Genomic DNA, 57,258 nt, shown 5'->3' with positions numbered 1-57,258 from the left:
GAGCGTCGCTGCTGGCGAGCTCCGCCAGACGAGGGAACACGGCTGTGGCGACGGGTACCGCGAGCACCGCGTACGGAAGCAGGTACACCGCTTGCGCCCACTGGAACACCACGATGGTGCCTGCGCTACCGCCAGCACGAGAGGCCCACAGCACCGCCACCACGGACGCCTGCTGGGCCAGCAACGACCCCAGGCCCGCCAGGGCCAGGGAGCGCGCTCGAGAGGCGACACCGGGAGGAAATCGCAGCATCGGGCGCAGCCGCACCCCGCACCGCCGCACGGGCACCAGCAGCGGCAACGAGAGCGCGGCCACTCCCGCGGTCGTTCCCCATGCCAGCCACGCGAACGCAGCGTCGGAGAGTTCACCGGGCTGGCTCGTGAGACCGTCCGCGAGCGCGCCGAACACCAGATAGCTCACGATCACCACGGCGGTAGAGGCGATCGGAGCGAGCACCGGTGCCAGGAATCTGCGATGCGCCTGTAGCACCCCGGTGAGCACCACACCAATGCCGTAGAGCACCACCTGGGGAGCGAAGATCTGCAGGAATCGGGTCGTCGCCTCCAGTTGCGCCCCGGGATCGGCCCCCGCCGCCTCCGGCAGCATGGCGGCGAGCGGTCGAGCGAGGACGCTCAACGCCACAGCCACGGGAAGCAACCCGATGATCGCCCAGGTGAGCAGTGCCGAGGAGATCCGGTCCACGTCGGCTGCCGCCGCACGGGCGATCGGTCCCGCGAGCAGGGGGATGACAGCACCGGCCAGGGCGCCGCCGGCGACCACCTCGTAGAGCACGTTGGGCACCAGGTTCGCCGAGGCGTAGGCATCGCCGACCGCACCGGAGCCGACGGTCTCGGCCTGCACCAGCCAGCGCCCGAACCCGAGCACCCGGGAAACGATGGTCAGGGCAGCGATCATGGTCGCCGCCCCGGCCACCGGACCGAGCAGGCGGCGCAGCCTCACGGCAGACGACCCCAGGCATCGATCTCCCGCAGCACGGGAGTGTCGGCGATGACGGCGGAGAAACTCACCTTCTCGCTCGCGGCCACGAGCGTCACCACGACGCCCAACGCACCGGCCCGCACGGCGGCGCGGGGATGAGCAGCGAGTGCGCATCCGACGAGAGCGCCCAGGGCGTTCGCACCGGTGTCGCCCAGCATGGTCTCCTCGGCCAGATCGGTGCGCCAGGCGCCTGCCACGACGCCGGTGGCGGCAGCAGCGAGAGTGCCCGTCCGGCCCCCGACTGCGGTCAGCGGCGCCGCGATCAGGACGGTCGCCTTGAGCCCGCGGCCGGGGCGCAGGTCGAAAAGGTTCACCAGGTTGGCGGTACCGGCGATCAGGGCACCGCTGGTGAGCACGTCGAGCACCCGCCAGGGCAGCGGCGGGCCGGTGGCGTCACGTCGCCCCGCGCCCAAGAGGAGGGCTGCCACGACGGCGGAGCCCGAGATCCCGAGCAGCTTCAGTCCGCCTGTGGTCAGTTGTCCCTGCGCGAGCGCCCGGAGGTGGCCACGGAACCCGCGCGCCGCCGCCGGATCGGGGTCCAGATCATCGACGGCGCCGAGACCGCCCGCGGTTGCGGTCACCACAGCAGTGCCGACCGCGGCCGATCCGGGAGCGGAACCGCTGAGCGCGGCGCCGACGGCTCCGGTGACCACGGTGGACCCGGCGGTGGCAAGGCCACCGAGGAGGCTGACAGTGCGACGCCGATAGTTCGTGCGCTCCCACCGTTCAGCACGACCGGGAGGGAGCCGGCGGAGCACCAGCAGCGCCACGGTTGCTGCTGCAGCGCCCGCAGCGATGACCGCTGGGCGCCTCATCGGAGGCTGCTCATCCGTCGGTCTCCACTGGTCCGGGAGCGAACTCGGCCGGGGCGGGTGCGGGGAGCTCGTGACGGTCCGGGACCACGGCGTTGGCAGATTCGGACAGACCGAAGTGGCCTCCGTCGTCGGCGATCTCGGCCGCGAGTGCGAGCGGCACGGTGACCTGGCCGGTGATGGTGCCTACGGCGTCGACGGAGGTGACCCGGTCAGCCGCCTCGCTGTTGGCCCGCAAGGCCGTGAGGAGAGTGCCCGCGCCGCCGTCGGTTCCGGCGATGAGCGAGCCCTCACCGGTCTCGGCGAGCCCTTCGGCCAGCGTGATGCTGGCATCGTTGACGGCGGTGAGTTCCTCCACCTGCGCGTCGGTGAGCGGATCGGTCGGGGCTTGCGGGGCAATCACGACGGTGGCATAGGCGGGGCCGTCCACGGCTGCTCCCTCGCCGATCAGCTCACTGGACCTGAGCAGCTCGAGAATCTGCTCTGCCTCGTTCGACTGCTGTTGCGGGTTCTCCGGGTCGCGGAGCGTGAGGGCCTGGCCGAGCGCCTGCGCCAGGACCAGGTCACCACTGGCTGCGTCGCCCGGGGCCGGGTTCATCGAGGAGACCACGTTCTCCGCGATCCCGGACCTGAAGGCCACCTCGGCCGGGTCCAGCCACGCCTCGGTGACGGCGATCGTGCCGGTGACGGTCGCCCCGGCCTGGTCCAGGCGCGCCTGCACCGCACCGGAGACGTCCGGGTCGGAGCCGGGAAGCTCCACGATGGCCACGGTGCGACCGTCCAGGGCGCCATTGAACAGTTGCGGGGCCGCCTCGGTGAGGAAGGTGCTGCGGTCCTGCAGCGCCGCCTGGGCGCTGTCGAGCTCAGTACGCAGCACGTCCTTCTCCTCACGGAGCTGGTCGACCTGGCCGGAGAGCTCGTCGGCGATGTAGTCGCGCAGCGGTCCGGCGCCCAGCACGATGCCCACGGCGAGCGCGAGGAACACCGAGATCAGGGAGACGATGTGGTAGCGAAAGTCGATCACGTAGGGCGTCTTTCTCGTCGCGGGCGCTAGAAGAGCCCGGTGAGGAGGTCCCGGAGCCAGGACCAGAGATCGTCGAACCGGGCGAGCAGCAGGCCGAAGAACGCCTGCCCGGCGGGGGTGGCAGCCGCGGCGGCCCCGAGGGCGGCGAGGCCGGCCAGGATCAGGGCGGTCACCTGCCAGTTGGAGATCCGGTGCCGGTACAACCGGGAGACCCCCTTGGCGTCGATGAGCTTGCCCCCGACGCGCAGCCGCGTCAGGAAAGTGCTCGCCATTCCGGCGCGGCCCTTGTCGAGGAACTCCACGAGCGTCTCGTGCGTGCCGACGGCGACGATCAGGGAGGCTCCCTTCTCGTCGGCGAGCAGCATGGCGACGTCCTCGCTGGTGCCGGTGGCGGGGAAATCGACGTGCTCCACGCCGAGTCGCTCCACGCGTTCCAGGCCCGGTGCGCGGCCATCCCGGTAGGCGTGCACCACGATCTCGGCGCCACTGCGCAGCGCCTTGTCGGAGACGGAGTCCATGTCCCCGACGATCATGTCGGGGCGCAACCCTTCCTCCAGGATCGCGTCCGCTCCCCCGTCGACGCCGACCAGCAGCGGACGGTACTCGCGTACGTAGGAGCGAAGCATCGCCAGGTCTTCCTTGTAGGAGTACCCGCGCACCACGATCAGCACGTGCCGGCCCTCGAACTCGGTCCGAACCCGCGGAACACCGACGCCGTCCAGGAGTAGCTCCCGCTCGCGTTTCATGTAGTCCATCGTGTTCGCAGCGAACGCCTCGAGCTGGACCGAGAGCCCTGCCTTGGCCTCTTCCATGGCCTCGGCCACGGAGTCCTCGCTCTGCACGGTGCCTTCGGCGACCACCGCACCGTCTTCGCCGTAGACGATGCCGTCCTCGATGCGTACCCGTGCGCCTTCACGCAGCTGCATCAGATCGGGGCCGAGATCATCGACCAGCGGGACACCTGCCTCGACGAGGATCTGCGGGCCGAGGTTCGGGTACCGACCGGAGGTCGACGGGGCGGCGTTGAGCACGGCAGCCGGTCGGCACTCGACGAGCGCCTCGGCGGAGACGCGGTCCAGGTCCACGTGGTCGATCACGGCGATCTCGTCCGGACGCAGTCGCTTCGTGAGCGACTTGGTGCGCGGGTCGACACGGACCGGCACGAGCGCGTCGTCGGACGCGCCGGAGTCCCGTGGTTGTCGCCGCAAGAGAGAGACCATCGCGCTCATCGTCCCACGACTGGCCGTTCGAGAAGCTCGGCGGCATGCCGCAAAGCAGTGTGCGAGGTGGGATCGCCTGAGAGCATCCGGGCCAGTTCCGACTCCCGGTCCGGGCCCTCCACCTTCCGGATGTCGCTGTTGGTGACCCCGCCCTGATGCGCTGCTGACGTCTTCATGACCACGAGATGACGATCGGCAAAGGCGGCAACCTGGGCGAGGTGTGTGACCACAATCACCTGGGTGTGTCGGGCGAGCTCGGCGAGTCGCCGTCCCACCTCGACGGCGGCCTGCCCGCCCACCCCGGCGTCCACCTCGTCGAAGACGAAGGTCGGGAGCCGACCGTCGGTGGTGCTCGCCAACTGCCGGGCCATGGCGACCTCGAGGGCGAGCATCACCCGGGAGAGCTCACCGCCGGAGGCGCCCTTGGCCAGGGGCCGCGGTGGTGCGCCCGGGTGCGGGGCCAGCAGCAGCTCGACGTCCTCCGCACCCCACGGACCGAGCTCGGTACGCTCGTGCAGGCCGACGCTCAGATGCGCTCCGGGCATGGCCAGCCCGGCGAGCTCGACGTCGACCGCCTCGGCCATCTCGCGGGCAGCCCGTCGGCGGCCGTCGGTGACGGCAGCGGCAGCCTCGCCCTCCTCAGCGGCCACCTCGTCCAGCTCAGCGACGAGGGCGTCTCGGCCAGCACCCGGTGCGGTGAGCGCGGTGACTCGTTCCCGGGCGTGTTCGGCGAACTCCAGCAAAGCCGGCAGGTCGCCGGCGTCGGTGTAGGTGCGGGCGAGCTCGGTGAGCGCCGCTCGACGAGTATGCACCTGGTCGAGTCGCTCAGGATCGGCTTCCAGTCCGGTGGTGTAGCTGCTGATCTCGGTCAACAAGTCGGACAGCTGATAGGAGACGGTGTCCAGCCGTCCGTTCCATTCGGCCAGCGTCTCGTCATGGTCGGCCGCGCCGGCGAGCTCCCGGCGAGCCTGGTCGACCAGGGCCAGCGCGGCGTCGGGGGCGTCCGGGTCCTCCCCACCACCGAGTGCGAGATGCGCGCGCTCAGCCGCGGTACGCAGGTCTTCGACGTTCCCGAGCCGTTCCGCCTCGGCACGCAGTTCGGCGTCCTCTCCGGCTCGGGGCTCGAGGGCGTCGAACCGTTCGAGGGCTGTCTCGAGCCGTTCCAGCTCCGCTTCCCTGGCCTGGGTATCGCTGTCCCAGCGATCCAACGATCGTTGAGCGTCCTGACGGCGTTCATGGGCCTGGGTATAGCGCGCCAGCTGGTGACCGTGCTCCGGTCCGGCGAAGGCATCGAGCGCCTGGCGCTGGTGAGCGGGTGAGCGGAGCCGGATCTGCTCGCTCTGCCCGTGTACGGTCACCAGTTCCGCGCCGATCTCGCCGAGTAGGCCCTGGGGGACTGAACGCCCACCCAGGTGGGCGCGCGATCGACCCGAAGCCAACGTACGCACCACGAGCAGGGCATCGTCGTCCAGCATGGCGCCCGCGTCTGCGGCGAGGCCGAGCGCAGGGTGGTGAGCGGGCGGCGCAAACCGTCCTTCGACGGAGGCCGTCTCGGCCCCGGGGCGGATCGCGCCGGCATCTGCCTTCCCACCGAGCAGCAGACCGAGCCCGGTGAGCACCATGGTCTTACCCGCACCGGTCTCGCCGGTGATCACGGTGAGACCGGGGTGCAGCTCGATCCTGGCCGACTCGATCACGCCGAGGTCGCGGATCTGGATCTCCTCGATCACGGTGTCTTGTCCTCCCCCCGCCAGCCTGCGACCGGCAGGTTGAACTTGCCCACGAGCCGGTCGGTGAACGGAGCCAGGTTGAAGCGGGCCAGCCGCACCCGCTCGGAACCTCGGACCACGTCGATCCGCGACCCGGGTGGTGCATCGATCCGACGGCGACCGTCGCACCAGATCACTGCCGAGGTGTAGCTGCGGCTGAGCACCTCCACCGTCATCCGTGACTCAGGACCGACCACGAGCGGACGGGCGAAGAGGCTGTGGGCACTGATGGGGACCAGCAGCATCGCCTCCACGTCTGGCCACACCACCGGACCGCCAGCGGAGAAGGCGTACGCGGTGGAGCCGGTGGGGGTGGCCATCACGACACCGTCGCAGCCGAAGGTCGACAGGCCACGATCATCGATCCCGATCGCTACCTCGACCATCCGCTCACGTTCGGCCTTCTCCACGCTCACGTCGTTGATGGCCCAGCTGTGCTCGGGCTCGCTCCGGCCGGGCCGGGTGACACTGACGTCCAGGGTGATCCGTTCTTCGACCACGTAGTCGCGCGCAGCAGCGCGGGAGACCACGTGGGAGACGCGGTCCACCTCCGACTCGGCCAGGAAGCCCACGTGCCCGAGATTGATACCGATGAGTGGGATGTCCCGCCCGCGGACGAGCTCGGCAGCGCGCAGGATCGTCCCGTCACCACCGAGCACGATCACCAGCTCGATGTCGTCGGTCGCGGTGACGTCCTCCTCGGTGACCGGTGTCATGCCGTGTGCGCGCAGTTCGGCGGCCACCTGATCGGCGGTTCGCTGTGCCGCCGACCGTGTCGGGTGGGTGAGTACGAGGACGTTGCGGGTCATCGGGGGTCTCCTGCGGGGCCTGCGGCGATCGCGTTCGCCACCATCGTCCGGATCGTCTCCTCCTCGGCCGGCCGGTCTGCGGCGAGGTGCACGAAGTACTCCACGTTCCCGCTCGGACCGGGCAGTGGGCTGGCGACCACGGCCTGCAATGCCAGCCCCAGGTCGGCTGCAGCGTCGACCACGGTAAGCACAGCGTCGGCGTGCAGGACAGTATCCCGCACGACGCCGCCGGCCCCGAGCCGGTCCTTGCCCACCTCGAACTGCGGCTTGACCATGAGCAGCAGATCGGCCTGCGGGGTGGTCACAGATACCAGGGCCGGGAGCACGAGGGTCAAGGAGATGAAGGAGAGGTCGCCGACGACGAGGTCGACGGGGGATCAACCTGGGCGGGCTCGAGCGCGCGCACGTTCGTGCGGTCCATCACCGTCACCCGCTCGTCGGTGCGCAGGGCCCAGGCGAGCTGGCCGTAGCCGACGTCCACAGCGATGACGTGGGCGGCGCCGCGCCGGAGCAACACATCGGTGAAACCGCCGGTCGAGGCGCCGGCATCGAGGGCACGCCGTCCGGACACCGTCGGTGCGGCGACACCGAGGGCATCGAGCGCACCGGCCAGCTTGTGGCCCCCGCGGGAGGCATACTCCGGCCTACCGTCGGACGCCTCCAGCACGCGTACGGGCCGCGCGGGGTCGAGCTGGGTGGCGGGCTTGCTGGCCGGGCTGCCGTCAAGAAGCACCCGGCCGGCGTCGATCAGTTCAGCGGCGTGCTGACGTGACCGGGCCAGGCCGCGCCGTACGAGTTCGGCATCGAGCCGGGAGCGTCGAGCCATCAGCGCTCGGCCTGGGCGAGCCGGTTCTGGAGCAGGTGGTGGACGCGCTCGAACGCCTCGACGTGTTCGGGGAGGGATTCGTCGCCGAGGCGCTCCAGATCGCTCAGGGCCGTCGCCAGTTCGTCGTTGCCCTCAGTGGTCTCGTCAGTGGTCGACACGCGTCCTCCTTCCCTGGACCCCACGCTACCTGGCTGGGAGTCCGCTCAGTCGGAAGCGAGTTGCGCGGGCTGGTCGGGGGTGCTCAGCACGGTATCCACTCCGGCCGTGTCGCTGGCATCCCACGCGGCTGCGGCGGCCGCCCGAAACTCGTCCATGCGTACCGAGGTCTCACCCAGCAGCAACTCGGCGCCATCCCGGTGCAGCACCACCTGACCCTCGCGGATGCTGACGCTGGCGTCGCGGCAGCGCCACAGCTCGCCATCGCGGAACGGCTGCGGGTGGCTTTCGGCGAGGCCACGCAGGTCCCTGGCGAGGAACTCGGGACGTTCGCCGGGTCGGGCGCGGAGCACCTCATCGATGCCGTCGACACCAGTGAGGACGTGCAGTCCAGGATATCCCGCTGCTCGCGCTCCGGCGAGGTCGGTGTTCAACCGGTCACCCACGACCAGCGGCTGCCGGGCTCCGGAGCGTTCAGCAGCCTGGTGAAAGATTTCGGGCTGGGGTTTGCCGGTCGAGCGCGGCTGAACGCCCGTTGCGTGCACCACTGCAGCGACGAGCGAGCCGTTTCCCGGCGCCATACCACGTTCGGTGGGGAGGGTGGCGTCGATGTTCGAGGCGACGAAGTCGGCACCCGCACTGATCGCATACACCGCCTCGGCAAGATCCGGCCACCCGAGCGTCGGCGCAAATCCTTGAACCACGATCGTGGGGGCGTCCGCAGCGGTCTCGACGACATCCAGTCCCTCAGCGAGGACCGCTTCGCGGAGCCCATCGCCGCCGATCACCAGCACCCGGGTGTCGGCGTCGGCCTCGGAGGCCACCAGTGCCGCCGCTGCCTGCGCGGCCGTCGTGACTTCTTCCGGGCCGGTCGGGATGGCGAGGTCGGTGAGATGCCGAGCCACTGTCTGTGGCGAGCGCGCGGCGTTATTCGTGACGAACATCGTCCGCATCCCACCCTCACGCGCGGAGTCAACCGCTTGGGCGGCATGGGGCACACCGTGTGCGCCGCGATAGACCACACCGTCGAGGTCGAGCAGCGCCACGTCGAACGCTTCCTGCAACGACCGATCGGACCCACTCAGCGTGGCTTCTGTCATGGGGCACCTTCTTCCCGTTCGGGATCGTCGATCTCACCGAAGATCACATCGTCGGCGAACTCGTCCGGCTGAGGCAGGGTCGCGGCGAGTGCATCTGCCTCGCCAATACGGCCGAGAGCCCGGAGAACCTCGACCTTGGCCTCGGCCACCCGCTCTCCGATCTCACCCCCGGCGTCAGCGACGAAGGGCTGTTCCAACAGCAGCAATGCAGCGTCCGGCTGGGACAGGTCAAGGCGCGCGCCGCTGGCAACGATCGCAAGTTCGATCCGGTCCTCTCGCGTCATCGCAGGACTCGCCGGTGCAGCTGCTAGCGCAAGGGCACGTTCCGGCCGGCCCAAGCCACGCTCACAGTCGGCCTCGATGGGACGCATCCCATCGACACCACTGAGCCGACGGACGGTGCGTACCTCGCGAAGGGCCTCCGCGTACCGTCCGGTCGCATAGGCGGTCAGGGCGACGGCTTCCCGCACGACATCCACCCGTCCCGCTCGTCGTGACGCAGCCAGGGCGTGCAGATACGCCGTCTCAGGATCAGTGTCCAGCAGTGCACCGGCCATCACCAGGTGTCGACCCACTCGCTCCGCGTTGTCCTTGGACAAGGTACGGAGGCGGCCGCGGGCGTCACGATCGAGCTGATCCCATGTCACTGAGTCGTCCAGAGGCGGATCCTGTGGTCGATCATCCTGCGGCGGCCGCGACTCACCGCGCGGGAGGGGACGACGCTGGTCGCTCCCGGGACTCTGGGCGGGCCGCCTGGTCCGATCGGCACCCTCGCGGCGCGCACGCTCATGGCCACCCCCGGACGATCCGTCGCGCCGAGGGCCGCCCCCACGCCCGCTTTCACGCGACGCACCGCCCCCGCGTCGGGGCCCGCCACGCGCTCCCTCACCCCGCGGTGCACCAGAACTCCCACGGCCGTACGAGCCGCGACGCTCGCTGCCACTGCCGTCCCGGTCGGGCCGTCGACGACGTTCCTCGTCCTTGGGCTCCTCGGCCATGGGTGCTCCTCACTGTTCACGATACCGCCGGGAATACTACCCGGTGGTGGAATGCAACAAGGGCCACCTGGCGTCGCCCCTGGTGTGAGGGGCGGCCTGGTGGCCCTTGTTGGAATGGGTGTCCGGCGGTGTCCTACTCTCCCACACCCTCGCGGGTGCAGTACCATCGGCGCTGAGGGGCTTAGCTTCCGGGTTCGGAATGGGACCGGGCGTTTCCCGCCTCGCTATGGCCGCCGTAACTCTATGGAGATATTCACACACACGGTGGGTGTGTGTTGCGGGTGTTTTCCCCGGTATCTCGGGAACCGCACAGTGGACGCGCACAATAATTCTTTGACTTGTGTTGTGGTAAGTCATCGGCATATTAGTACCGGTCAGCTTCACACCTTTCAGTGCTTCCACGTCCGGCCTATCAACCCAGTGGTCTAGCTGGGAGCCTCTCACACCTCGAGGGTGTATGGAAATCTCATCTTGAAGCAGGCTTCCCACTTAGATGCTTTCAGCGGTTATCCCTTCCCAACGTAGCTAACCAGCCGTGCTCCTGGCGGAACAACTGGCACACCAGAGGTTAGTCCGTCCCGGTCCTCTCGTACTAGGGACAGCCCTTCTCAAATTTCCAACGCGCGCAGCGGATAGGGACCGAACTGTCTCACGACGTTCTGAACCCAGCTCGCGTACCGCTTTAATGGGCGAACAGCCCAACCCTTGGGACCAACTCCAGCCCCAGGATGCGACGAGCCGACATCGAGGTGCCAAACCATGCCGTCGATATGGACTCTTGGGCAGGATCAGCCTGTTATCCCCGGGGTACCTTTTATCCGTTGAGCGACGGCGCTTCCACGAGCCACCGTCGGGTCACTAGTTCCGACTTTCGTCCCTGCTCGACATGTACGTCTCACAGTCAAGCTCCCTTGTGTACTTACACTCGCCACCTGATTGCCAACCAGGCTGAGGGAACCTTTGAGCGCCTCCGTTACTTTTTAGGAGGCAACCGCCCCAGTTAAACTACCCACCAGGCACTGTCCCTGATCCGGATCACGGACCGAGGTTAGGAATCCAGAACGACCAGAGTGGTATTTCAACGTTGACTCCACACACGCTGGCGCGTGCGCTTCATAGTCTCCCACCTATCCTACACAAGCCGTACCGAACACCAATACCAAGCTATAGTAAAGGTCCCGGGGTCTTTCCGTCCTGCTGCGCGTAACGAGCATCTTTACTCGTAGTGCAATTTCGCCGAGTTCGCGGTTGAGACAGCAGAGAAGTCGTTACGCCATTCGTGCAGGTCGGAACTTACCCGACAAGGAATTTCGCTACCTTAGGATGGTTATAGTTACCACCGCCGTTTACTGGGGCTTAAATTCTGAGCTTCGCTCCCGAAGGAACTAACCCGTCCTCTTAACCTTCCAGCACTGGGCAGGCGTCAGTCCGTATACATCGTCTTGCGACTTCGCACGGACCTGTGTTTTTGATAAACAGTCGCTTCTCTCTGGTCTCTGCGGCCATCAACGCATCCCCACCGCAAAGGGTGGATCACGCATCAGGCCCCCCTTCTCCCGAAGTTACGGGGGCATTTTGCCGAGTTCCTTAACCACGATTCACTCGATCGCCTTAGTATTCTCTACCTGACCACCTGAGTCGGTTTAGGGTACGGGCGGCTAGAACCTCGCGCCGAGGTTTTTCTAGGCAGCATAGGATCACCCAATCATCCAGCATTCGCTGTCACCATCAGTTCTCAGGCTATATGAGGTACGGATTTGCCTATACCTCGCCCTACAACCTTGGACGTGCCAAGCCATAAGACACGCTGGGCTACCTTCCTGCGTCACCCCTGTTAATACGCTTACCTACTACCGGTTCGGGTCACGCGCTACGCTCCCACGTTCCCCGAAGGGACTCTAGGAAGTTTCGGGCGTTTAGCATCACCGGGCTCGGTATGGGCGGTTCTTCGCCGGTAGCAGAATATCAACTGCTTGTCCATCGACTACGCCTGTCGGCCTCGCCTTAGGTCCCGACTTACCCAGGGCGGATTAACCTGGCCCTGGAACCCTTGGTCATTCGGCGGACGGGTTTCTCACCCGTCTTTCGCTACTCATGCCTGCATTCTCACTCGTGTGGCGTCCACGGCTGGATCACTCCGCCGCTTCACTCCCCACACGACGCTCCCCTACCCATCCACACACCTGGACCCACCCCACAAGGAGGCAAGCCAAGTAAATGCGTGAATGCCACAGCTTCGGCGGTATGCTTGAGCCCCGCTACATTGTCGGCGCAGAATCACTTGACCAGTGAGCTATTACGCACTCTTTCAAGGGTGGCTGCTTCTAAGCCAACCTCCTGGTTGTCTGTGCAACTCCACATCCTTTCCCACTTAGCATACGCTTAGGGGCCTTAGCTGGTGGTCTGGGCTGTTTCCCTCTCGACTACGAAGCTTATCCCCCGCAGTCTCACTGCCACGCTCTCACTTACCGGCATTCGGAGTTTGGTTGACGTCAGTAACCTGGTGAGGCCCATCAGCCATCCAGTAGCTCTACCTCCGGTAAGAAACACGTGACGCTGCACCTAAATGCATTTCGGGGAGAACCAGCTATCACGAAGTTTGATTGGCCTTTCACCCCTATCCACAGCTCATCCCCCCAGTTTTCAACCTAGGTGGGTTCGGTCCTCCACGCGGTCTTACCCGCGCTTCAACCTGGCCATGGATAGATCACTTCGCTTCGGGTCTAGAGCACGCGACTCAATCGCCCTATTCGGACTCGCTTTCGCTACGGCTTCCCCACACGGGTTAACCTCGCCACGTACCGCTAACTCGCAGGCTCATTCTTCAAAAGGCACGCTGTCACCCCTGCTAAGGAGGCTCCAACGGATTGTAAGCATTCGGTTTCAGGTACTATTTCACTCCCCTCCCGGGGTACTTTTCACCTTTCCCTCACGGTACTTGTCCGCTATCGGTCACCAGGTAGTATTTAGGCTTACCAAGTGGTCTTGGCAGATTCACACGGGATTTCTCGGGCCCCGTGCTACTTGGGATACTCATCAAGAGGCCACGCAATTTCGCCTACGGGAGTCACACCCTCTATGCTGGACCATTCAAGATCCTTCGACTATCACGCGACTTTTTTACTCTTTGCCAGCTCGGCAGAACCAGCCAACGAGTCCCACAACCCCACAAGTGCAACGCCTGCCGGCTATCACACACCCATGGTTTGGCCTCATCCGATTTCGCTCGCCACTACTCTCGGAATATCTTTTCCTGTGGGTACTGAGATGTTTCACTTCCCCACGTTCCCTCCACACACCCTATGTGTTCAGGTGCAGGTAACCGGGCATGACCCCGGCCGGGTTTCCCCATTCGGAAATCCTCGGATCAAAGTTCGTTTGCCAACTCCCCGAGGCTTATCGCAAGCTACTACGTCCTTCTTCGGCTCCTGGTGCCAAGGCATCCACCGAATGCTCTTAAAAACTTGACCACAAAAAATCAAAGATGCTCGCGTCCACTGTGCAGTTCTCAAGCTACCGACGATCCCCACCACCGACCAACCAACAGATCAGCCAAGCGCATGGGCCCGCATCAAGACCACCAACCCCAACGGGTTCGTTGCCTCAGACACCCAACAGTGTGTTCGCACCCACCACAGCCACCACCAGGCCCCCACACAGGAGAACCAACAGGTACATGACCAGCAAGAAGATACGTGATTGATGTTCCACCCATGAGCACCACCCCCAGAACACTCGCCCGGGGCATGGCCACTGCCCACCCACACCACCCACACACGGCGGATGACACAGATGAGAGTTGCTCCTTAGAAAGGAGGTGATCCAGCCGCACCTTCCGGTACGGCTACCTTGTTACGACTTCGTCCCAATCGCCAATCCCACCTTCGACAGCTCCCCCCACAAGGGTTGGGCCACCGGCTTCGGGTGTTACCGACTTTCATGACGTGACGGGCGGTGTGTACAAGGCCCGAGAACGTATTCACCGCAGCGTTGCTGATCTGCGATTACTAGCGACTCCGACTTCATGGGGTCGAGTTGCAGACCCCAATCCGAACTGAGACCGGCTTTATGGGATTCGCTCCACCTTACGGTATCGCAGCCCTTTGTACCGGCCATTGTAGCATGCGTGAAGCCCAAGACATAAGGGGCATGATGATTTGACGTCATCCCCACCTTCCTCCGAGTTGACCCCGGCAGTCTCCTATGAGTCCCCACCATCACGTGCTGGCAACATAGGACGAGGGTTGCGCTCGTTGCGGGACTTAACCCAACATCTCACGACACGAGCTGACGACAACCATGCACCACCTGTATACGAGTGTCCAAAGAGCCCCACATCTCTGCAGGGTTCTCGTATATGTCAAGCCTTGGTAAGGTTCTTCGCGTTGCATCGAATTAATCCGCATGCTCCGCCGCTTGTGCGGGCCCCCGTCAATTCCTTTGAGTTTTAGCCTTGCGGCCGTACTCCCCAGGCGGGGCACTTAATGCGTTAGCTGCGGCACGGAATCCGTGGAATGGATCCCACACCTAGTGCCCAACGTTTACGGCATGGACTACCAGGGTATCTAATCCTGTTCGCTCCCCATGCTTTCGCTCCTCAGCGTCAGTAGTGGCCCAGAGACCTGCCTTCGCCATCGGTGTTCCTCCTGATATCTGCGCATTCCACCGCTACACCAGGAATTCCAGTCTCCCCTACCACACTCTAGTCTGCCCGTACCCACTGCAGGCGCGAGGTTGAGCCTCGCGTTTTCACAGCAGACGCGACAAACCGCCTACGAGCTCTTTACGCCCAATAATTCCGGACAACGCTTGCGCCCTACGTATTACCGCGGCTGCTGGCACGTAGTTAGCCGGCGCTTCTTCTGCAGGTACCGTCACCCGAAAGCTTCTTCCCTACTGAAAGAGGTTTACAACCCGAAGGCCGTCATCCCTCACGCGGCGTCGCTGCATCAGGCTTTCGCCCATTGTGCAATATTCCCCACTGCTGCCTCCCGTAGGAGTCTGGGCCGTGTCTCAGTCCCAGTGTGGCCGGTCACCCTCTCAGGCCGGCTACCCGTCGTCGTCTTGGTAGGCCATCACCCCACCAACAAACTGATAGGCCGCGAGCCCATCCCTCACCAAAAAATCTTTCCAAACCCCACCATGCGGCAGGACCTGAATATCCAGTATTAGACGCCGTTTCCAGCGCTTATCCCAGAGAAAGGGGCAGGTTACTCACGTGTTACTCACCCGTTCGCCACTAATCCACGGTGCAAGCACCGCTTCATCGTTCGACTTGCATGTGTTAAGCACGCCGCCAGCGTTCGTCCTGAGCCAGGATCAAACTCTCCGTAAAAAGCTGAAACAGCGCCCCCAACCCAAAGGCCAGAAGCACCAACAACCATACGAAAAAAAAATCCCAGCCAGGCGCACACCCCCAACGAGGCAGGAGCGCACACCCAACCAATAAAAAACTGGCATCAATCACTTACAAACACACTGTTGAGTTCTCAAACAACGAACGCGCACCGCCATGAATCCCGATCCGGGCTTCCTGCTCGGGGCAACCGCTCCACCCTACTCGGTCCGATTCGCCCTCGTCAACTTGGCTGTCCGAGCCAGATCTGCACCTGACTCTGCTGGACTGCCCTGCCGAGAACGGCCGAACTGTCGGATGTGATCGTGCAGCTTGCGCTACCTTCGATCATGCCTCGCCGGGACCGTCCACCGTGTCGGTGTCCGTTGCTCCCTCTGCGGGGCGACGAGATAGAACATTACGGCCCTGTGCGGCGGGGGTCAAATCGTCAGCAGCCGCCCGCTCGGTCGCATGTTCAGTCTGCGCCATGCCCTCTGACCTGCGACGATGCAGTTCCGTCGAGGTCTGACCCGACGTCCTGGGGAGGTCCGACGCGGTCGAGGTGATACGCCTCACGTCGGTGATCTGATCGAGCCAGCACGGGAGCGGGCCCGGCCCCCAGGGATCCCCTGGCCGACCGGGCCCGATGAGCGGTGCGGCGCCGACTCAGCCCGTCACGACGGCGAGTGACCGGCGGCCGCGGCGCACCAGTGCCACGTCGCCCGCGAGCAGGTCGTCGTCACCGATGACACGGTCTGTATCGGTGACCTTCTCGTTGTTCAGGTACGCACCACCGTCACCGACCACCCGGCGTGCTGCGTTCCGCCCCTTCTCCAGACCGGCCGCCACCAGTGCATCGACGATGGTCGTCTCCCCGATGGTGATCTGCCCACGTGGGACCTCAGCCACGGCGTCGGCGAGCGTGCCGGCGTCCAGGTGGCGCAGAGCGTCCGCGTCTCCCCCACCGAACAATGCCGCGGACGCCGCCTCCACCCGCTCGGTCGCCTCGGCGCCGTGCACGACAGTGGTGACCTCCCGGGCCAGGGTGCGTTGCGCCGTCCTCGCCTTCCGCACGGCCGGGTCGGACTCCACCTGCTCGGCGAGCTCGATGATGGTGTCCCGGTCGAGGAAGGTGAACACCTTGAGGTAATCCACCACGTCCGCGTCGGCGGTGTTCAGCCAGAACTGGAAGAACGCGTACGGGCTCATCAAGTCCGGTGCCAGCCACACCGCACCGCCCTCGGTCTTGCCGAACTTGGTGCCGTCGGACTTCGTGATCAACGGCGTGGTGAGGGCATGGACGGACACGCCGTCGGCCTTGTGCACCAGATCGACCCCGGAGAGGAGGTTGCCCCACTGGTCGTTGCCACCGGTCTGCAACGTGCACCCGTATCGCCGGTGCAGCTCGAGGAAGTCCATCCCCTGCAGGATCTGGTAGCTGAACTCGGTGAAGCTGATCCCCTCGTCGCTGTTCAGCCGCCGTGCCACCGTGTCCTTGGCCAGCATCGTCCCGAGCCGGTAGTGCTTACCCACATCGCGCAGGAAGTCGATCGCCGAGAGCGGCGCCGTCCAGTCCAGGTTGTTCACCATCTGCGCCGGATTCTCACCCTCGAAGTCGAGGAACCGTGAGATCTGCGCGTGCAACCGCTCCGTCCACTCGGCCACCACCTCTTTGGTGTTCAGGGTGCGTTCCCCCGACATCCGCGGGTCCCCGATCATCCCGGTAGCGCCGCCGACGAGTGCGATGGCCCGGTGTCCGGCGTTCTGCAGGTGCCGCAGCAGCATCAGCTGGACAAGGTGCCCGTGGTGCAGGCTCGGCCCCGTGGGGTCGAAGCCCGCGTAATAGGTGACCGGTCCCGTCGAGAGCGCCTCGGCCAGAGCCGAGAGATCGGTGGACTGGGCGATCAGACCGCGCCAGCGCAACTCGTCGAGGATGTCGTTCACTATGACCTACCTTGTCTACGCTCCGTCTGCGTGACGGGATAGGGGCGTGTTCCCCTGTCCGCGCCCCAGCGTACCGACGGCGAGGGGTGCCAACGGTTCTTCCGCTGGGGTCTGGTGCCGACTCACGGTGCGCCCCTCCCGGGCCGGAAGTCTGAGACGTGCGGGTCACCGTCGATCCAGTACCGCCACGGATAGGCGTCAGTGCCGGCGACTCCCGAGACCCCGACCCGGGGACCGGTACGTATTGCGACCGGACCTGACGCAGGTGTCAGCACCAGGTTCTGCCTGGTCGCGGCTCGCGCGTCCGGGCATCGGCCGGTCGGGGCACGATCACCCGGATGGACAACGACGTCAGCGCCGTCGTCAGCGTGGACGAGGCCAAGAGCGACGGCGAGACGGGCCGGGCCGCGGGCGAGATCCTCGGAGCGCCGGCACACACCGGCGGCGAGCCGCCGCTGCCACGCCAGCTCCGCGCCGTGGATCACTTCAGCGGCCCGCAGCAGCACCGCCGTGGCCGTTCCCTCCGGTGAGCAGACCAGGTTCACGCAGTGGTGCAGCCCGAGATGCCGGTAGACATACACGTGGCCGGGCGGGCCGAACATGGTCGCGTTCCGTGCAGTACGCCCACGGTAGGCGTGCGAGCCAGGGTCGTCACCACCGAGATAGGCCTCCACCTCGACGATGCGCACCGCCACCCGATCCTCTCCCGTGCCGGTGGCCAGCGTGGCGCCGAGCAGCATCGGAGCGACCGCCACCGAGGGCGCGCTCAGGTCCAACGACCCGGGCTCGTGCACCTGAGTCACCGACGCAACCGTCCGAACGCGTCCACGCGCAGGTCGGCGACTGCGGCGGTGCCTGCCTCGGCGAAGAGCGTGGCCTCCTCGGCCATCCAGGCACGCCAGTGCGGTTCCGCAGCCGTGCCGTCACGCGCCAGTCCCCGGGCGAGGCGGACGTCGTCGGAGGCCTCTACCCAGACGATCACGCTGAAGAAGGGGCGGGTGTTGGCGCGCACGCAGCCGACCCCCTCCACCACGAGGACGCCGTCAGTAGGGACCTCATGCTCCTCCGCCAGTTCCTCGGCGTGCCAGTCGTAGCGCCGGTACCGGCCCACGCGACCGAGCCAGAGCTTGGCCAGGATCTCGCGTCGGAGCCGGTCCGCGGAGTCCCGCAGACCGGACCAGCCGAGATAGAGGTCATCCATGTGCACGGTCGTAGCCTCCAGCTCCGCTGCAACCGCGGCTGCCAGCGTGGTCTTGCCCGAACCGGCGGGTCCGTCGATCGCCACCACGGTGGACGCTCCGCAGCGCGGACCGGTGGTGCGGGCCGCCGTAGCGACGGCCCGCACCGTCTCCACCGGTGGGCTCACCTCGACCATGCTGCAGGCTCAGCGCAATGACGCGGCACGGGCCTGTGCCGCAGCGAGCTGCTCGGCCACCCGCACCGGAGCGGTTCCGCCGATGGCATCCCGGGAGGCCAGCGACCCGTCCACGCTGAGCACCTCACGCACCGCGGGGGTCAGGTGCGCGCTGATCCCGGCCAGGTCCGCGTCGGAGAGGTCCCAGAGCTCGATGTCGCGCTCCTCGCACACCCGCACACAAGCCCCGGCGATCTCGTGCGCCTCCCGGAACGGCACTCCCTGACGCACCAGCCACTCGGCCACGTCGGTGGCGAGCGCGAAGCCCTGCGGGGCGAGCTCGGCCAGTCGATCCGTGTGGAAGGTCAGCGTCGCGACCATGCCGGAGACCGCGGGGAGCAGCAGAGCGAGGGTGTCGACGGCGTCGAACACCGGCTCCTTGTCCTCCTGCAGGTCCCGGTTGTAGGCGAGCGGGAGGCCCTTGAGCGTGGCGAGCAGACCCGTCAGGTCACCAATCAGGCGGCCTGCTTTCCCCCGAGCCAGCTCAGCGACGTCCGGGTTCTTCTTCTGCGGCATGATCGAGGACCCGGTGGAGAAGGAGTCGTGCAGGGTCACGAAGCCGAACTCCTTGGTGGCCCAGACGATCACCTCCTCGGAGATCCGGGAGAGGTCCACACCGATCATCGCGGTCACGAAGGCGAACTCCGCCACCAGGTCACGCGAGGCCGTGCCGTCGATGGAGTTCTCCACCGGCCCGTCGAAGCCGAGCTCGGCCGCCACGGCCGCCGGGTCCAGCCCGAGCGAGGATCCCGCCAACGCACCGGACCCGTACGGCGAGTACGCAGCCCTGCGATCGAAGTCACGCAGTCGGTCCACGTCCCGCAGCAACGGCCAGGCGTGCGCCAGCAGGTGGTGCGCCAGGAGGACCGGTTGGGCGTGCTGCAGGTGGGTCCGGCCGGGCATTGCGGCCCCCGGGTGCGCCTCAGCCTGGGCGCACAGGGCGTCCACCACGTCCAGCACGCCGTCGGCGATCAGGCGGGCGTGCTCACGCAGGTACATCCGCACCTGCGTGGCGATCTGGTCGTTCCGGGACCGGCCGGCGCGCAGTTTGCCGCCGAGCGCCGGACCGGCCCGCTCGATCAGCCCACGCTCGAGGGCGGAGTGCACGTCCTCGTCCTCGAGCGCCGCGACGAACGCCCCGGAGGCCACGTCCGCGTCCAGCTGGTCCAGCGCCGTCAGCATGCCGTCCAGCTCGGTCTCGTCGAGGAGCCCGGCGCCGTACAGCACACGAGCGTGCGCGCGCGAGCCGGCGATGTCGTGGCGGGCGAGTCGCCAGTCGAAGTGCGTGGACTTGCTCAGTGCCGCCAGGGCGTCGGCGGGTCCGCCGGTGAACCGGCCGCCCCACAACGATCCCGATCCGGTGGTGTGCTCGCTCATCAGTCGGACCCCGACTCCCAGGCGGCGTGCTCGAGCGCGCTCTCGTCGTCGCTCGCGGCTGCCGGGTTGGCCGAGATGGTCTCGGCTCCACCGGTCGGGAGCTCACCGAACAGTGTCCCGTTCTCCACGAGCACCTGTCCCTGGTCGACCGGCTGCTGGGCGTACATCTCCAGCTTCGCGCGGGAATCGGCGATGTCGAGGTTGCGCATGGTGAGCTGGCCGATCCGGTCGGTGGGTCCGAAGGCTGCGGACTCGGTGCGCTCCATCGACAGCTTCTCCGGGTGGTAGGAGAAGTCGGGTCCGTCGGTGTTCAGGATCGTGTAGTCCTCGCCGCGGCGCAGCCGCAGGGTGACCTCACCGGTGATGACCGAGGCGATCCACCGCTGGATCGACTCGCGGATCATCAGCGCCTGCGGGTCGAGCCAGCGACCTTCGTAGGACAGCCGCCCCAACCGCCGCCCGTCGGCGTGGTAGTTCGCGATGGTGTCCTCGTTGTGGATGGCTGCCACCAGCCGCTCGTAGGCGATGTGCAGCAACGCCATCCCGGGAGCCTCGTAGATGCCACGGGACTTGGCCTCGATGATGCGGTTCTCGATCTGGTCCGACATACCCAGCCCGTGCCGGCCACCGATCGTGTTCGCCTCGTGCACCAGGGCGACCGGGTCGTCGAAGCGGGTGCCGTTGATCGCCACCGGACGTCCGCCCTCGAACGCGATCGTGACGTCCTCGGTATCGATGGCCACGGTCGGGTCCCAGAACTTCACGCCCATGATCGGGTCCACCGTCTCCAGGGAGACGTCGAGGTGCTCAAGGGTCTTCGCCTCGTGCGTGGCACCCCAGATGTTGGCGTCGGTGGAGTAGGCCTTCTCGGCGCTGTCCCGGTAGGGCAGGTTGTGCTCGACGAGCCACTCGCTCATCTCCGACCGGCCACCCAGCTCGGTGACGAAGGCCGGGTCGAGCCACGGCTTGTAGATCCGCAGGTTCGGGTTGGCCAGCAGCCCGTAGCGGTAGAACCGTTCGATGTCGTTGCCCTTGAAGGTGGACCCGTCACCCCAGATCTCCACGCCGTCGGCCTGCATGGCGCGCACCAGCAGGGTGCCGGTGACGGCACGGCCCAACGGGGTGGTGTTGAAGTAGACGCGTCCGCCGCTGCGGATGTGGAACGCTCCGCAGGCGAGCGCGGCGAGCCCCTCCTCGACCAGTGCGGCCTTGCAGTCGACCATGCGAGACAGCTCGGCGCCGTACTGGATCGCACGGCCCGGGACCTTGTCGATCTCCGGCTCGTCGTACTGGCCGATGTCGGCGGTGTAGGTGCACGGGACGGCTCCGTGGTGCCGCATCCACGCCACGGCGACCGAGGTGTCCAGTCCGCCGGAGAAGGCGATGCCCACCCGCTCACCGACCGGTAGTTCCGTCAGTACCTTGCTCACTGGTTCTCCTCAGGGGTCGTGGTGTCTCGATCGGGATCGCGGCCGCTGGCCAGATCCAGGAAGAGCTGGGCGACGGCTGTCCCACCGTCAGGTTCCGCGGCGATGACCAGCACCGTGTCGTCCCCGGCGATCGTGCCGATCACCGGGGGCAGGACCGAGTGGTCGATCGCCGATGCCAAGAATTGTGCCGCGCCCGGAGGGGTGCGGAGCACCACCAGGTTGCCGGAGACCTCCGTGGCCACCAGCAGCTCGGTGCACAATCGCGCCAGGCGGACGGCGAACTGTTCGGTGTCCGCAGCCCCGTACCCGAATGGCCCCTCCGGAGGCAGCGCGTACTGCTGGCTGCCGTCTGCTCCACGCACCTTGTACGCACGCAGTTCGTCCAGGTCGCGGGAGAGGGTGGCCTGGGTGGCGGTGACGCCACGGTCGGCGAGCCTGGTCTGCAGCTCCGCCTGCGAGTGCACCGGCGAGCCGGCGATCACCTCACGGATCAGGGCGTGCCGGGCGGCCTTGGTGGCGGGGATGCTCATCGTTTCCCCAGCAACCAGGTGAGAATCGCCTTCTGTGCATGCAGACGGTTCTCCGCCTCGTCCCAGACCCGGGACGCGGACCCTTCGAGCACGGCATCAGTGATCTCCTTGCCGCGGTAGGCGGGCAGGCAATGGAGCACGATCGCCGGGCCATCGTTCGACCCGGCGGCGGCGAGCAGCTCGTCGTTGAGCTGGAACGGCAGGAAGGGTCGCTCCCGTTCGTCCTTCTCGTCCTCTTGGCCCATGGACACCCAGGTGTCCGTGGCCACCACGTCTGCCCCGGTGACGGCGGCCGTCGCCTCTTCCACGACGGTCACCGAGCCGCCGGTGCCGGCGGCGATCGCCCCGGCGCGTTTCACCACGGCCGGGTCAGGCAGGTACCCCTCGGGGGCTCCGATCCGTACGTGCATGCCGGCAAGGGCTCCGCCGAGGAGGTAGGAGTGGGCCATGTTGTTCCCGCCGTCGCCGACGTAGGCGAAGGTCCGGTCAGCCAGGGCCGGCCCGTCGACGGCGAACCCGCCGGTGTGCTCGGCGATGGTGAGCAGGTCGGCGAGGATCTGGCATGGGTGGTAGTCGTCCGTGAGGGCGTTCACCACGGGGACGCCAGCGTGGGCGGCCATCTCCTCCAGCGCCGACTGCGCGTAGGTGCGCCAGACGATCGCCGAGGTCATCCGGCCGAGCACCCGGGCGGTATCCGGCACCGACTCACGCACACCGACCTGAGCCAGCGTGCCGTCCACGAGCATCGGATAGCCGCCGAGCTCGGCCACCCCGGCGGTGAAGGACGCCTGAGTCCGTAGCGTGGGCTTGTCGAAGATGATCGCCACCGGCTGCGGGCCTGCCAGGGGCGTCACCGTGTAGACGCCTGCGGCGCGATCGGCCTTGAGCGCGGCGGCGAGTTCGAGAACCTCACGCTGCTCAGCCGACGTGAGGTCGTCGTCAGCCAGGAAGTGGCGTACGGCCGGCCGGGGGTTCGTCGTGGCGTCGGGCATGGTCGTCATGACTGCATCGCCTTCTCGAGGATGTGGGGCAGGGCGTCGGTGAAGGACGTCGCCTGCTCGGTCGTCAGGATGAGCGGTGGGGCCAGCCGCAGCGCGTCGGGGGCGACGGGGTTGATGATGAACCCGGCCTCCAGCGCGGCGCGGGCCGCGGCGGGCGCGATCTCGTCGGTGAGCTGGACCGCGAGCAGTAGCCCTTCGCCGCGGACACCGGCGATCAGTGGATGGGCGAGCCTTTCGATCGCCGATCGGATCGCGTTCCCTGTGCTGCCGACCCGCTTGAGCAGGCCGTCCCGCTCGATCACGTGGATGGTGGCCAGGGCGGCTGCGGCAGCCACGGGGTTGCCGCCGAAGGTGGTGCCGTGCTGCCCCGGGCCGAACAGGCTGGCTGCCCGCTCGGTGACCGCAACGACAGCGCCGATCGGGAAGCCGCCACCGAGGCCCTTCGCCAGGGTGACCACGTCCGGGACCACGCCGGCGCCGATGTGGTCGTGGTGGTGGCCCATCCATGCCCCGGTGCGCCCCATCCCGGTCTGAACCTCGTCCAGGATCAGCAGGGCACCGTGGGCATCGGTGAGCTCGCGCGCCGCGGCCAGGTAGCCGGTGGGCAATGGGCGCACCCCGGCCTCACCCTGCAACGGCTCGAGGACGACGGCGGCCACCTGCTCTCCCCCGGTGGCGAACGCGGCCTCGAGGGCGGCGAGGTCGCCGAACGGCAGGTGCTCCACCCCGCCGGGCAGTGGTTCGAACGGCTCGCGGTAGGCCTGCTTCGCCGTCAGGGCCAGGGCGCCCATGGTGCGCCCGTGGAAGGCTCCCTCGAGGGCGAGGATGCGTGGCCGGTCGGCGCCGCCGTGGCGGCGCGCCAGCTTGAACGCACCCTCGAGTGCTTCGGTGCCGGAGTTGGTGAAGAAGGTGCGGGCCGCCGTCGGGCGTGGGCCGGTGACCACGAGCGCGGCGAGGCGCTCGGCGAGGGTGATCTGCAGCGGGGAGGCGAAGAAGTTCGAGATGTGCCCCAGGGTGCCCAGCTGGGCCGAGATCGCCCCGGTGAGCGTGGGGTGCGCGTGGCCGAGGCTGTTCACGGCGATGCCGGCGAGCAGATCCAGGTAGCGCTGGCCGTCGGCGTCCCAGACGTAGCACCCTTCGCCGCGGGTGAGCACCCGCTGCGGGGCCCCGAAGGTGTTCATCAGGGCGCCGGTGTAGCGGCCGGTCCACTCGGCCTGGGTGAGAGCGTCGGTGCGGCCTGCGCCGGCAATCTCGCTGAGCTCGTTCATGCTGCTTCCTCCTCAGTGGGCGTGACCATCGTGCCCACCCCTTCGGTCGTGAAGATCTCCAGCAGCAGCGAGTGCGGCTGGCGCCCGTCGATCACGTGCGCCTGCGGCACACCGCCGGAGACGGCCCGCAGGCACGCTTCCATCTTCGGCACCATCCCCGAGGCGAGCGTAGGCAGCATCGCGGCCAGGCGCTCGGCGCCGATCTGCCGGACCAGGGAGGAGGTGTCCGGCCAGTTCGCGTACAGGCCCTCGACGTCGGTGAGCACCACCAGCTTCTGCGCCCCCAGGGCGGTGGCCAGGGCGGCGGCGGCCGTGTCGGCGTTCACGTTGAGCACGTCACCGGGGTTATCCATATCGGGGGCGATGGTGGAGATCACCGGGATGCGGCCGGCATCCAGCAGGTCCTGGACGGCGCGAGGGTGTACCTCGATCACGTCGCCCACAAGGCCGACGTCGACCGGCTCGCCGTCCACCACGGCCTGCCGCTTGCGGGCGGCAAAGAGGCCACCGTCCTCTCCGGAGATCCCGACGGCGAGGGGTTCGGACGCGTTCAGCCGGCTCACCAGGTCTCGCTGCACCTTGCCGGTGAGCACCATGCGCACCACGTCCATAGTCTCCGGGGTGGTGACCCGCAGCCCGCCGCGGAACTCGGACTCGATGCCGAGGCGGGTCAGCATGGCCGAGATCTGCGGGCCACCGCCGTGCACGACGACGGGTTTGAGCCCGGCGTAGCGGAAGAACCGGATGTCCTCGGCGAAGGCGCGTTCTAGGTCGGCGTCGATCATGGCGTTGCCGCCGAACTTGATCACCACCACGGCGCCGGCGAAGCGTTCCAGCCAGGGCAGGGCTTGGATGAGTACCTCGGCCTTCTGTCCGGGGCGCAGGTCCGTCTCGGTGTTGAAGACGAAGGTCTCGGCGGTGGGGTCTGCGGGTTCGGTGCTCATGTGGAGTAGGCGCTGTTCTCGTGGACGTAGTCGTGGGTGAGGTCGTTGGTCCACACGGTGGCGGTGGCGTCGCCGGCGTGCAGGTCGATGACGATCCGTACCTCGCGCTGAGCGGCGAGGTCCACCCGGCTGCGGTCGGCGTGGGCGGCGCCGGAGCGGCAGATCATCACGCCGTTGATGGACACGTCCACCTGATCGGCGTCGAACGGCGCCACCTCGACCGGCACGGTGCCCACCTGGGCAAGGATGCGGCCCCAGTTCGGGTCGTTGCCGAAGACGGCGGCCTTGACGAGGTTGGAGCGGGTGACGGCGCGGGCGACCGCGAGCGCGGCGTCGGTGCTGGTGGCCCCGGTGACCTCGACGGCGATGTCGTGCGAGGCGCCTTCGGCGTCGGCGACGAGCTGCCGGGACAGATCAGCGGCCGCATCGGTGAGCGCCTGGGTCAGCTCGGCCTCGGAGGGTTCGACGCCGGAGGCCCCCGAGGCCAGCAGCACCACGGTGTCCGAGGTGGACATGCACCCGTCGGAGTCGACCCGGTCGAAGGTGACCGAGGTGGCGGCGTGCAACACGCGCCGGGCGATGGCCGGATCGACGACCGCATCGGTGGTGAGGACGCTCAGCATCGTGGCCATGGCGGGGGCGAGCATGCCGGCACCCTTGGCCATCCCGCCCACGCTCCACCCGTCGCGGACCATGTGGGTGGTCTTCGGGACCGTGTCGGTGGTCATGATCGCCTGGGCGGCGTCCAGGCCGCTGTCAGCGGTCAGCGCCTCGGCGGCGGCGCTGATTCCCGGCAGGAGCTTGTCCATCGGCAGCCGTTCGCCGATGAGGCCGGTGGAGCAGACCACGACGTCGGCCGCAGAGACACCGAGGGCCTCGGCGGCGCGTTCGGCGCTGTGGTGGGTGTCGGCGAAGCCGTCCGGCCCGGTGCACACGTTCGCGCCGCCGGAGTTGAGCAGCACGGCCTCGACCACGCCGTCGGAGACGACCTGGCGGGACCACAAGACCGGGGCACCGACCACGCGGTTGGTGGTGAACACGGCGGCACCGACCTTGGTGGGCCCGTCGTTGACGACGAGGGCGACGTCCGGGGTGCCGGAGGCCTTGAGGCCGGCAGTGACGCCGGCGGCGCGGAAGCCGGCAGGGCTTGTCGTTGTCACGGGGCCACTCCTTCGGTGGTCAGGCCGATCCCTTCGGGGAGCCCGAGGGCGAGGTTCATGGACTGCACGGCCGCGCCGGCAGTGCCCTTGACGAGGTTGTCGATGGCGCAGATGGTCACGACTCTGCCGGCCCTGTCATCGATGGCGACCTGCACCAAGGCGGTATTCGCACCCAGGGTGGCGGCCGTCGTCGGCCATTGGCCCTCCGGGAGGAGCTGGACGAACTGCTCACCGGCGTAGGCCTGCTCCCAGGCGAGACGCACCTGGGCGGGCGTGACACCGGGGGCGAGGGGCGCCGTCGTGGTGGCGAGGATGCCACGGGACATCGGGACCAGCACTGGGGTAAAAGAGCAGTGAACGTCCGCTGCCCCGGCACCCGCGACGCGCAGGTTCTGCTCGATCTCGGGGACGTGCCGGTGCGTGCCGGCGACCGCGTACGGTGCGGCCGAGCCGATCCCTTCGGCGGCCGTGAGGTGGGGTTTCATCGCCTTGCCGGCGCCGGAGTAGCCGACCGAGAGGACGGCGACGACATCGCTCGGGTCGAGAACACCGGCCGCGACGCCGGGCTGGATGCCGAGGGTGACGGCGGTGACGTTGCAGCCGGGCACCGCGATGTGGCGGGCCTGGCTCAGCGCTCCACGCTGCGACGACGCTGCAGTCTCACCGGCGTGCAGCAGCTCGGGCATGCCGTAGGGCCAGCTGCCCGCGTGCTCGCTGCCGTAGAAGGCAGCCCAGTCGGTGGCGTCGGTGAGCCGGTGGTCGGCACCCAGGTCCAGGATCAGAGGGGTAGCACTGCCGGGGCCGACCGCTTCCAGCTCCGCCGCGATGGTGCCGGAGGCGCCGTGCGGGAGGCCGAGGACGACGACGTCGTGCCCGCGCAGGTTCTCGGCTGTGGTGGCCACGAAGGTGCGATCGGCCACGCTGCGCAGATGCGGGTGATGGCGGCCCACGAGTTCACCGGCGTTCGAGTGCGCGGTGAGCGCTCCGACCTCTACCTCGGGGTGGGCAAGAAGCAGACGCAGCGTCTCTCCGCCCGCGTAGCCACTGGCACCTGCGATCGCGACCGATACAGTCATATGAATAACTATACATGGCGTGGTGCGAGCGAGCGCAACCATGGGGTGGAATACGCAAGAATGTTCGGCATGAGCGTGAGGAGCCCCTGCGGAGGGACGCCGAGGAACGAGGTGTGCCGGAGCAAGGCACCGGAGCGAGCGTGCAAGAAGGGCACAGCATGAGCACCACCATCGTCCAGGGCAGTGCGGTCGACGACTACCCCGAGATTCCCCGGAGGCCGTGCGCGGGCGCGCGCTGCGGGTCACCGAGATCGGTGAGTCCGTGCTGCATGAGCGTTGCGCCGACGTGACGGCGTTCGGGACCGAGGAGCTGGCCAGCCTGGTGGACGACATGTTCGCCACGATGCTGGTGGCCGAAGGGGTGGGCCTGGCCGCGAATCAGGTGGGCGTGGACCTACGACTGTTCGTCTATGACCTCACCGACTCCGACGGCACCCGGTATGTGGGCCACGTGGCCAACCCCGAGGTGGAGGTGACCAGCGCTGAGACCGAGGAGATCGAGGAGGGCTGTCTCTCCGTGCCCGGCCCGGGGGCGGAGCTGTTCCGGCCGCTCGACGTGCGAGTGCGCGGGGTGGACATCACCGGGGCGCCGGTGGAGCTGACCGCCCACGGATATCTGGCGCGCTGCTTCCAGCACGAGACCGACCACACCAATGGGCGGCTGTACGTGGACCTGCTGAGCAAGCGGGTCCGCAAGCGAGTGCTGCGGGACATGGAGGACCTGCGCGAGGAGGTGCTGGAGCGGCGGGACTCGGTGAGCCGCGTGCACGAGAAGGAACCGGCGGTCTACCCGGATCGCTGAGTGAGTGACCGGGCCCGCTCGGCGGCCCAGATGGCGAGCTCCACCCGGTTGCGGGCATCCAGCTTGGTCATCAGGCTCCCGAGGTGCGTCTTCACCGTGCTCAGGGAGATGTGCAGCTCGCGGGCGATCTCGGTGTTGCCGAGGCCGCGAGCGACGGCGGCGAGCACCTCCTCCTCGCGGGCGGTGAGCGGGCTGGCCGGGGCTGCGGGCGGGGCGGGCGATGGTGCGGCCCCGGCGAAGGTACTGATGAGCCGGACGGTGATCGCCGGGTCGATGAGCGCGTCGCCCCGCGCCGCCGCGTGTACCGCCTCGTTCAGCAGCACGGGACCGGCGTTCTTGAGAAGGAACCCGCGGGCGCCGTTCCGCAGTGCGGTGTAGACGTACTCGTCGAGGTCGAAGGTGGTGATCACCACCACCGGGATCGGGTCGGATACCCCCGGGCCGGCGAGCTGCCGGGTGACCTCGAGACCGTCCGTGCCCGGCATCCGGATGTCGACCAGGCACACGTCCGGTCGCTCCTGGCGGGCGAGGCGAATGGCCTGGGCGCCCTCGGAGGCCTCGGCGATCACCTCGATGCCGGGCTGGGCGTCCAGGATCATCCGCAGCCCGGTGCGGACGATCTCCTGATCGTCGGCTACCAGCACCCGGATGCTCACCCCGGTGATCCTGCCAGGGGAAGGGTCACCGTGACGATCCAGCCGCCGTCAGGGCCGGGGCCGGCGGTGCAGCGTCCGCCCAGCATGGTGGCCCGTTCGGTCATCCCGGCGATCCCGTACCCTCCCGACGGCGGAGCGTGCGCCGGACTGCCGTCGTCGCTGATCTCCACGGTCACCTCGAGCGCGTCGATGTGGACCAGCAGGAGGGCGCGCGTGGCGCCACGGGCGTGCCGGCGTACGTTCGTGAGCGCCTCCTGGGCGATCCGGTAGACGGCGGCACTCACCCGGGCCGGGACTGTTGAGGTGTCTCCGGTGACCTCCACCTGCACCGGCGCCGCTCCCCCGGCGTCCGCGAGCGCACTCAGGTCGGCGATCCCCGGTGCGGGGGCGAGCTCGGGATTGTCGTCGCGGCGGAGGATGCGCACGATCGAGCGCATCTCGGCCAGGGCGCGGGATGCCTCGTCCTCGATCACGCGGAGGGCGTCGGTGGCGGCAGCGCTGTCGGTGGCCGCGACCGCGCGACCGGCCTGGGCGCGCACGGCGATCGCGGAGACGTGGTGGGCGACGGTGTCGTGCAGGTCGCGCGCCAGCCGCTCGCCCTCGAGCAACCGCACCTGTTCCAACTCGCGCGCGCGGGATGCCGCCCGCCACCGGAACGCGAGGCCAAGGGCGCCGGTGGCGAGGACCACGGCGGCCGATCCCCACGCATCGGCCCACGGGGCCGAGCCCACGAGGCTCGGGACCAGGACGGCGACGAGCATCAGCGCTCCGCCGGCGACCATCGACCGGCCCCTCCCCCATCGTGGTACCGCGTACACCAGGGTGAGCAGGTAGATCGAGGAGACCAGGGCAAGGTCGGTCGCGATGAGCTGACCGGCTGCCGTGGCGACACCGAGCGCGGTGGCGAGCATCGCCGTCGGGAATCGGCGCCGCCACAGCGTGGTGACGGCGACCGCGATCAGGACCGCGGCCCACGGCCACTGGGGCGGGACGTCGGTGCGCAGGGCCGTCTCCGCGGCGACCGCGGCGGTCACACCGAGGAGCAGGACCCAGTCGCGCCACCCGCGGGACGGTGGAGTGCCCGGCGGCGTCGACCGCGCGGCGGAGCCCATCGCGCCAGCATACGGTCGTCTCATCGCCGGCCACGGCGGATGGCGATCTCGGCGACCACCATGTTGATGCCCCAGCCGGCGGCCATCAGGACTGTGGTCATGGCCGTCCCCGGCTGACCGAGCGCGAGCGTCCACGGTAGGAAGGTGAACACCTGGGTGCCGGCCCCCAGAGCGATCACATAGGAGCGGATCATCCAAGCGCGGTGTCGTTGCACGTTCCGGCGCAGGATCGCGACCACCGCGATCACGAGGCCAGCCGCCATCACGGCACCGAGGGCCACGCGAATCACTGCCAGGACTGGTCCGTTGCTGGCCGGTAGGTCGTACGCGACGGCCATCCAGATGCCGGAGAAGGCCGACACCAGACCGGCAGGAACCAGCACCCGGCCGGCGAACCGGTGCCAGCGCCGACGACGGAGCGTGGGCACGAACTGCAACGCGCCGAGCAGCAGGTACAGGGTGGAGCCGGCGATGTGCGCGACCACAGGGACCGGGGAGTCGACAAAGCGGGCGTTCTCGGCGGTGACCGTGGCGCCGGACGCGAGCTCGGTGATCCGCATGGCGCCGGCGAGCACGGGGACGAGGGCGAGGAAAAGCAGCCCGGCCGGTAGCAGCCATTGGGGCCGGTTCCTGCGGCGAGCGGGATCACGGGGAAGCTTCGTGGGGACTGGGGTGGAGACCATGCCTCGATCGTCGCGGTGCGCCAGCGACCGGCACATCGGTCATTCGGTTCGATCCTGCTCGGCCGTTCGGCCGATCAGTGCTGCGCCGCCAAGATCGCCTCCACAGCCGCATCACCCACCCGCTCCGCGCAGCCGGGCGCGAACGGCGCCGGCATCGCGTAGTACCGGTGGGCATCGAGGACCTCGTAGCCACCGTGGGCGTACTCGTGGGACGGGGGCAGGTAGCCGGGGACGTCGTCGGCGTAGCCGGCCACGAGCACCGGTGCGCCGATGGCGCGCTCGATCGCCTCGGCGGTGGCCAAGAAGGGTTCACCGGGGAGGAAGACGAGTGGGACGCCGATGTCGACCGCGGTGACGTGGCCCGTCCACGGGGCCGGGTCGTCCGGGACGCCCGCCTCGGCCCAGTCGATCCAGGTCTGCAGCACCCGTGCCAGTCCTGGGTCGGCGGTGCGTTGCTGCGTGCGCCACATGCGCACGTGCGCCTCCCGTTCGCCGGCGTCCGGCCGGGCGAACGGCAGTCGTACCGGAACACGGGTCACGCGGGCGACCGCCGGCACGTCCACCTGCCGCTCCGCAGCGGCGAGCGCTGCCGTGGCGATCCGCTGACCGACGCGGCCTGCCTCGGCTAGGCTCCGCTCCCCCGCACCGGACTCGGTGTAGGACGCTTCTGCCGGGTGGCCGGTGTTCACGTCGCCGGCCGCGCCGGTGAGGAAGAGGCACACGCTACCCGGGTGCGCGCGTTCGACCTCGTCGCGCAAGGCTCCCGGATAGTCGGCGGCGATAAGCCGGTTGGCGGCGTCCAGCACCACCGGGTGGCACGGGTAGTTGATCAGGTCGGCGACCACCCGATCCTGCGCCCGGAATGTCAGTCGCCAGACGGGCGGGTCGATGGGACGGTCAGGGTGCCGGCGGTTGCGCGCCACGCCGACGCCGGTTGCTCGCGCCACGGTCACCTCGCACGGTACCCGCTCCCCCGCCGCCTCCCGCACCGCGGCGATGGCCGCCTCCACCACGGTCTCGTGCGCCTGCGCAGCATGGCCACCGACCCGCCCGAAGGCGACGCACGGGCCGGCGTGCGTGTGGGTGGCGGTGACCACGCAGGTCCCTGCCCATCCGCGGACCGCCGCCGCGACCCGGTCGGAGGTGCGCATGTGCACCGCGCACACGTCCAGTGCCACGATCGCGACGTCGTCGACCACCAGCGCACGCACCGAGGTGGCCTGGTGCACGCCCAGGCTCGGGCCGGCTCGTCCGGCGTACCCGGACATGGGTGTGCCCACCGGCACCGCAGCCGTCCGTACTGCCGCTCCCACCTGCACGAGTTCGCCTCCTCACCACGTCCTGGACGCTCTCGGCGCCCCGTGTGCGCTGAGGATACGCTGCGGCGCATGCCGAATCAGGTGGCCCGCGTCCCGCTCGTCCTGTCTCCTGCCACACCCGAGCTGTTGACCTCCGGTGGTCGCGGGTTCGTCCTTGCGCTCGCCGGTGGCGGATACGCCCACCGCAGCGAGCATGAGGGCCCCGGGACGGCCGACTGGCTCGCCGCGCGGGGCATCCCGGCCGGGCACCTGGACTACCCGGTGGCCCCGGCCCGGTACCCGGAAGCGCTCGAGCAGGTGCTGCTGGCGCTGGCCGACCTGCGCGCCGGGGTGCATGGCGAGATCAACGGCCCGATCGCGGTGATCGGCTACTCCGCCGGTGGGCACCTCGCCGGGACAGCCGCCACGGCCACTGATGCCGAGCGCACCGCGCTCGCCGAGCGCGAAGGCATCGACCCCGACACCCTCGCCCGCCCCGACCTGGTGACCATGGGCTACCCCGTCTTCTCCCTCGTGGCGCGCACCCATGTGGGGTCCCGGCTGAACCTGCTCGGCGCGGACCACACCGAAGCGCTGGCCCTCGCACTGAGCGTGGAGAACCGGGTGGATGCCGCCGCTCCCCCGGCGTTCGTGTGGCACACATCCGACGACGCAGCCGTCCCTGTGGAGAACACCCTCGCCGCCGTCTCAGCGTGGCGGGCGGCCCGGGCGGACGTGGAGGCGCACGTGTATCCGCACGGGAGGCACGGCCTCGGGTTGGCGCTGGAGGAGACCGGGGCGGTGGCCGGCTGGTCGCAGCACTGGGTGGAGTGGCTGAACGGCCACGGCATCCGTCCGCCGGACTGAGCGTCCTACCCTGAGTCTCGAGCCCTGAGGTTCCGGGTCAGATCCGGGTGGTACCCGATGTGGTGGCACATCTGCAGGCGGTTGGCTGGCAACTATGGACGCCTTCCTCGCCGGTCTCGCCGATCAGTTCGGCCCGTTGCTGCTCCTGCTGGGCGGGGTGTTCGCGTTCGCCGAGTCCGCGCTGGGCCTCGGGCTGGCGTTCCCGGGTGAGACGGCGGTGCTCGCCCTGGGCGCGGCCACGACCACCGGAGCTGACGTCGCCTGGGCGCTGGGGGTGGTCGCCGTCGGGGCGAGCCTGGGCGACCATGTGGGCTATCTGATCGGCCGCAAGCTGGGGCCGGCGCTGCGGGAGAGCGCCCTGGTACGACGCATCGGGGTGCGGCACTGGGACGCCGGCTCCCGGATGATGGGCACCTACGGCACCTGGGCGATCGCCGGGTCGCGACTGCTGCCCGGGGTGCGCACGGTGGTGCCGGCGGTCGCCGGTGCGGCGGGCGTGACGTACCGCAGCTTCGTGCTCGGTTCGCTGCTCGGCGCGGCCAGCTGGTCCGGCCTCTGGGTGGGTGCCGGTGCGACGGCCCGCACCGCACTACCGGAGATGGCACGCACGCTCGGCACCGCCGGATGGATCGCCGTCGGCGTGCTGGCGCTGGCCGCGGTCGTCGCGGTGCTGGTCGTGCGGCACCGTCGGAATTCACGGGAGAAGGCACTCCGGTAGGGATGTCCCCCACGCGGGCGCCGGCACTGTCTCGCCGTGGTTTCGGCGTACGTTGGGTCTCATGGACGCGATCGTGGCCCGGGAGCCGGGCGGACCGGAGACTCTGACCCTCCTCGATGTGGAACCGCCCGAGCCGGGCCCCGGCCAGGTGCTGGTTCGCACCGAGGCCATCGGGATCAACTTCATCGACACCTACCACCGGTCCGGGGTGTACCCGATGGACTTTCCGCTCACCCCGGGCGGAGAAGGCGCCGGTGTGGTGACCGCGCTCGGCGACGGTGTTGACTCCGTGGCCGTCGGCGACCGGGTGGCCTGGACCGCCAGCGCCAGTGGCAGCTATGCCGCACAGGTGCTCGTGGACGCCGGCCATGCCCTCCCGGTGCCCGACGGCGTGGACGCCGAGACCGCGGCCGCCATCCCCCTGCAGGGGATGACCGCGCACATGCTGGTCGACGGTGTCACCCGCCTCGAGCCGGGCCAGACTGTCCTTCTCACCGCCGGTGCCGGCGGCGTCGGCCTGCTGCTCACCCAGCTCGCCGTGGCACGTGGCGCTCGCGTGATCACCACCACTTCCTCCGACGCCAAGGCCGAGCTCTCTCGTGCGGCCGGGGCCTCCGACGTGATCCGCTACGACCAGTTCGACGACCTGACCACCGGCCTTCCCGCCCGGGTCCGGGAGCTGACCGACGGTGCGGGCGTGCACGTGGCCTACGACGGCGTCGGGAAGGACACCTTCGACGCCTGCCTGGCGAGCGTGCGCCGTCGGGGTTTGCTGGTGCTGTTCGGCGGGGCGAGCGGGCAGGTCCCGCCGGTGGACCTGCAGCGACTGAACCAGGCGGGCTCGCTCATGGTCACCCGACCCAAGCTGTTCGACTACATCGCTGACCCGGCCGAGCTGGCCTGGCGCGCGGGTGCGGTCTTCGAGGCCGTCGCCAGCGGCGAGCTGCAGGTGCGGATCGGCGCCCGGTACCCCCTCGCCGAGGCCGCCCGCGCTCACGAGGCGCTCGAGGGACGCCAGACCACGGGGAAGGTCTTGCTGGTTCCGTGATCACCCGTGAGTAGCCGGCTCGGCGCCGGGCTGACGTTCGCGCTCGGCCTGCTGGTGCTGTGCTCGTTCGGCACCTGGTACTACGGGTACGGGGTCCTGATCGAGCCAATCGCACGCGAGACCGGCTGGAGCCAGACCACGCTCACCAGCGCCTACGGGGTAGCGCTGTTGCTGGTGGGGGTCGGGTCGGTGCTCGCCGGCCGTGCCAGCGACCGGTTCGGTCCGCACCTGGTGCTCATCGTGGCGGCCGGGTGCACCGTGGCAGCCAGCGCGGTCGCCGCCTCGGCGAGCAGCCCCGCGGTGTTCCTCCCCGGGGCGATCCTCACCCAGGCTTGTGTGGGGGCGGTGGGCTACTACGCTCTGGCGCACGCCATCATCGCCCGAGTTGCTCCGGACGGGCGCACCCGCGGGATCACGAGGAACACGCTGTTCGGGGCGCTGGCCAGCACAGTGTTCCTCCCGTTGATGGCGTGGTCGGCGACCCAGTGGGGCTGGCGGCCCACGATGATGGCGGCCGGGTGCCTGGTGGCTGCCGCGATGCTGTGGGCGGCGACGCTGCTCCGCCATCTCGGCGGGGCGGACGGATCGGGGAGCACCCTGCTCGGCGGCCTCGCCTATGCGATCCGGGACGCCCGGCTGCGGCGCCTCCTCGCGCTCGGTGTGCTGGGCGGGGCGATGATGTCGGTGCTGCTGCTGTTCCAGGTGCCGGCGATGGTGGAGGCCGGACTCACCCTCGGGGTGGCGTCGGCGCTGGCCGGGGCGCGTGGGGCGTTCCAGATCGCGGGGCGACTGCCGTTGCCCTGGGTGCTCGACCGCGTGCCGCATCTGCTCGTGGTGCGGGTGTGCCTGCTGCTGTTCGGTCTGCCTGCGCTGCTCCTGCCATTCTCTGAGTCGATGGTGGCGGCCATCGCCTTCGTGGTGCTGGCTGGGATCGGGGTGGGCACCTTCTCCACGATGGAGAGCGTGTACACGGTGGAGTTCGTGGACGCCCGCTCCGTGGGTCTGATGCTGGGTGCGTACGCGCTGGCGCGTGGCGTCGGCTCGGCCGTGGGGCCCACGCTGGCCGGCGCGGCCGTGGATTCCTTCGGCACCCGGACCCCGGTCCTCATCACGCTGGCGGTGCTGGCGATCGTCGCGGTGGCGCTCGTACCGCAGCCAGGCGCCGCGGGAAGCCGGGCCGGCGAACGATAAGGAAGGCACGCCGCGGCAGCCGGTTGCGGGGGACGATGACGTATCCCTCGCCGCCCCCTTGACGCATGCCTATATAGGCATATGATCGTGCTCATGGCACGCGCAGCGACGACGTCGGACGTCTTCAACGCGATCGCCGAGCCGCAGCGCCGGGACATCCTGGTCCTGCTGCGCACCGGTGAGCGCCCAGTGAACGAGCTGGCCCAGGAGCTAGGGATCACCCAGCCGGGGGCGTCCAAGCACCTGCGGGTGCTTCGAGAGGTCGGACTCGTGCGAGACCGCAGGGCCGGCAAACAACGCCTCTACGGCCTCGACGCCCGCGGACTGCGACCGGTCCACGAGTGGACCGGCGGATTCGAGCAGTTCTGGAACGAGAGCTTCGATCGCCTGGACGTGTACGTCCAGGACCTGAAACAGCACAGGCAGGAGTAGCAGATGAGCACGACAGGACGAGGAACACCGGCGCAGTCCTCCACGGCAGACCGCGAGATCGTGATCTCCCGGGTGATCAATGCCCCACGCGAGGTGGTCTTCGAGGCCTTCAGCGAGGTGCGGCACCTGTCGCAGTGGTGGGGGCCCGAGGGGTTCACCACCACCACGCGGGCGTTCGAGTTCCGCGTCGGCGGCGTGTGGGACTTCGTGATGCACGGACCGGACGGGACCGATTACGCCGAGTGGATCACCTGGACCGAGATCACCCCACCGGAGCGGATCGTGCTGCTCCACGGCGAATCGCGCGAGGACCCGAACGCCTTCGAATCGGTCCTGACCTTCACGCCCGACGGCCCGGCGACCCGGATCGAGATGCGCACGGTCTTCCCCACCGCGGCACTGCGCGATGAGGCGATCACCCAGCACGGCGCGGTCGAAGGAGGCCGGCAGACCTTGGGGAACCTGGCCGCCTATATCGTCGAGGTCGTACGGCAGGCGGAGAACTGATGGCCGGAAAGGTGTTCTTCAGCGTATCGATGTCGCTCGACGGATTCATCGCCCCCGAGTCCACCGAGGACCTGATGGGCAAGCAGTGGATGGAACTGCAGCAGTGGGTCTTCCGGCAGCGGCACTTCCGCGAGAACCTCAAGCTGGGTCAGGGCGGCGAGGAAGGGCGCGACAACGACATTCTGCGGGAGACCTATCAGCGCACCGGCGCGAACGTAATGGGCAAGCGGATGTTCGACGCCGGCGAGTACGCGTGGCCGGAGGAGGCGCCGTTCCACACGCCCGTTGTCGTGGTGACCCGCGAGAAGCGTGACCCTTGGGAGCGGCCGGGTGGAACCATCTTCCACTTCGTCAACAACGGCATCGAGGCCGCGCTCGACCTGGCCCGCGAGGCTGCCGGCGGTCAGGACGTGCGCGTCGCCGGCGGCGGCGCGACGATCCTGCAGTATCTGAACGCCGGACTGATCGACGAGTTCTCGATCGCCGTATCACCGGTGCTGTTCGGCACCGGAATCCGCCTGTTCGAGGGCGTGGACGCCGAACGTATCGCTCTGGAGCAAGTTCGTGCGGAGGCTTCCCCGAGGGTGACGCATCTGACGTACGCCGTCCGGGAGCTGTAGCCAAGCGTTCATTCTGCCGCAGTACTCGTGTTCAGATTGCCGCCCCGCCCGCCTGCCGGGTGACAGGCGGGCGGGGTGCGTCAGCTGCGCAGCTCGGCTCCGTGTCGCTGGCCCGCGAGCGCCACGACGGCGTCCCGCACCTGTGCGGAGTCCGTCGCCTTCAGCGTGCGGTCGGCTGCACGCAGACGGAGCGAGAACGCCAGGGACACCCGTCCCGCACCGAGGGACTCGCCGCGGTAGGAGTCGAACAGCCGCACCTCCTCGGCCAGCTCACCCGCGCCCTCACGGACGGTGGCGAGCAGATCGGCGGCAGGGACGTCGTCGGCCACGACCAGGGCGATGTCCTCCTTGGCGGCCGGGAAGGTGGAGATGGCCCGGAACTGGGTCGGCGCATCCGGCGCGGCGTCCAGCAGGGCGCCGAGGGTGATCTCCAGCGCGACCGTGCGTGCCGGCAGGTCGAGGGCCTGGGTCACCTTCGGTGCGAGCTCACCGGCCCACCCGACGACCGTGCCGTCGGTCAGGCTGAACTGGGCGCACCGGCCGGGGTGCCAGGGCGCGCGCTCGGCATCGGCGGTCACGGTCAGCGGCACCCGCAGGAGCTCAGCCACGCGGTGCACCACGTCAATCGCATCCGCGTAGTCCGCTGCACGTGCGCTGGTGTGTACCGAGGCCGGCACCACATTCCCGGTGAGCACGGCGGCCAGGTGCAACGGCTGGTCCGGCACGGCCGCACGCACGGCGTCCAGGTCGGCGTCGGTGGGGCGAACCCCGAGCGCGGGCAGCGGGGAGAGGTGTGTGCCGCCGTCGGGGAGGGTGACCAGGCCGAGCTCATACACGGCCACATCGGTCAGACCACGGCCGATGTTCCGCACGGCGGCATCCACCAGCGTCTCCAGCACGCTGGTGCGCATCAGCGGCTGCGCCTCGCTGAGCGGGTTCGCCAAGCGTACGGACCGCCGTCGGGAGTCCTCGGCGGGCAAGCCGAGCTCATCCCGGCGACCGGGGGCAACGAACGGGTAGGTGAGCACCTGCACGAGCCCGGCGTCGGCGAGCAGGTCGGCCACCCGCCGTCGGGAGCGCTGGCGAGCACTCAGGCCACGCCCCGGCGGTGCGGTGGGCAGTACGGAGGGCACCTGGTCATAGCCCTGGAGCCGGATCACTTCCTCGACCAAGTCGGCGGGAGTGCCCAGGTCGGGCCGCCAGGTGGGCGGGGTGACCTGGAGGGTCGGGGCACGGCGCGCGCGACGTCCGGTCTCGCCGTCGGACTCCTCCGCGGCAGGCACGACCTCGGCGCCCAAGTTCCGCAACGTGTCCGCCACGGTCTCGGGCGTGTACTCGACACCGGCGGTCCGTCCGGGCAGGGCGGCGTCCAGGGCGATCGGCGCCGGAGCGGTGGTCTGATCCACGTCGGTCACCGCCGGGTCGTCGGTTCCGCCACCGAGCTCGACGAGGAGGTCCACCACTCGCTGGGCAGCCACGGCCGGAAGAGCGGGGTCCACGCCGCGCTCGAACCGCTTCGCGGCCTCGCTGGGCAGCTTGTGGCGGCGGGCGGTGCGGGCCACGGTGATCTGATCGAAGTGCGCGGCCTCGATGAGGATGTCCGTCGTGGCCTCGCCGACCTCGGTCTCCGCTCCGCCCATCACGCCGGCCAGGCCGAGGATGCGTGAGCCGGTGCCGTCCGGTGAGTCGGTGATGAGCAGATCGTCGGCGTCCAAGGTGCGCTTCTGATCGTCCAGCGTGATGAGCCTCTCACCGGCGCGGGCTCGGCGCACCACGATGGGCGCGGCGAGACTGGCCAGGTCGTAGGCGTGCAGGGGCTGTCCGAGGTCGAGCATCACGTAGTTGGTGACGTCCACCGTCAGGGAGATCGGGCGCATTCCGGCCTGGCGCAGCCGGGTAGCCATCCAGTCCGGGGTCGGGGCAGCGGGGTCGATGCCACGCACGATCCGGGCGACGAACCGGTCGCAGCCGGGCACGTCGTGGATCGGGGCGTCGTCGGCGAGTTCGATGGCGAACCCGTCGTCGGTGGCGGCCGGCGGCTGCGCGGCGGACCCTGCCGGGGTGACCAGGCCGGGGTCGGTGAACGTGGCGCCGGTGGAGTGGGCGTACTCCCGGGCGATACCGCGCATCGAGAAGCAGTAGCCCCGGTCCGGGGTGACGTTGATCTCCATCACCTCCTCGGCGAGACCGAGGAGGGTGAGGGCGTCGGTCCCGGGTGCGGGCGGGTCGTCCAGGACGATGATCCCCTCGTGGTCCTCCCCCAGGCCGAGCTCCTTGGATGAGCAGATCATCCCATCGGAGATGTGTCCGTAGGTCTTGCGGGAAGCGATGGCGAAGTCGCCGGGCAGCACGGCACCGGAGAGAGCGACGACCACAGAATCGCCGGGGGCGAAGTTGTGCGCACCGCAGACGATGCCGCGTGGGTGGTAGTCCAGACCAGTCGCAGCCTCGTCGGCACCCTCCGGGGCCGTGTCCGGGGCGTGCTCGGCGCCCACGTCCACCAGACACCAGTTGATGGTCTTGCCGTTCTTCTGCTCCTCGGGCGTCACCGCGAGCACGCGGCCGACCACGAGCGGGCCGGTCACGCCGGAGGTGTGGATCGTCTCCTCCTCCAGGCCCACCCGGACCAGGTCGGCGGCGAGCTGCTCGGCAGTGGTGCCGGCAGGAACGTCGACGTGCTCACGCAGCCACGGCAGCGGGACGAGCGGCATCAGCGCACTCCTTCCTGAGAGAAGCGAATATCGCCCTCGATGATGTCGTGCATGTCCTCGATCCCGTGCCGGAGCATCAGGGTGCGCTCGATCCCCATCCCGAAGGCGAACCCGGAGTAGACGTCCGGGTCCACCCCGCAGGCGCGCAGCACGTTCGGGTTGACCATGCCGCAGCCGCCCCACTCGATCCAGCCCGGGCCGCCCTTCTTGGCGGGGAACCACAGGTCCATCTCGGCACTCGGTTCGGTGAACGGGAAGAACGACGGGCGCAGCCGGGTCTTCGCCTCGGGCCCGAACATGGCGCGCGCGAAGTGGTCCAGCACGCCCGTCAGGTTCGCCATCGTCAGGCCCTTGTCGACGGCGAGTCCCTCCACCTGGTGGAAGACGGGGGTGTGCGTCGCGTCCAGCTCGTCGGTGCGGAACACCTTACCGGGGCATGCGATGTAGACCGGGAGGTCGCGCTCGAGCAGGGTGCGTGCCTGCACCGGTGAGGTGTGCGTGCGCAGGACGAGGTGGTCCGGGGACCCCGGGTTGAGCACACCGTCGGCCGTCTTCCCGTCCGAGGGTGCGACGAAGAAAGTGTCCTGCATCTGCCGGGCCGGGTGGTCCGGGCCGAAGTTGAGGGCATCGAAGTTGAACCACTCGTGCTCGAGCTCGGGGCCCTCGGCGATCTCCCAGCCCATCCCGACGAAGAAGTCGGCCACTTCGTCCATCACGACGTCCAAGGGGTGGCGGGCACCACGCGGGATCCGCTGCGGCGGCACGGTCACGTCGACCGCCTCGGTGCGCAGCACCTCGGCGTCGCGCTCGGCCTCGAGCTCGGCCTGACGGGTCGCGATGGCCTTGTTCAGGCGGCCGCGGCTCTGGCCGAGCAGTTTGCCTGCGGTGGCCTTGTCAGCGGGATCGAGGCTGCCGATCTCACGGTTCGCGAGCGCGAGCGGGCTCTTGTCGCCGGTGTGGGCGATGCGCGCGGCCTTCAATGCGTCGAGGTCGCTGGCATCGGCAACGGCGGCCAGGGCGGCCTCGAGTGCTGCGCCGACGCCGTCGGCGTCGAGCGGGGAGGGAACTTCAGGGGTGGACATGCCTACCTTCCGGACGAGTGGACCACTGCAGGAGTCTAGAGGTGCCCGCCCAGGGCAAGTCGTCGCGGCTCAGTGCGCGCGTGTCAGCCCGGCGGGCTGGATAAATCGGCGCGAGAGCATGGACAGGAGTCTGCCACACCCCCACCCGCCTCCCCCAACACCACAGTGTCGCGGCCCGATCGACGGTCATACGTCAAGCCGGGCGCGATAGGCGCATGGCTCTACGCATCACCGTCGACCAGGCCTGCGTCAGGTAGGGCCGATTCTGAGGTGGGATGAGAGGCTCAGCGCCATGTTCACCGAGAGGAACGTGATGCAGGACGGATCGGGCCGGGTCGTCTGTTGCGGTCTGACCACGCTGGACGTGACCCAGGTGGTGGACCGGCTGCCGGGGCCGAACGAGAAGATCGTGGCAACCGAGGCCCGCCTCGCCGTGGGTGGTCCAGCCGCCAACGCGGCGCTCACCGCTGCGGCACTCGGCGCGCCGACCACCCTGGTGACGGCGCTGGGCTCCGGGCCGCTGGCCGAGCTCGCCCGCGCGGAGCTGTCCGCGGGAGGTGTCCTCGTGCATGACCTCGCCCACGTCGCCGCTCCCCCGATCTCCACGGTGCTGGTCACGGCCGGAACGGGCGAGCGCGCCGTGGCGTCTGCGAACCTCAGCCGGTCGAGCACGCCGCCGCCCATGTCCGAGCCCGAGCTGGAGCAGGTCCTCGACGGCGCCCGGGCGGTGCTCGTCGACGGCCACCTGATCGAGCCCTCACTCGCCCTCTGCGCGGCAGGGCAACGACGCGGGATTCCCACCCTGCTGGACGGCGGGTCGCACAAGCTGGGACTGGTCGATCTGCTCCCGCACGTGAACGCCGCACTGCTCTCCGACGACTTCACCTGGCCCGGCGAGAGCGACCCGCTGGCGGCCGTGGCAGCACGCGGACCAGTGCTGGTGGCGCAGAGTCGGGGCGGTGCACCGATCCGGGTGCGCACCGACGAAGGCACGTCCGAGATCCCGGTGCCGTCGGTGCCCGCGGCCGAGATCGTCGACACCCTCGGCGCCGGTGACGTGCTGCACGGCGCCTGGGCGCACGCGGTCGCCGACGGTGCCTCACCGATCGACGCCATCGCCGCGGGCGCGGAGGTGGCCAGCCGCTCGGTGCGATTCCCCGGGGCGTTGGGCTGGGCCGGTCAGAACATCCGGTAGTCGTAGCGGGCCGGCACCGGCTCGTCGGGGAAGGCGGCGAGCCACAGGTCGGAGAGCTCGAGCTCCCCCTCCCGCAGGTCCGGCACCTCGATCCCCTCCCGCAGCAGGGTGCGGGTGAGTGCCGCGCCCACATCGTTCCCCACCTGCCAACCGGCCCGGGCGCGCAGCAGTCGCACCCGTCCCCGCTCACGCACACGCCTGCTCGCCTGCTCGGCAACCTCCAGGGCCACACCGGGCCGATCCGCGGCGAGGGCCGCCGTCATCGTCTCGACGAGCAGGCTCGACTCCGCCGGAGAACCCATTACCCCCTCGCTCCGCCAGACGCTGAGGAACAGCTCGAGGGCGCGGACCAGTTCGCCCCGCTCAGCCGCCAGCAGCGCGAGCCCGCGCCGGGCCCAGGCAGTGCCGATGTGATCGAGGGAGCGGCGGTACCACCCCTCGGCTTCGTCCAGGGCGCCGCGCGCATGGGTCAGCACACCCAGGTGGTAATCCCGCGCCCACCCGGGCTCGAGGTCGGTCAGGGCGCTCTCCCAGTGCGCACCGGTCACGTATGACGCGGGCGGCACGGCAGGGTCGGCGCCGTCGAGGGCGGCCGGCGCGTCCTCCAGCACCGCGACCCATCCGGCGGCCTCGCCGGTGAGCATCTCCCGCGTGAACGGGGTGCCCGGGGAGATGTCGCCGAGGGTACTGCCCGGACGCCCGGCCGCCATCAGCTCCAACGCACCCCAACCGGACCCCGCACTCACGTGCGTCTCCGGCTCCTGGTCCGCCACCACGCGTGCATCGGTGAGCGTCCGGTCCGGGTCCGCCAGCAGCCGCGCGGCGGCCTCGCCCACATGCCCGACGGCGGCCGTCCAGTCCTGCCCGTGCGCCACCTGGGCGTCCACGTCGGCATCGCCGTAGACCTCCACCCAGTCCCAGTGCGCCCCGGTCGGCATCGCAACGTGCTCGAACTGGGTGGGCAGCAGCCCGGCCTGGATCTCCAGGTACGCCCCACCGGTGGGGCTGAGCCAGTCCTGCCACTGGGCGCCGCCGGTGGAGGTGCCCCAGCAGAACAGCTTCCGTCCGCGCAGCCGACTCGTGGAGACCTGGAGCAGGCCGTGCCCGTCCCCGGCGACGGCCGCGACCCAGGGCAGCTCGCCGTCGTCGATGTCGTAGAAGTAGTCCGCGGACACCGGTGAGCGGACCGACCAGGTGGTGTCGGAGCCGTCGTGCACCGGCACGGGCACCCGCCGCACCGGCCCGTCACCATCGGTGGCAAAGGCGGACCGAGCGGGGGCGAGCACCCGGACGTCGTCGGCCTCGGTGACGGCGGCCGTGGACCACCAGTACATCGGCACCGCCACGGGTTGCGGGTTCTGGATGCGCACATACACGTGCAGCGCGCCCCCCGGTGGCAGCCACAGGTCCACCTGGAAGACCACACCACGCAGCCGGTCCCACTCCCACAGGCGCAGGCGAGGGACGCCGTCGGGGCCGTTCACCTGAGCCGCGTGCAGCGGTGACATCGTGTGTGCGGTGTGGCCCTTGGTGCCGATGTTCCACTCCACCCCACCGGCGAACCATGCGTTGCGCAGGGCCAGGTTCGCCGGCTGCAGGGCGCCGTTGGCGTAGAGCAGCTCGCGCCCGGTGCGCACATCCTGCAGGGACCAGAGCCGCCCGCCCAGGCTCGGCACCACGGTGGCACGGTAGCGATCGTTCTCCAGGACCACGGTCTCCAGGGTGAGATCGCTGAGGTCCCGGTGGTACCGGTCCTGCTGGAGGTTCGGGTGCATCGAGCGCGGGCGGTCCAGGGCGGCACGCTCGTGCATCGCCGGCGGCAGGTCGCCGGCCAGGGTGAACCCGGACTCGATCAGCTCGTTCGGGTGTGGCAGCGGGTCGGTCTGTGGGAGCTCGCCGGGCAGGACGAGGGTGGACCGGCGCAGCGTAGGTTCAGACACCAGCACAGGCTAGTGCGTCACGGACCGAGACGACCCTGCGAACGGGGTGGAAGCACAACTAGGCTGGGCCGCATGGCAACCGAACCTGCACCGATTTCCTTTGCCCGTGGCGCACCCTCGCTCGACATCATCGACGTCGAGGGCCTGCGCGCCGCCGCCGATCGTGCGTTCACGAACGACCCCGCCGGGTCCTTCGCCTACGGCACGTCGGTGGGTTACAAGCCGCTGCGCGCCTGGATCGCCGACCGGCACGGCGTCAGCGAGGACCAGGTGCTCGTCACCAACGGGTCCATGCAGGCCGACGCGTTCCTCTTCGAGACGCTCGTCTCCGCCGGGGACACCGTGGTGGTGGAGCGCCCCTCCTACGACCGCACGCTGCTCTCCCTGAAGGGCCGGGCGGCCGACCTCAAGGCGATCCCGCTGCAGGAGGACGGCGTGGACGTGGCCGCGTTCACCGAGCTCGTGCGCGCCAACCCGGTGGCGCTGGCGCACCTGATCCCGAACTTCCAGAACCCCGCCGGGTACTCCCTCTCCGGCGACAAGCGCCGAACCCTGGTGGAGCTGGCGCGGGAGCAGAACTTCACGATCTTCGAGGACGACCCGTACGTGGAGCTGCGCTTCTCGGGTGAGCCGCAGCCGACGATGCTCTCCCTGGCCACGGGTGGCGAGGTGGTCTATGCCTCCTCGTTCTCCAAGACGGTGTGCCCGGGCATCCGAGTGGGCTACCTGGTGGGCGACGCCGAGCTGATCGCGAAGATCGCCAAGCTCGCCACCGGCACCTACATCTCCCCGAACATGGTGGCCCAGTCCATCGTGAACGAGTTCGTCCGCGGCGGCTCCTTCGAGTCCTCCATCGAGACGGTCAAGACGGCGCTCGCCGAGCGTGCCCAACGCCTGTGCGCGGGTCTGCGCGAGCACGTGCCGGACGCGCAGTTCGTCGAGCCCGAGGGCGGCTACTTCCTCTGGGTGAACCTGCCCGAGGGGGTGGACGGTGACGCACTCTTCGACGCCGCTGCCGCTCGCGGCGTGCAGATCGTCAAGGGCAGCGACTTCCTGCTCGACGATTCCAAGAACGCGATCCGGCTCGCCTACTCCGGCGTGACCCCGGACGAGATCGACGAGGGTGCGCGCCGCCTGGGCGAGGCCTACCGCTCGCTCTGACCGCCCCCCCCTGACCGCCGAGTGCCCGGCTTTTCGCTCACTCTCTGAGATATGAGCGAGAAGTCGGGCACTCGTTTGTTGGCGAGTGACCGGTATGGTCACGCGTATGGCGTCCACAGCGCAGATGCTCACCGTTCCCGCCCCCGACGGCGACCGCGAGGTTCGCATCTCCAGTCCCGATCGCGAGATCTGGCCGGGGATCACCAAGTGGGACCTCGCCTCGTACGTGGCCGCGGTGGGTGAACCGATCCTGCGGGCCCTCGGCGACCGCCCGGTGACCCTGCAGCGCTTCCCGCAGGGGGTGGGCGGAGAAGAGTTCTTCTCCAAGAACCCGCCACGGGGCGTCCCCGACTACACCCGCACGGTGATGTGCACCTACCCCTCGGGCCGGAAGCACCCGCAGCTGGTGGTGGACGAGATCGCGACCGCCGTGTGGGCAGTGCAGATGAACACCATCACCTTCCACCCCTGGCCGGTGCGCACCGCGAACACGGACAACCCGGACGAGCTGCGGATCGACCTGGACCCACAGCCCGGTCGCAGCTTCGCCGACATCGTCACCGCCGCGCAGGCGTTGGGCGAGCTGCTGCGGGAACTCGACATCACCCCGTGGGTGAAGACCTCCGGCAGCCGCGGGCTGCACGTGTACGCCCGGATCGCGCCCGAGCACGAGTTCCTCGACGTGCGGCACGGCGTGATCGCCATCGCGAGGGAGCTGGAGCGGCGCCTCCCGGAGCTGGTGACCACCGCGTGGTGGAAGGAAGAGCGGGGAGACAAGATCTTCGTCGACTTCAACCAGGCGAACCGCGACCGCACCATCGCCTCCGCCTACTCCCCCCGCCCACTGGAGGGCGCACCGGTCTCGATGCCGGTGCGCTGGGAGGACCTGGAGAGTATCGCCATCGCCGACTTCACCGTCCGCACGGTACCCGGGCTGCTGGACGACCAGGGCGACGCGTGGGCGGGACTGGACGACGCCGTCGGGGATCTCGGCCCGGCCCTGCGGATGTGGGAGCAGGACGTCGCCAGCGGGCTGGACGAGATGCCGTTCCCTCCGGAGTACCCGAAGATGCCGGGCGAGCCGCCGCGCGTGCAGCCGAGCAAGAAGGTGGCCGAGCACTGGGACGAGCGCGGGAACCGGGTCGAGGAGTAGCCGCCCTACCGGGTGAGGACCTCGCCCAGGTCGTAGGCCATGGCGCGGTCCACCTGGTCCAGGGTGCACGAGGCAGGGTCCCGGTCCGGGCGCCAGCGCAGGAAGGTCACCGCGTGCCGGAACCGGTGCCCTTCGAGCTGGTCGAACTTCACCTCCACCACGCGCTCGGGCCGGAGGCGGACGAAGCTGACGTCCTTGTTCGAGCTGAACCGGGACCGGTCGGTCTCGCCACGCACCGCATCGCCGTCGTCGTCGCGCTGGACGAACGGCTCGAGCTCGTCCACCAGCTCCAAGCGCCGGGCGTTCGTGAACGCGGCGATCCCGCCGACGTTGATGAGCTGCCCGTCATCGGTGTAGAGCCCGAGCAGCAGTGATCCCACCCCCTGGCCGGACTTGTGCACCCGATACCCGACGGCGACCGCCTCGGCAGTGCGTGAGTGCTTCACCTTGATCATGGTGCGCTTGCCGGGCTGGTAGACGGACCTGTTCGGTTTGGCGATCACCCCGTCCAGGCCGGCGCCCTCGAACCGCTCGAACCAGTCCTCGGCCACGGCCTGGTCGTCGGTGACGCGGGTGAGGTGGATCGGGGCGTCGGTGGCGAGTTCACCGAGCACCTCCGCCAACCTGGTGCGTCGCTGCTCGAAAGGCACCTCCATCAGGTCCTCGTCCTCGAGCGCGAGCAGGTCGAAGGCCACGAACTCGGCCGGCGTCTCGGCCGCGAGCCGCTGCACCCGGGACTCCGCCGGGTGAATCCGCTGCGACAACGCCTCCCAGTCCAGGCGCTGCGCTCCCGGTTCGCCGGAACGCACCACGATCTCACCGTCGATCGCGCATCGCGAGGGCAGGTGCTCACGGATCGCCTCGACCAGCTCGGGGAAGTACCGGGTGAGCGGCTTCGACCCGCGCGAGGCGATCTCCACCTCGTCGCCGTCGCGCAGCAGGATGCCGCGGAACCCGTCCCACTTGGGTTCGTAGCTGTAGCCGCCCGCGACCGCATCGGCGGCGGGCACCGCTTTCGCGGCCTTGGCGAGCATGGGCGTGATGGGCAACGAGATCGGCAGGTCCACCCGCTCAGTCTGCCCTGTTCGAGCGCGTCACGCTCGTGCCGTGGACCGATTGTGCGTCAAGGCGGCGTCGAGCCAGAACACCAGCCCCTGCTCGTCCGAGATCACGTCGGCACTGAGCGAGAGCCACCCCCGCCCCATGCTCCGACCGGCTCCCATCTCGGCCTGGGAGGCGCCCGGACGCGCCAGGAGCTCCTCATGCTGCTGGGCATCCACGCGGACCAGGAGGTCGCCGCCCTGGAGCGCACTGACGATCATCGCTTCGTGCACCATGAACGACCGGCCGCCGAACATCGACACCTCACGGACCGACGCTTCACCCGCGAGCGCCGTGCGGAGCCGCTCGATCAGCTCCTCCTGTGCCGTCACTGCGCGTCCTCGGGCGGACCGAAGGAGAGCCGGTCGAAGAGCAGCACGCTCTCGGTAATCACGCCATCGCGCAGGGTGAAGCACTCCGCGGCCGGCGCGATGCTGGTCGCCGCGGTCTGCGGATAGTAGAACAGCGCGACCCGGTCACCGTCGGCAAAGGCAGCGATGTCAGCGATCCCGGTCAACGAGGGCGCGAAAGAGGCGATGAACTCCCGGTACGCTTCCTTGCCCCGGAGGTCGATTCCAGGTGCGCGACACACGATCTCATCGGCCACGTGCGTCATCGCGCGGTCGACGTCGCCGCTGGTCCAGGCCTGGTGGTAGTCGTGCACGATCTCTTCAGCATCAGTGCCAGTCATGGTCTCCTCCTTCGGGTGCTGACAGTGCGTGTCGGTCGGTGTTCAGTGGTCGCCAACGATCTGGACCTGCGTCGCCGCCGGTTGCGGCAACCGCTAGCCGCGGCAGGAAGTGCTGCCAGCCGTCCGCGTGCCCGGGCACATCCGGGTCGGGAAGATCGGAGTGGGTGAGGTCGACCCGCGTGCCACCCTCGATCGCGGTGAGCCGGAACTCGACCGTGGACGCTCCCGCCGGCAGATCCTCGCTGCCGGCGACACCCCACGAAACAGTGACGCGGGTGGGTGGTTCCGTATGCAGGTACCGGCCCCGGATCAGGTATCCGGCGATGTCGACGGCGAATGTTCCGCCCGGTCGCGGGTCGAGGTTGGCGTGCTGGCCCATCCACGCCGTCATACCGTCGTCGGTGGTCAGGTAGTCGTACACCACCTCCGGTGGGGCCGCGATCTCGATCGAGGTCTGGTACTCAGCCATGCTCAGCCTCGTGGCGCTCGACTACCGCCTTCAGCGCAGACAACTTGCTCGGCCAGAAGTCGTCCAGGTAGGACTGCACCGCCGCCAATCCGTCGGTACTCACCGTGTACAGGTGTTTGGTGCCATCCCGCGTCCCGGTCGCCAGTCCAGCACTGCGGAGCACGCCGAGATGGTGGGACGTCGTCTGCTGGGACAGACCGACTTCCTCGGCGATCGCACCCACGGGGCGTGGCGCACCGCGGATCACGTTCAGGATCGCTCGCCGATTCGCATCGGCCAACCCTCTCAGCACCACATCGAGCTCGGGGGCGGGTTCAGCGCTCATTCGTCCCTCCTCGGTCGACCCTCATGACCATAGCACAAGTGTCGGTTTGTACATGTGCCTATGCGTGCATACGGATCAGCCCCTCGTCACGAGGTGCCACCATCCGTCACTCACCCGCCGCACACGCGACAACGAGCGGCACCCAGACGCCCCGACGGCCAACCGAGGTGCCACCATCCGTGAGCTCGCCGACGTCCCTACAGGCCGAGCGGGAGGGTGTCGATCACCTCGTACCGGGGCGCACCCCCGGGACCTTCCCCCAGGTGTGAGGCCACGATCGAGATGTCCTCAGCCATCCAGTCCGGACCTCGATACACCGCGAGCGCCCGGGCGGCGATTGCCACCGCCGAGGGTCCAGCAGCGGAGCGCTCGCGTCGCCGGCGGCCGCGCCCTTCCGGCGTCCCGCGCCTGGAGGCTCGGGCCACTGTCAGGTGCGGGCGGGGGCGGCGCGGCACCGGTCCCTCCGTCGCGTACGGTGCACGAGCACAGGCGAGCATCAGGTCGGTCAGCTCCGGTGTTTCCCCACCGATCCCCACCCAGAGGGATCGGTCGGTGAACGATCCCGACCCGGCCAGGTGCAGGTGCAGCGGTGCCGCGATGGTGGCCTCCTCGGCGAGCGCCGCGCGCACGTCCGGGGCTGCGCCGTCGGGCACCTGCCCGTAGAACGCCAGCGTGACGTGCAGGTTTTCCCGCGAGGTGCGCCGCAGCGCCGGCGGCCCGCCGCCCGAGGCGGGATCGAGCACGCCTGCCAGCGCACCCTCGAGGTGGTCAAGCACCTCCGGTGGCGGCCACAGCGCCGCGAACAGTCTCATCGCTCGAGCTCTCCTCGGCGACGCCGCAGGCTCTGCAGGATCGCCCAGACCAGCAGACCGACCAGCACCAGCGTGGCCACCGCGCCGATCGCGATCTGCCACGCAGGGACACCGGGGAGGGCGTCGGGACGTTCCACCTCAACGTGGGCGAGAGTCGCGTCCAGCACCGTGGCGGCGGCGCTCACGGTCACGCTCCCGGTGCAGCCGCCGCTGCCGTCCGGAAGGCACAGACGCAGGCTGAGGTCGGTACTGATGGCCAGGTGGAGACCCACGGCCTCGGCGCTGTCGGGCGTCGTCGAGTCACGTCCGGTGGCGACGACCCGGATGGAACCTCCACCGGATACTGCGGCGCCGACCAACTCGGCCGTGGTGCCGAGTGCGGGAAACTGCTCCTCGAGTGCGTCGAGCAGGTCGGAACTGGTCAGCTCCAGGGTGGTGTCCACGTCCGGGTCGGCGCCGACGCGCTGCCCGAACACCTCCAGGCCCGCGACGTTGCGTTCCACGCGCGCCGGCCCGTCGGGTGCCATGGCCACCGACGCCGTGACGGCCTGAAGATCGAGCACCGTCGTGCCGAACATCTGCACGCTGCCCCCGTCGACGGCGGAACGTGCGCTGAGTGCGGCATCCTCCACTCGTTCGGTGTGCGCGTTGACCTGGCGAAAGGTCGCGACGCTGCCCACCTGGTACGGGCCGACCGCCATCCCGTCGTCGCCGGCCGGGCTCGCTGGTGTGCCGGCCTCGACACCGCGCACCTCGACCCCGTCGATCGCGGGTGCGTTGGCCAGTCGATCCACGAGCCCGGAGAAGGCTCCCGCAGTACCGGAGGTGGTGATCTCCCACTCGAGGTCGGCCACCACCGCGTCCACTGCCAGCGCGCGGGCGGATCCCCCGGTGCTCGCCTGTGCGGGCTGAGCGCCACCGACCACAAGGCCGATCGCGGTGAAGACCGCCGTCAAGGCCCACACGAGGCGCCGACCTGATCTCCCCCGTTTCATCCACCCGAGCGTACCGGTCGACCGTAGGCTGATCGGGTGCTCCCCCTTGACGTGCGCCGCGCCGCCTATCTGCGCCTGGGCACGGGTGAGTTGGCAGCAACCCTGGCGTTCGCTGTCGGCTACCTGCTGCTGCGGGACAGGTTCTCCCCGGACGATCAGCTCGGTCTCGCGGCGGCAATCGTTCCGCTCCTGCTGATCCTGGTCCAAGCGGGCATCTACTGGCTGCTCGCCCGCCGCTGGGTCGGCGTCGACGCGATGCCAGCGGGCCTGGCCGAGCTCTACTCGTCGTTCCGGTGGGTCAACCCGATCGTGCTGGCAGTGAGCCTGGGAGTGCTGGTCTGGCAGGTGTCGACGGTCGGCGCCGCGGTGCTGAGTGCCGGGGTGTGGCTGTTCGCGGTGATCGAGCATCTGAACTACTACGTCATCCGGTTGGCGTACCCGGCGTCGCAGTGGCTCACCCTGGTGGGCCAGCGCCGCACCCCGCAGCTGATGAAGGACGTCCTCGCGAGCCGTGGACCAGATCGTTCGAAGGAGCCGCGATGAGCGAGGCACACCCCAGCGCCGACGGGCTGCAGAGCCGACGGCGCAGGCTCGAGGGTCTGGGCACCGCGGAGCTGGTGGAGTTGTTCGGCCGGCTGGACAGTGCCGAGCGCGCAGTCCAGTTCCGGCTGCTCCAGAAGGACCGCGCCGTGGCCGTCTTCGAGGATCTCGACCCGCGGGTGCAACGCGAGGTGGTCGACAGTCTCCGGGAGGAGGCCACCACGGAATTGTTCGCCGCCCTGGACCCGGACGACCGGGCCCCGTTGCTGGACGAGCTGCCGGCCGGCGTGGCCGCGCGCCTGCTCGAGGACCTCTCCCCCGACGAGCGGGCGCAGACCATGGCGCTGCTCGGCTACCCGGAAGACAGCGCCGGTCGCCGGATGTCGCCGCAGGTGCTCACCCTCGACGAGGACACCACGGTGGCCTCCGCCCTGGACCGGGTGCGCCACGCGCCGGAGTCGGTGGAGACGATCTACGTGCTCCCGGTGACCGGGCCGCGACGCCGGGTGCACGGGGTAGTCTCGCTGCGCCGGCTGCTGGTCAGCGATCCAGAAGCCCGGGTGGCTGACCTGATGGTGCCCGCGGCGACCGTGCGCGCCACCGACTCCTCCGAGGACGCCGCGAACGTGGTCCGGGACGGTGGGTACGTGGCCGTCCCGGTGGTCGATACCGAGGACCGGCTGCTCGGCGTCCTCACCGTGGACGATGCGATGCGGGTGCTGGAGGCGGCCGACGACGAGGACGCCGCGCGCGTGGGTGGTACCGAGCCGTTGCGCCGTCCGTACCTGTCCGCCCCAGTGCTGAGCGTGGTGCGGTCCCGGATCGTCTGGCTGTTCGTGCTCATCCTGGCAGCCACGCTGACTGTGGGTGTGCAGTCCTACTTCGAGGCCGAGCTAGATGCGGTCGTGGCGCTGGCGCTGTTCATCCCCCTGCTGATCGGCACGGGTGGGAACGCCGGGTCGCAGGCGGCGACCACGATCGTGCGGTCGATGGCGGTCGGTGACGTCCGCACCGCGGACGTGTGGCGGGTGCTCGGACGTGAGCTGCTCACCGGGGCCCTGCTCGGGTTCTCGCTCGCGGCGGTGGGGATCGCCCCGGCCGCCTGGGTCGCCGGGTGGGACATCGCCGCGGTGCTGGCGTTGACGGTGGTGGGCGTGTGCTCGCTCGCCACCACGGTAGGAGCGTGTATCCCGCTGGTGGCCAGGCGGATCGGGATCGACCCGGCGATCGTCTCAGCGCCGTTCATCTCCACCTTCGTCGACACGACCGGGTTGGTGCTGTACTTCTCGATCGCGAAGCTGATCCTGGGGATCTGACTCTCAGGCCTCCTGCCAGGCCACCTGCACGTCGGCACGGGGTGCGGTGGACTCGATGAGCTCAGCGTTGCGAGCGTCGGAGCCGTCGGTGAAGGCGAGGGCGCGCTCCATGGTCTTGCCGTTGGCCAGGTGCCGGGTCAGCAGACGGTCGCGCCGGCCGACCGGGTCGGTGGCCAGGTACCAGGTCTCATCCAGAATCTCGCCGATCTCGTCCCACGGTGGGGTGTCCGCGAGGAGGTAGTTGCCCTCGGTGAGCACCACGCGGATGTCGGCCGTCACCGGCACCGCACTGCCGATGGACTCCTCGATCGCGCCGCGCACGTAGCGTGGGGCGTAGATCACGCCGTCGCCGGGCCGCTGGTCATGCAACCGGCGCAGCAGCGCCACGTATCCGTGTGCGTCGAAGGTGTCGATGGCGCCCTTGCGGTCGGCCCGGCCGAGGCGCTCCAGCTCGCTCTGGGCGAGATGGAAGCCGTCCATTCCCACGACGGCGGAGGTCAGCCCGTGCGCGGCGAGCGCCCCCTGCAGGGCGTCGGTGAGGGTGGACTTCCCGGCGCCCGGGGCGCCGATGATGCCGATCAGGATCCGCCCGTCGTCGCCGCCGGCGCGCGCGAGGATGCGCTCGGTGAGGTTGCTGACCTGGTCGGGGGCCGCGGTGAGGTGCTCGGACAAGGGATCTCCCGTCGTCGTGGGTGGTTCAGCGGTGCGCGCGCCGTTGCGCGCGAGCGGAGGTGTACAGGCAGATCGTGGCCGCCATGGCGAGGTTGAGGGACTCGGCGTGGCCGTGGATCGGGATACGCACGACGGCGTCCGCCAGGTCCCGTTCGGCCTCGCCCAGGCCGTGGGCCTCGTTGCCGAAGAGCCACAGGGTGGGCCGGGCCAGCGTCACCGCGGTGGTGGCCTCGGTGTCGACGGCACTGTCGGCGCTGTCGGCACTGTCGGCGACGTCGTCGAGGTCCAGCGATCCGGCACCGTCGGCGGCGAGCACCTGCAGCCCGGCGGCCCTGGCCGTCGCGATCGTCTCGGCGAGGTCGGCGCCGGTGGCGGTGGGCAGGTGGAACAGGGATCCGACGGTCGAGCGCACCACCTTGGGGTTATGCACGTCGACGCTTCCGTGGCTGAGGATGCACCCGTCGGCTCCGGCGGCGTCGGCGGCACGGATCACGGTGCCGGCGTTGCCGGGATCGCGGACCTGGTGCAGTAGGGCCACCAGTCGGGGCTCTCCGGCGAGTGCGGCGGTCACGCTCACCTTGCGGCGCTGCAGTACGGCCAGGACGCCCTGGGCATCTTCGCTCATTGCGCTGAGCGCTTCCGGCGCGGTCGGGTGCACGTAGAGCCCGGCGGCGCGGGCGGTGTCCTCGATCTCCGGGTGACGCGCCGCGGCCTCCGCGGTGAGGTAGACGTCCCGCACCTGGTCCGCCGCGAACCGAACGGCCTCACGGACCCCTTGCGGGCCCTCGACGAGGAACTGATCCCGCCGCGAGCGTGCCGACGCCTGGGCCAGTGCTCGCACGGAGCGCACCCGATCCGACCTCGGGTTGGTCACCTCGACACTCACGCGTGCCAGTATCCCGTGCTCTCGGGCCCGGTGACGAATCCGTCCTGCCGGGGGAACGTTGTGGCCGATTCTCGGCCGATTTCCGACCACAACGTTGCCCAGCCGGTGTTGCGATCAGACGTCGTAGCGGTCCAGGTCCATCACCTTGGTCCAGGCGGCCACGAAGTCGCGGACGAACTTCTCACCTGCGTCATCACCGGCGTACACCTCGGCGAGGGCCCGCAGTTCGGAGTTCGAGCCGAAGAGCAAGTCCACCCGTGTTCCGGTCCACTTCTGCTCGCCGGTGGCGTCATCGGTGCACGCGTAGGTGGTGGTACCCAGTCCGTCGCCGTCCAGGGGCGTCCAGGTGTGGCCGAGGTCGAGGAGGTTCACGAAGTAGTCGTTCGTGAGCTGCCCCGTACGGTCGGTGAACACACCATGCCGGCTACCACCACTGTTCGCGCCGAGCACCCGCAGGCCACCGATGAGCACCGTCATCTCGGGGGCGCTGAGCGAGAGCAGATTGGCCCGGTCGATGAGGTGGTACTCCGCCGGAAGGTCGGCGTGCTCGCCGATCCAGTTGCGGAAACCGTCGGTGACCGGCTCGAGGTAGCCGAACTGCTCCACATCGGTCTGCTCCTGGGTGGCGTCCACCCGGCCCGGCGTGAACGGCACGCCGATCGGCGTCCCGGCGTCCGCGGCGGCCTTCTCGATCGCCGCCGTACCCGCCAGGACGACCAGGTCGGCCAATGACACCGGCCGACCGAACCCGGCCTGTACACCGCGCAGCGCATCCAGCACACCAGCCAGCTCATCCGGATCGTTCACTGCCCAGGCGTTCTGCGGTTCCAGGGCGATCCGTGCGCCGTTCGCCCCGCCACGCTTGTCACTGACGCGGTGCGTGGAGGCAGCGGCCCAGGCCGCCTTGACCAGAGCGGAGATGCTCTGCCCGGTGCCGAGGATCTGCTCCTTGAGGGCGGCCACGTCAGCGTCGCTGAGCGTGTAGTCGCCACGGTCGGGCAGCGGGTCCTGCCAGGCGAAGACCTCGTCCGGCACCTCCGGGCCGAGGTAGCGCTGGATCGGTCCCATGTCCCGGTGGGTCAGCTTGTACCAGGCACGCGCGAACGCATCCTCCAGCTCCTCCGGGTGGTCCAGCCACCGCCGGGTGATCGCCTCGAACCCGGGGTCCAGCCGCATCGACAGGTCGGTGGTGAGCATCGTGGGCCGGTGCTTCACGCCGTCCGCGTGGGCGTCCGGGATGGTCTCGGGAGCATCCTTGGCCACCCACTGGTGCTTGCCGGCCGGGCTGGCCGACAGTTCCCACTCGAAGCCGTAGAGGTTCTGCAGGAACTCGTTCCCCCACCGGGTGGGCGTGGACGTCCAGGTGACCTCGATCCCAGAGGTGAGGCTGTCCCCGCCCTTGCCAGTGCCGTGCCCGTTGGTCCAGCCCAGACCCTGGGCCTCCAGCGGTGCACCCTCGGGCTCGGGGCCCTGCTTGTCGTCCGGGTGCGCACCGTGGGTCTTGCCGAAGGTGTGCCCGCCGACGATCAGGGCGGCGGTCTCCTCGTCGGTCATCGCCATCCGGCGGAATGTCACGCGGATGTCGTGCGCGGCGGCGACCGGGTCCGGTTCGCCCTCAGGACCCTCCGGGTTCACGTAGATCAGGCCCATGTGGGTGGCGCCGAGGGAGCGGTCGAGCACCCGCTCACCGGTGTCGGTGGTGATGCGCTTGTCGCTGCCGAGCCACTCGACCTCGGTGCCCCAGTACGCCTCGTCCTCGGGCTCCCAGACGTCCTCACGGCCGCCGGCGAAGCCGAGGGGCCTAAAGCCCATCGACTCCAGCGCCACGTTCCCGGCGAGAACGATCAGGTCGGCCCAGGAGAGCTTCTTGCCGTACTTCTTCTTCACCGGCCACAACACCCGGCGGGCCTTGTCCAGGTTGCCGTTGTCCGGCCAGGAGTTCAGCGGCGCGAACCGCTGCTGCCCCTGGCTGGCGCCACCACGACCGTCACTGACCCGGTAGGTGCCGGCGGAGTGCCAGGCCATCCGGATCATCAGCGGGCCGTAGTGGCCGAAGTCGGCCGGCCAGAAGTCCTTCGAGTCGGTCAGCACCGCGGCGATGTCCTGCTTCACCGCAGCGAGATCGAGGCTGGAGAACTCGGCGGCGTAGTCGAAGTCGTCGTCCATCGGGTCGATCACGTCAGCGTGCTTGGCCAGCAGCTTCACGTTCAGCCGGTTCGGCCACCAGTGCCGGTTCTGGTCACCCTGGGTGGGGTGCGGGAGGCCGTCGTGGGCGACCGGGCAGGCCGTCATCGTGTCGTTCTCGGACATGGGTTCCTCTCGTGGCAACGGTCGGGCAGGCGGGCTCGGGCCCAGACAGATCCACCCTATGCGCTCACGCTGACACTGTGTCATCCCGGTGCGGGCACGTGGCCTGCTCGCCGTCAGAGCTCATCCCGTGATGTAAGCACTGCGGTCGTGCCGGACATGGCTGGGTGTGGGGCAGCCCCCACGTCAACCGGATGGAGCGAACCGATGGATGCACGGTCACTGACTCACCGGCTGGTGGCCACCTCAGCCATGGTTCTCGCGCTGACGGCCTGCACCGGCGCCGGGTCGGGGGACGACGGATCGCCGACTCCATCGCAGACTCCCGAGTCCACCGCGGCCGAGACCGACACCCAGTCACCCTCGCTGGTGGTGCTGGAGGCCCCTGCCGGCTACCAGCGGGACGATGTGCTGGAGTCGCTGTCGAGCGACTGGAGCGACATCCTCGTCGCCGACGGCGGGTGCACCCTCGCGGCACGCGGGGAGACCTCCACCGGCGTCACACCGGACGTGCGCACGGCCTCCGTCGACGAGGTGCGCGCGATGGCCACGGCCGACGGCGCCGCCGACCCCGGCACCGCCGACCTGGAGCTGGTCACCAGCGGCGCCGGGGAGGACAACGACCCGGCCCGCACGCTGATGTTCGTCAGCGCCGATTGGATGAGCGGTGACCAGGCCGTCCGAGCTCTGGCCCGGGTGACGACCGTGCATGACTATGACGGGTCGGAGTCGAGCCAGACACTAGCCCTCCGGTTCAGCTGCCCGGGCGGCGCGATCG

General features: G+C 69.2%; 53 protein-coding genes and 3 rRNA genes (2 of these 56 only partly in view). 14 read left to right on the top strand and 42 right to left on the bottom strand.

The genetic code is table 11. The features are described 5' to 3' along the window. From murJ to argC, 25 genes are all read right to left on the bottom strand, one after another. Positions 1–958, bottom strand: partial view of a murein biosynthesis integral membrane protein MurJ gene (gene murJ, locus BLU77_RS05070; protein WP_245708672.1) — the 5' portion only. It extends 668 nt beyond the left edge of the window; the window shows 958 of its 1,626 coding nt (coding positions 1–958); the start codon lies at positions 956–958; its stop codon lies off the left edge, out of view. Further along, positions 955–1,812 carry a hypothetical protein gene (locus BLU77_RS05065; RefSeq protein ID WP_089771972.1) on the bottom strand — a complete coding sequence of 286 codons (858 nt, stop codon included), beginning with the start codon at positions 1,810–1,812 and terminating at the stop codon, positions 955–957. Before BLU77_RS05065 ends, murJ begins: the two co-directional genes overlap by 4 nt. 10 nt (positions 1,813–1,822) lie before the next feature. Further along, positions 1,823–2,833, bottom strand: coding sequence for a copper transporter (locus BLU77_RS05060; RefSeq protein ID WP_175476938.1), 1,011 nt, complete (start codon positions 2,831–2,833; stop codon positions 1,823–1,825). A gap of 26 nt (positions 2,834–2,859) precedes the next feature. Continuing rightward, positions 2,860–4,053, bottom strand: a complete 1,194-nt coding sequence (gene steA / locus BLU77_RS05055) for a putative cytokinetic ring protein SteA (RefSeq protein WP_089771970.1) — start codon at positions 4,051–4,053, stop codon at positions 2,860–2,862. Positions 4,054–4,058: 5 nt separating this feature from the next. After that, a complete protein-coding gene (gene recN, locus BLU77_RS05050; protein WP_089771969.1) occupies positions 4,059–5,783 on the bottom strand; it encodes a DNA repair protein RecN in 1,725 nt (574 codons plus the stop codon). Then, positions 5,780–6,631 (bottom strand): NAD kinase, encoded by an 852-nt coding sequence (locus BLU77_RS05045; protein WP_089771968.1) that lies wholly within the window; start codon positions 6,629–6,631, stop codon positions 5,780–5,782. The genes recN and BLU77_RS05045 overlap by 4 nt, the downstream gene beginning before the upstream one ends. Beyond that, positions 6,628–6,957, bottom strand: a complete 330-nt coding sequence (locus tag BLU77_RS23055) for an SAM-dependent methyltransferase (RefSeq protein ID WP_342741462.1) — start codon at positions 6,955–6,957, stop codon at positions 6,628–6,630. Before BLU77_RS23055 ends, BLU77_RS05045 begins: the two co-directional genes overlap by 4 nt. A 5-nt stretch (positions 6,958–6,962) precedes the next feature. Next, the gene (locus BLU77_RS05040) at positions 6,963–7,457 is read right to left on the bottom strand and encodes an SAM-dependent methyltransferase (protein ID WP_342741450.1); all 495 of its coding nucleotides are present in this window, start codon (positions 7,455–7,457) and stop codon (positions 6,963–6,965) included. After that, entirely contained in the window at positions 7,457–7,615 is a 159-nt protein-coding gene (locus tag BLU77_RS21990) for a hypothetical protein (RefSeq protein ID WP_175476937.1), read from the bottom strand. Before BLU77_RS21990 ends, BLU77_RS05040 begins: the two co-directional genes overlap by 1 nt. 45 nt (positions 7,616–7,660) lie before the next feature. Beyond that, positions 7,661–8,713, bottom strand: a complete 1,053-nt coding sequence (locus BLU77_RS05035; protein ID WP_089771967.1) for an HAD-IIA family hydrolase — start codon at positions 8,711–8,713, stop codon at positions 7,661–7,663. Then, a complete protein-coding gene (locus BLU77_RS05030) occupies positions 8,710–9,360 on the bottom strand; it encodes a hypothetical protein (RefSeq protein ID WP_089771966.1) in 651 nt (216 codons plus the stop codon). Before BLU77_RS05030 ends, BLU77_RS05035 begins: the two co-directional genes overlap by 4 nt. 471 nt (positions 9,361–9,831) lie before the next feature. Further along, positions 9,832–9,949: ribosomal RNA gene (gene rrf / locus BLU77_RS05020) — 5S ribosomal RNA — on the bottom strand. 107 nt (positions 9,950–10,056) lie between these two features. Then, positions 10,057–13,181, bottom strand: a 23S ribosomal RNA gene (locus BLU77_RS05015). Positions 13,182–13,521: 340 nt separating this feature from the next. Then, positions 13,522–15,046: ribosomal RNA gene (locus BLU77_RS05010) — 16S ribosomal RNA — on the bottom strand. The 16S, 23S and 5S rRNA genes sit together here, the layout of an rRNA operon. A 666-nt stretch (positions 15,047–15,712) precedes the next feature. Continuing rightward, positions 15,713–16,990 carry a tyrosine--tRNA ligase gene (gene tyrS / locus BLU77_RS05005; protein ID WP_089771964.1) on the bottom strand — a complete coding sequence of 426 codons (1,278 nt, stop codon included), beginning with the start codon at positions 16,988–16,990 and terminating at the stop codon, positions 15,713–15,715. A 122-nt stretch (positions 16,991–17,112) separates the two neighbouring features. Then, a complete protein-coding gene (locus BLU77_RS05000; protein ID WP_217632406.1) occupies positions 17,113–17,730 on the bottom strand; it encodes a DNA-3-methyladenine glycosylase in 618 nt (205 codons plus the stop codon). Positions 17,731–17,789: 59 nt separating this feature from the next. Then, positions 17,790–18,356 (bottom strand): AAA family ATPase, encoded by a 567-nt coding sequence (locus tag BLU77_RS04995; protein WP_245708671.1) that lies wholly within the window; start codon positions 18,354–18,356, stop codon positions 17,790–17,792. 18 nt (positions 18,357–18,374) lie between these two features. Beyond that, positions 18,375–19,781 carry an argininosuccinate lyase gene (argH, locus tag BLU77_RS04990; protein ID WP_089771962.1) on the bottom strand — a complete coding sequence of 469 codons (1,407 nt, stop codon included), beginning with the start codon at positions 19,779–19,781 and terminating at the stop codon, positions 18,375–18,377. Beyond that, positions 19,781–21,211: an argininosuccinate synthase gene (argG, locus tag BLU77_RS04985; RefSeq protein ID WP_089771961.1), complete on the bottom strand. Its 1,431-nt coding sequence runs from the start codon at positions 21,209–21,211 to the stop codon at positions 19,781–19,783. The genes argH and argG overlap by 1 nt, the downstream gene beginning before the upstream one ends. After that, complete coding sequence (locus BLU77_RS04980) at positions 21,208–21,741, bottom strand: arginine repressor (RefSeq protein WP_089771960.1); 534 nt, start codon at positions 21,739–21,741, stop codon at positions 21,208–21,210. Before BLU77_RS04980 ends, argG begins: the two co-directional genes overlap by 4 nt. Next, positions 21,738–22,742, bottom strand: coding sequence for an ornithine carbamoyltransferase (argF, locus tag BLU77_RS04975; RefSeq protein ID WP_089771959.1), 1,005 nt, complete (start codon positions 22,740–22,742; stop codon positions 21,738–21,740). The genes BLU77_RS04980 and argF overlap by 4 nt, the downstream gene beginning before the upstream one ends. Beyond that, positions 22,739–24,010: an acetylornithine transaminase gene (locus tag BLU77_RS04970; RefSeq protein ID WP_089771958.1), complete on the bottom strand. Its 1,272-nt coding sequence runs from the start codon at positions 24,008–24,010 to the stop codon at positions 22,739–22,741. The genes argF and BLU77_RS04970 overlap by 4 nt, the downstream gene beginning before the upstream one ends. Beyond that, a complete protein-coding gene (argB, locus tag BLU77_RS04965; RefSeq protein WP_089771957.1) occupies positions 24,007–24,954 on the bottom strand; it encodes an acetylglutamate kinase in 948 nt (315 codons plus the stop codon). Before argB ends, BLU77_RS04970 begins: the two co-directional genes overlap by 4 nt. Then, entirely contained in the window at positions 24,951–26,114 is a 1,164-nt protein-coding gene (gene argJ, locus BLU77_RS04960) for a bifunctional glutamate N-acetyltransferase/amino-acid acetyltransferase ArgJ (RefSeq protein WP_089771956.1), read from the bottom strand. Before argJ ends, argB begins: the two co-directional genes overlap by 4 nt. Further along, entirely contained in the window at positions 26,111–27,190 is a 1,080-nt protein-coding gene (gene argC / locus BLU77_RS04955; protein WP_217632361.1) for an N-acetyl-gamma-glutamyl-phosphate reductase, read from the bottom strand. Before argC ends, argJ begins: the two co-directional genes overlap by 4 nt. Before the next feature lie 220 nt (positions 27,191–27,410). Between argC and def the strand changes: the two genes are divergently transcribed. Then, positions 27,411–27,992, top strand: coding sequence for a peptide deformylase (gene def, locus BLU77_RS04950; RefSeq protein WP_139177598.1), 582 nt, complete (start codon positions 27,411–27,413; stop codon positions 27,990–27,992). On the opposite strand, the gene BLU77_RS04945 is transcribed toward def, so the two are convergent. From BLU77_RS04945 to BLU77_RS04930, 4 genes are all read right to left on the bottom strand, one after another. Further along, entirely contained in the window at positions 27,977–28,648 is a 672-nt protein-coding gene (locus tag BLU77_RS04945; RefSeq protein ID WP_089771954.1) for a response regulator, read from the bottom strand. The genes def and BLU77_RS04945 overlap by 16 nt on opposite strands. After that, positions 28,645–29,760, bottom strand: a complete 1,116-nt coding sequence (locus BLU77_RS04940) for a sensor histidine kinase (protein WP_089771953.1) — start codon at positions 29,758–29,760, stop codon at positions 28,645–28,647. The genes BLU77_RS04945 and BLU77_RS04940 overlap by 4 nt, the downstream gene beginning before the upstream one ends. 20 nt (positions 29,761–29,780) lie before the next feature. Continuing rightward, complete coding sequence (locus BLU77_RS04935) at positions 29,781–30,443, bottom strand: DUF2306 domain-containing protein (RefSeq protein WP_089772984.1); 663 nt, start codon at positions 30,441–30,443, stop codon at positions 29,781–29,783. A gap of 74 nt (positions 30,444–30,517) precedes the next feature. After that, a complete protein-coding gene (locus BLU77_RS04930; protein ID WP_089771952.1) occupies positions 30,518–31,762 on the bottom strand; it encodes a neutral/alkaline non-lysosomal ceramidase N-terminal domain-containing protein in 1,245 nt (414 codons plus the stop codon). Between the two features lie 69 nt (positions 31,763–31,831). Here BLU77_RS04930 and BLU77_RS04925 point away from each other — a divergent pair, with 69 nt between their 5' ends. The 7 genes from BLU77_RS04925 (at position 31,832) to BLU77_RS04895 (ending at position 37,124) form a co-directional block, all read left to right on the top strand. After that, positions 31,832–32,608: an alpha/beta hydrolase gene (locus BLU77_RS04925; protein WP_089771951.1), complete on the top strand. Its 777-nt coding sequence runs from the start codon at positions 31,832–31,834 to the stop codon at positions 32,606–32,608. Between the two features lie 94 nt (positions 32,609–32,702). Next, positions 32,703–33,326 (top strand): DedA family protein, encoded by a 624-nt coding sequence (locus BLU77_RS04920; protein ID WP_089771950.1) that lies wholly within the window; start codon positions 32,703–32,705, stop codon positions 33,324–33,326. Positions 33,327–33,387: 61 nt separating this feature from the next. Further along, complete coding sequence (locus tag BLU77_RS04915) at positions 33,388–34,374, top strand: quinone oxidoreductase family protein (protein ID WP_089771949.1); 987 nt, start codon at positions 33,388–33,390, stop codon at positions 34,372–34,374. Positions 34,375–34,380: 6 nt separating this feature from the next. Continuing rightward, positions 34,381–35,565: an MFS transporter gene (locus BLU77_RS04910; RefSeq protein ID WP_089771948.1), complete on the top strand. Its 1,185-nt coding sequence runs from the start codon at positions 34,381–34,383 to the stop codon at positions 35,563–35,565. A gap of 93 nt (positions 35,566–35,658) precedes the next feature. Then, complete coding sequence (locus BLU77_RS04905; protein WP_089772983.1) at positions 35,659–35,997, top strand: ArsR/SmtB family transcription factor; 339 nt, start codon at positions 35,659–35,661, stop codon at positions 35,995–35,997. A 3-nt stretch (positions 35,998–36,000) separates the two neighbouring features. Next, a complete protein-coding gene (locus tag BLU77_RS04900; RefSeq protein WP_089771947.1) occupies positions 36,001–36,504 on the top strand; it encodes an SRPBCC family protein in 504 nt (167 codons plus the stop codon). Then, positions 36,504–37,124 (top strand): dihydrofolate reductase family protein, encoded by a 621-nt coding sequence (locus BLU77_RS04895; RefSeq protein ID WP_089771946.1) that lies wholly within the window; start codon positions 36,504–36,506, stop codon positions 37,122–37,124. Before BLU77_RS04900 ends, BLU77_RS04895 begins: the two co-directional genes overlap by 1 nt. Before the next feature lie 80 nt (positions 37,125–37,204). On the opposite strand, the gene pheT is transcribed toward BLU77_RS04895, so the two are convergent. Continuing rightward, on the bottom strand, positions 37,205–39,835 hold the full coding sequence (gene pheT, locus BLU77_RS04890) for a phenylalanine--tRNA ligase subunit beta (RefSeq protein WP_089771945.1): 2,631 nt from the start codon (positions 39,833–39,835) through the stop codon (positions 37,205–37,207). After that, complete coding sequence (pheS, locus tag BLU77_RS04885; protein ID WP_089771944.1) at positions 39,835–40,917, bottom strand: phenylalanine--tRNA ligase subunit alpha; 1,083 nt, start codon at positions 40,915–40,917, stop codon at positions 39,835–39,837. Before pheS ends, pheT begins: the two co-directional genes overlap by 1 nt. A 292-nt stretch (positions 40,918–41,209) precedes the next feature. On the opposite strand from pheS, the gene BLU77_RS04880 reads away from it, so the two are divergent. Then, on the top strand, positions 41,210–42,112 hold the full coding sequence (locus BLU77_RS04880; RefSeq protein WP_245708670.1) for a PfkB family carbohydrate kinase: 903 nt from the start codon (positions 41,210–41,212) through the stop codon (positions 42,110–42,112). Here BLU77_RS04880 and BLU77_RS04875 read toward each other — a convergent pair. Next, complete coding sequence (locus BLU77_RS04875) at positions 42,097–44,052, bottom strand: DUF5107 domain-containing protein (protein WP_139177596.1); 1,956 nt, start codon at positions 44,050–44,052, stop codon at positions 42,097–42,099. The genes BLU77_RS04880 and BLU77_RS04875 overlap by 16 nt on opposite strands. 72 nt (positions 44,053–44,124) lie before the next feature. On the opposite strand from BLU77_RS04875, the gene BLU77_RS04870 reads away from it, so the two are divergent. Both BLU77_RS04870 and ligD read left to right on the top strand, forming a co-directional pair. After that, positions 44,125–45,213 carry an aminotransferase-like domain-containing protein gene (locus tag BLU77_RS04870; RefSeq protein ID WP_089771942.1) on the top strand — a complete coding sequence of 363 codons (1,089 nt, stop codon included), beginning with the start codon at positions 44,125–44,127 and terminating at the stop codon, positions 45,211–45,213. A 106-nt stretch (positions 45,214–45,319) separates the two neighbouring features. Beyond that, complete coding sequence (gene ligD, locus BLU77_RS04865; protein ID WP_089771941.1) at positions 45,320–46,366, top strand: non-homologous end-joining DNA ligase; 1,047 nt, start codon at positions 45,320–45,322, stop codon at positions 46,364–46,366. A gap of 5 nt (positions 46,367–46,371) precedes the next feature. Here the strand turns inward: ligD and BLU77_RS04860 are convergent, their stop codons facing one another. The 7 genes from BLU77_RS04860 to BLU77_RS04830 form a co-directional block, all read right to left on the bottom strand. Next, the gene (locus tag BLU77_RS04860) at positions 46,372–47,433 is read right to left on the bottom strand and encodes an ATP-dependent DNA ligase (protein ID WP_089771940.1); all 1,062 of its coding nucleotides are present in this window, start codon (positions 47,431–47,433) and stop codon (positions 46,372–46,374) included. 27 nt (positions 47,434–47,460) lie between these two features. After that, on the bottom strand, positions 47,461–47,799 hold the full coding sequence (locus BLU77_RS04855; protein ID WP_089771939.1) for a TfoX/Sxy family protein: 339 nt from the start codon (positions 47,797–47,799) through the stop codon (positions 47,461–47,463). Next, positions 47,796–48,158, bottom strand: a complete 363-nt coding sequence (locus BLU77_RS04850) for a nuclear transport factor 2 family protein (protein WP_089771938.1) — start codon at positions 48,156–48,158, stop codon at positions 47,796–47,798. The genes BLU77_RS04855 and BLU77_RS04850 overlap by 4 nt, the downstream gene beginning before the upstream one ends. After that, a complete protein-coding gene (locus BLU77_RS04845; protein ID WP_089771937.1) occupies positions 48,145–48,627 on the bottom strand; it encodes an SRPBCC family protein in 483 nt (160 codons plus the stop codon). Before BLU77_RS04845 ends, BLU77_RS04850 begins: the two co-directional genes overlap by 14 nt. After that, complete coding sequence (locus tag BLU77_RS04840) at positions 48,620–48,952, bottom strand: ArsR/SmtB family transcription factor (protein WP_089771936.1); 333 nt, start codon at positions 48,950–48,952, stop codon at positions 48,620–48,622. Before BLU77_RS04840 ends, BLU77_RS04845 begins: the two co-directional genes overlap by 8 nt. A 197-nt stretch (positions 48,953–49,149) precedes the next feature. Continuing rightward, positions 49,150–49,764, bottom strand: coding sequence for an RNA 2',3'-cyclic phosphodiesterase (gene thpR, locus BLU77_RS04835; RefSeq protein ID WP_089771935.1), 615 nt, complete (start codon positions 49,762–49,764; stop codon positions 49,150–49,152). Next, the gene (locus tag BLU77_RS04830; RefSeq protein ID WP_139177594.1) at positions 49,761–50,759 is read right to left on the bottom strand and encodes a hypothetical protein; all 999 of its coding nucleotides are present in this window, start codon (positions 50,757–50,759) and stop codon (positions 49,761–49,763) included. Before BLU77_RS04830 ends, thpR begins: the two co-directional genes overlap by 4 nt. 36 nt (positions 50,760–50,795) lie before the next feature. Here BLU77_RS04830 and BLU77_RS04825 point away from each other — a divergent pair, with 36 nt between their 5' ends. Further along, the gene (locus tag BLU77_RS04825; protein ID WP_089771933.1) at positions 50,796–51,302 is read left to right on the top strand and encodes a hypothetical protein; all 507 of its coding nucleotides are present in this window, start codon (positions 50,796–50,798) and stop codon (positions 51,300–51,302) included. Continuing rightward, entirely contained in the window at positions 51,299–52,615 is a 1,317-nt protein-coding gene (gene mgtE / locus BLU77_RS04820; RefSeq protein WP_089771932.1) for a magnesium transporter, read from the top strand. The genes BLU77_RS04825 and mgtE overlap by 4 nt, the downstream gene beginning before the upstream one ends. A 3-nt stretch (positions 52,616–52,618) precedes the next feature. On the opposite strand, the gene BLU77_RS04815 is transcribed toward mgtE, so the two are convergent. From BLU77_RS04815 to katG, 3 genes are all read right to left on the bottom strand, one after another. Beyond that, positions 52,619–53,287 (bottom strand): nucleoside/nucleotide kinase family protein, encoded by a 669-nt coding sequence (locus BLU77_RS04815; protein WP_089771931.1) that lies wholly within the window; start codon positions 53,285–53,287, stop codon positions 52,619–52,621. Positions 53,288–53,312: 25 nt separating this feature from the next. Next, complete coding sequence (locus BLU77_RS04810; RefSeq protein WP_425441206.1) at positions 53,313–54,173, bottom strand: TrmH family RNA methyltransferase; 861 nt, start codon at positions 54,171–54,173, stop codon at positions 53,313–53,315. 114 nt (positions 54,174–54,287) lie between these two features. Beyond that, complete coding sequence (katG, locus tag BLU77_RS04805) at positions 54,288–56,483, bottom strand: catalase/peroxidase HPI (protein ID WP_245708669.1); 2,196 nt, start codon at positions 56,481–56,483, stop codon at positions 54,288–54,290. 204 nt (positions 56,484–56,687) lie between these two features. Between katG and BLU77_RS04800 the strand changes: the two genes are divergently transcribed. Beyond that, positions 56,688–57,258, top strand: partial view of a hypothetical protein gene (locus BLU77_RS04800; protein WP_089771930.1) — the 5' portion only. The gene runs 95 nt beyond the window's last position; 571 of the gene's 666 nt are visible here — the first part of the coding sequence; it begins with the start codon at positions 56,688–56,690; the stop codon falls past the right edge of the window.

The organism is Ruania alba (assembly GCF_900105765.1).
GTDB lineage: Bacteria > Actinomycetota > Actinomycetes > Actinomycetales > Beutenbergiaceae > Ruania > Ruania alba.
Note: the sequence above shows the minus strand (reverse complement) of the source record. Positions and strands in the feature narration are given on the sequence as shown.

Excerpts from the sequence above, each read along its gene's own strand:
- argH (WP_089771962.1), bottom strand. The coding sequence starts at position 19,781 with ATGAGCGAGCACACCACCGGATCGGGATCGTTGTGGGGCGGCCGGTTC.
- BLU77_RS04905 (WP_089772983.1), top strand. The coding sequence starts at position 35,659 with ATGGCACGCGCAGCGACGACGTCGGACGTCTTCAACGCGATCGCCGAG.
- BLU77_RS04900 (WP_089771947.1), top strand. The coding sequence starts at position 36,001 with ATGAGCACGACAGGACGAGGAACACCGGCGCAGTCCTCCACGGCAGAC.
- BLU77_RS04935 (WP_089772984.1), bottom strand. The coding sequence starts at position 30,443 with ATGGTCTCCACCCCAGTCCCCACGAAGCTTCCCCGTGATCCCGCTCGC.
- BLU77_RS04870 (WP_089771942.1), top strand. The coding sequence starts at position 44,125 with ATGGCAACCGAACCTGCACCGATTTCCTTTGCCCGTGGCGCACCCTCG.
- steA (WP_089771970.1), bottom strand. The coding sequence starts at position 4,053 with ATGGTCTCTCTCTTGCGGCGACAACCACGGGACTCCGGCGCGTCCGAC.
- argF (WP_089771959.1), bottom strand. The coding sequence starts at position 22,742 with ATGACGACCATGCCCGACGCCACGACGAACCCCCGGCCGGCCGTACGC.
- BLU77_RS04980 (WP_089771960.1), bottom strand. The coding sequence starts at position 21,741 with ATGAGCATCCCCGCCACCAAGGCCGCCCGGCACGCCCTGATCCGTGAG.
- argB (WP_089771957.1), bottom strand. The coding sequence starts at position 24,954 with ATGAGCACCGAACCCGCAGACCCCACCGCCGAGACCTTCGTCTTCAAC.
- BLU77_RS04970 (WP_089771958.1), bottom strand. The coding sequence starts at position 24,010 with ATGAACGAGCTCAGCGAGATTGCCGGCGCAGGCCGCACCGACGCTCTC.
- BLU77_RS05045 (WP_089771968.1), bottom strand. The coding sequence starts at position 6,631 with ATGACCCGCAACGTCCTCGTACTCACCCACCCGACACGGTCGGCGGCA.
- thpR (WP_089771935.1), bottom strand. The coding sequence starts at position 49,764 with ATGAGACTGTTCGCGGCGCTGTGGCCGCCACCGGAGGTGCTTGACCAC.
- ligD (WP_089771941.1), top strand. The coding sequence starts at position 45,320 with ATGGCGTCCACAGCGCAGATGCTCACCGTTCCCGCCCCCGACGGCGAC.
- BLU77_RS04895 (WP_089771946.1), top strand. The coding sequence starts at position 36,504 with ATGGCCGGAAAGGTGTTCTTCAGCGTATCGATGTCGCTCGACGGATTC.
- BLU77_RS05000 (WP_217632406.1), bottom strand. The coding sequence starts at position 17,730 with ATGCTGCTCGGCGCCACGCTGGCCACCGGCACGGGAGAGGATCGGGTG.
- argC (WP_217632361.1), bottom strand. The coding sequence starts at position 27,190 with ATGACTGTATCGGTCGCGATCGCAGGTGCCAGTGGCTACGCGGGCGGA.
- BLU77_RS05040 (WP_342741450.1), bottom strand. The coding sequence starts at position 7,457 with ATGGCTCGACGCTCCCGGCTCGATGCCGAACTCGTACGGCGCGGCCTG.
- mgtE (WP_089771932.1), top strand. The coding sequence starts at position 51,299 with ATGAGCGAGGCACACCCCAGCGCCGACGGGCTGCAGAGCCGACGGCGC.
- BLU77_RS04880 (WP_245708670.1), top strand. The coding sequence starts at position 41,210 with ATGTTCACCGAGAGGAACGTGATGCAGGACGGATCGGGCCGGGTCGTC.
- BLU77_RS04940 (WP_089771953.1), bottom strand. The coding sequence starts at position 29,760 with ATGGGCTCCGCCGCGCGGTCGACGCCGCCGGGCACTCCACCGTCCCGC.
- BLU77_RS04845 (WP_089771937.1), bottom strand. The coding sequence starts at position 48,627 with ATGGCTGAGTACCAGACCTCGATCGAGATCGCGGCCCCACCGGAGGTG.
- BLU77_RS05065 (WP_089771972.1), bottom strand. The coding sequence starts at position 1,812 with ATGAGGCGCCCAGCGGTCATCGCTGCGGGCGCTGCAGCAGCAACCGTG.
- pheS (WP_089771944.1), bottom strand. The coding sequence starts at position 40,917 with ATGTCCACCCCTGAAGTTCCCTCCCCGCTCGACGCCGACGGCGTCGGC.
- BLU77_RS04840 (WP_089771936.1), bottom strand. The coding sequence starts at position 48,952 with ATGAGCGCTGAACCCGCCCCCGAGCTCGATGTGGTGCTGAGAGGGTTG.
- katG (WP_245708669.1), bottom strand. The coding sequence starts at position 56,483 with ATGTCCGAGAACGACACGATGACGGCCTGCCCGGTCGCCCACGACGGC.
- BLU77_RS04920 (WP_089771950.1), top strand. The coding sequence starts at position 32,703 with ATGGACGCCTTCCTCGCCGGTCTCGCCGATCAGTTCGGCCCGTTGCTG.
- BLU77_RS04830 (WP_139177594.1), bottom strand. The coding sequence starts at position 50,759 with ATGAAACGGGGGAGATCAGGTCGGCGCCTCGTGTGGGCCTTGACGGCG.
- BLU77_RS05035 (WP_089771967.1), bottom strand. The coding sequence starts at position 8,713 with ATGACAGAAGCCACGCTGAGTGGGTCCGATCGGTCGTTGCAGGAAGCG.
- BLU77_RS04925 (WP_089771951.1), top strand. The coding sequence starts at position 31,832 with ATGCCGAATCAGGTGGCCCGCGTCCCGCTCGTCCTGTCTCCTGCCACA.
- BLU77_RS04915 (WP_089771949.1), top strand. The coding sequence starts at position 33,388 with ATGGACGCGATCGTGGCCCGGGAGCCGGGCGGACCGGAGACTCTGACC.
- pheT (WP_089771945.1), bottom strand. The coding sequence starts at position 39,835 with ATGCCGCTCGTCCCGCTGCCGTGGCTGCGTGAGCACGTCGACGTTCCT.
- BLU77_RS04850 (WP_089771938.1), bottom strand. The coding sequence starts at position 48,158 with ATGACTGGCACTGATGCTGAAGAGATCGTGCACGACTACCACCAGGCC.